53 protein-coding genes and 2 pseudogenes are annotated in these 57,671 nt (G+C 36.5%); 16 read left to right on the top strand and 39 right to left on the bottom strand.

Annotation, left to right across the window (positions count from 1 at the left end; genetic code table 11):
• Positions 1-75: 75 nt before the first annotated feature.
• From M3183_RS20670 to M3183_RS20625, 10 genes are all read right to left on the bottom strand, one after another.
• A complete protein-coding gene (locus tag M3183_RS20670) occupies positions 76-375 on the bottom strand; it encodes a hypothetical protein (protein ID WP_251472590.1) in 300 nt (99 codons plus the stop codon).
• Between the two features lie 115 nt (positions 376-490).
• The gene (locus M3183_RS20665) at positions 491-859 is read right to left on the bottom strand and encodes a hypothetical protein (protein ID WP_251472589.1); all 369 of its coding nucleotides are present in this window, start codon (positions 857-859) and stop codon (positions 491-493) included.
• Positions 860-1,000: 141 nt separating this feature from the next.
• Positions 1,001-1,471: a hypothetical protein gene (locus M3183_RS20660; protein ID WP_251472588.1), complete on the bottom strand. Its 471-nt coding sequence runs from the start codon at positions 1,469-1,471 to the stop codon at positions 1,001-1,003.
• A gap of 396 nt (positions 1,472-1,867) precedes the next feature.
• Complete coding sequence (locus M3183_RS20655; RefSeq protein ID WP_251472586.1) at positions 1,868-5,023, bottom strand: DEAD/DEAH box helicase family protein; 3,156 nt, start codon at positions 5,021-5,023, stop codon at positions 1,868-1,870.
• Positions 5,023-5,232, bottom strand: coding sequence for a hypothetical protein (locus tag M3183_RS20650; protein WP_251472585.1), 210 nt, complete (start codon positions 5,230-5,232; stop codon positions 5,023-5,025). Before M3183_RS20650 ends, M3183_RS20655 begins: the two co-directional genes overlap by 1 nt.
• Positions 5,233-5,598: 366 nt before the next feature.
• Entirely contained in the window at positions 5,599-6,324 is a 726-nt protein-coding gene (locus M3183_RS20645) for a M48 family metallopeptidase (RefSeq protein WP_251472583.1), read from the bottom strand.
• Positions 6,325-6,338: 14 nt separating this feature from the next.
• Positions 6,339-9,446, bottom strand: a complete 3,108-nt coding sequence (locus tag M3183_RS20640) for a type I restriction endonuclease subunit R (RefSeq protein WP_251472581.1) — start codon at positions 9,444-9,446, stop codon at positions 6,339-6,341.
• A 43-nt stretch (positions 9,447-9,489) separates the two neighbouring features.
• Positions 9,490-10,755 carry a restriction endonuclease subunit S gene (locus tag M3183_RS20635; RefSeq protein ID WP_251472580.1) on the bottom strand — a complete coding sequence of 422 codons (1,266 nt, stop codon included), beginning with the start codon at positions 10,753-10,755 and terminating at the stop codon, positions 9,490-9,492.
• Positions 10,756-10,767: 12 nt separating this feature from the next.
• Positions 10,768-12,297, bottom strand: a complete 1,530-nt coding sequence (locus tag M3183_RS20630; protein WP_251472578.1) for a type I restriction-modification system subunit M — start codon at positions 12,295-12,297, stop codon at positions 10,768-10,770.
• Positions 12,298-13,421: 1,124 nt separating this feature from the next.
• Positions 13,422-13,706, bottom strand: a complete 285-nt coding sequence (locus M3183_RS20625) for a helix-turn-helix domain-containing protein (protein WP_251472577.1) — start codon at positions 13,704-13,706, stop codon at positions 13,422-13,424.
• Positions 13,707-13,892: 186 nt separating this feature from the next.
• Here M3183_RS20625 and M3183_RS20620 point away from each other — a divergent pair, with 186 nt between their 5' ends.
• Positions 13,893-14,504 carry a hypothetical protein gene (locus tag M3183_RS20620; RefSeq protein ID WP_251472576.1) on the top strand — a complete coding sequence of 204 codons (612 nt, stop codon included), beginning with the start codon at positions 13,893-13,895 and terminating at the stop codon, positions 14,502-14,504.
• A 1-nt stretch (position 14,505) separates the two neighbouring features.
• A complete protein-coding gene (locus M3183_RS20615; RefSeq protein ID WP_251472575.1) occupies positions 14,506-14,709 on the top strand; it encodes a hypothetical protein in 204 nt (67 codons plus the stop codon).
• A gap of 134 nt (positions 14,710-14,843) precedes the next feature.
• Here the strand turns inward: M3183_RS20615 and M3183_RS20610 are convergent, their stop codons facing one another.
• From M3183_RS20610 to M3183_RS20600, 3 genes are all read right to left on the bottom strand, one after another.
• Complete coding sequence (locus tag M3183_RS20610) at positions 14,844-15,647, bottom strand: ankyrin repeat domain-containing protein (protein ID WP_251472574.1); 804 nt, start codon at positions 15,645-15,647, stop codon at positions 14,844-14,846.
• 119 nt (positions 15,648-15,766) lie between these two features.
• Positions 15,767-15,934: a hypothetical protein gene (locus M3183_RS20605; protein WP_251472573.1), complete on the bottom strand. Its 168-nt coding sequence runs from the start codon at positions 15,932-15,934 to the stop codon at positions 15,767-15,769.
• A gap of 65 nt (positions 15,935-15,999) precedes the next feature.
• On the bottom strand, positions 16,000-16,737 hold the full coding sequence (locus M3183_RS20600; RefSeq protein ID WP_251472572.1) for a DUF1385 domain-containing protein: 738 nt from the start codon (positions 16,735-16,737) through the stop codon (positions 16,000-16,002).
• A gap of 494 nt (positions 16,738-17,231) precedes the next feature.
• Here M3183_RS20600 and M3183_RS20595 point away from each other — a divergent pair, with 494 nt between their 5' ends.
• Entirely contained in the window at positions 17,232-17,690 is a 459-nt protein-coding gene (locus M3183_RS20595; RefSeq protein WP_251472570.1) for a helix-turn-helix domain-containing protein, read from the top strand.
• A 320-nt stretch (positions 17,691-18,010) separates the two neighbouring features.
• On the opposite strand, the gene M3183_RS20590 is transcribed toward M3183_RS20595, so the two are convergent.
• The 4 genes from M3183_RS20590 to M3183_RS20575 form a co-directional block, all read right to left on the bottom strand.
• Positions 18,011-18,445, bottom strand: a complete 435-nt coding sequence (locus M3183_RS20590) for a hypothetical protein (protein WP_251472568.1) — start codon at positions 18,443-18,445, stop codon at positions 18,011-18,013.
• Between the two features lie 18 nt (positions 18,446-18,463).
• Positions 18,464-18,718 carry a hypothetical protein gene (locus M3183_RS20585; protein ID WP_251472566.1) on the bottom strand — a complete coding sequence of 85 codons (255 nt, stop codon included), beginning with the start codon at positions 18,716-18,718 and terminating at the stop codon, positions 18,464-18,466.
• 81 nt (positions 18,719-18,799) lie between these two features.
• Positions 18,800-19,774: a hypothetical protein gene (locus tag M3183_RS20580; RefSeq protein WP_251472565.1), complete on the bottom strand. Its 975-nt coding sequence runs from the start codon at positions 19,772-19,774 to the stop codon at positions 18,800-18,802.
• A complete protein-coding gene (locus M3183_RS20575; RefSeq protein ID WP_251472564.1) occupies positions 19,767-20,147 on the bottom strand; it encodes a helix-turn-helix domain-containing protein in 381 nt (126 codons plus the stop codon). The genes M3183_RS20580 and M3183_RS20575 overlap by 8 nt, the downstream gene beginning before the upstream one ends.
• 818 nt (positions 20,148-20,965) lie before the next feature.
• On the opposite strand from M3183_RS20575, the gene M3183_RS20570 reads away from it, so the two are divergent.
• The 4 genes from M3183_RS20570 to M3183_RS20555 all read left to right on the top strand — a co-directional run bounded on the left by M3183_RS20570 (position 20,966) and on the right by M3183_RS20555 (position 25,719).
• Complete coding sequence (locus M3183_RS20570) at positions 20,966-21,988, top strand: DUF3231 family protein (RefSeq protein ID WP_251472563.1); 1,023 nt, start codon at positions 20,966-20,968, stop codon at positions 21,986-21,988.
• A gap of 99 nt (positions 21,989-22,087) precedes the next feature.
• Positions 22,088-22,582: a DUF5683 domain-containing protein gene (locus M3183_RS20565; RefSeq protein WP_251472562.1), complete on the top strand. Its 495-nt coding sequence runs from the start codon at positions 22,088-22,090 to the stop codon at positions 22,580-22,582.
• Positions 22,583-23,628: 1,046 nt separating this feature from the next.
• Positions 23,629-24,219, top strand: coding sequence for a helix-turn-helix domain-containing protein (locus M3183_RS20560; RefSeq protein ID WP_251472561.1), 591 nt, complete (start codon positions 23,629-23,631; stop codon positions 24,217-24,219).
• Positions 24,220-24,348: 129 nt separating this feature from the next.
• Complete coding sequence (locus tag M3183_RS20555; protein WP_251472559.1) at positions 24,349-25,719, top strand: MATE family efflux transporter; 1,371 nt, start codon at positions 24,349-24,351, stop codon at positions 25,717-25,719.
• 882 nt (positions 25,720-26,601) lie between these two features.
• Here the strand turns inward: M3183_RS20555 and M3183_RS20550 are convergent.
• The 5 genes from M3183_RS20550 to M3183_RS20530 form a co-directional block, all read right to left on the bottom strand.
• Complete coding sequence (locus M3183_RS20550) at positions 26,602-28,065, bottom strand: Msr family ABC-F type ribosomal protection protein (protein ID WP_251472557.1); 1,464 nt, start codon at positions 28,063-28,065, stop codon at positions 26,602-26,604.
• A gap of 211 nt (positions 28,066-28,276) precedes the next feature.
• Positions 28,277-29,176, bottom strand: coding sequence for a putative RNA methyltransferase (locus M3183_RS20545; protein WP_251472556.1), 900 nt, complete (start codon positions 29,174-29,176; stop codon positions 28,277-28,279).
• A 526-nt stretch (positions 29,177-29,702) separates the two neighbouring features.
• Positions 29,703-30,536 carry a nucleotidyltransferase domain-containing protein gene (locus M3183_RS20540; protein ID WP_251472555.1) on the bottom strand — a complete coding sequence of 278 codons (834 nt, stop codon included), beginning with the start codon at positions 30,534-30,536 and terminating at the stop codon, positions 29,703-29,705.
• Positions 30,537-30,576: 40 nt separating this feature from the next.
• Positions 30,577-31,257 carry a class I SAM-dependent methyltransferase gene (locus tag M3183_RS20535; protein ID WP_251472554.1) on the bottom strand — a complete coding sequence of 227 codons (681 nt, stop codon included), beginning with the start codon at positions 31,255-31,257 and terminating at the stop codon, positions 30,577-30,579.
• Between the two features lie 40 nt (positions 31,258-31,297).
• Positions 31,298-32,245 (bottom strand): aminoglycoside phosphotransferase family protein, encoded by a 948-nt coding sequence (locus tag M3183_RS20530; protein ID WP_251472553.1) that lies wholly within the window; start codon positions 32,243-32,245, stop codon positions 31,298-31,300.
• A 228-nt stretch (positions 32,246-32,473) separates the two neighbouring features.
• Here M3183_RS20530 and catA point away from each other — a divergent pair, with 228 nt between their 5' ends.
• Complete coding sequence (catA, locus tag M3183_RS20525; protein ID WP_251472552.1) at positions 32,474-33,124, top strand: type A chloramphenicol O-acetyltransferase; 651 nt, start codon at positions 32,474-32,476, stop codon at positions 33,122-33,124.
• Positions 33,125-33,244: 120 nt separating this feature from the next.
• On the opposite strand, the gene ant(6) is transcribed toward catA, so the two are convergent.
• The 7 genes and pseudogenes from ant(6) to M3183_RS20490 form a co-directional block, all read right to left on the bottom strand.
• Positions 33,245-34,102 carry an aminoglycoside 6-adenylyltransferase gene (ant(6), locus tag M3183_RS20520; RefSeq protein WP_251472551.1) on the bottom strand — a complete coding sequence of 286 codons (858 nt, stop codon included), beginning with the start codon at positions 34,100-34,102 and terminating at the stop codon, positions 33,245-33,247.
• Positions 34,103-34,219: 117 nt separating this feature from the next.
• Positions 34,220-34,950, bottom strand: a pseudogene (locus M3183_RS20515) (class I SAM-dependent methyltransferase).
• Between the two features lie 41 nt (positions 34,951-34,991).
• Positions 34,992-35,414 carry a VOC family protein gene (locus M3183_RS20510; RefSeq protein ID WP_026562329.1) on the bottom strand — a complete coding sequence of 141 codons (423 nt, stop codon included), beginning with the start codon at positions 35,412-35,414 and terminating at the stop codon, positions 34,992-34,994.
• A 117-nt stretch (positions 35,415-35,531) separates the two neighbouring features.
• Positions 35,532-36,020: pseudogene (locus M3183_RS20505) on the bottom strand (phosphotransferase); the annotation flags it as partial.
• Positions 36,021-36,027: 7 nt separating this feature from the next.
• Positions 36,028-36,435: a hypothetical protein gene (locus M3183_RS20500; RefSeq protein ID WP_251472550.1), complete on the bottom strand. Its 408-nt coding sequence runs from the start codon at positions 36,433-36,435 to the stop codon at positions 36,028-36,030.
• Positions 36,436-37,077: 642 nt separating this feature from the next.
• Positions 37,078-37,752 carry a YqeB family protein gene (locus M3183_RS20495; protein WP_251472549.1) on the bottom strand — a complete coding sequence of 225 codons (675 nt, stop codon included), beginning with the start codon at positions 37,750-37,752 and terminating at the stop codon, positions 37,078-37,080.
• A 62-nt stretch (positions 37,753-37,814) separates the two neighbouring features.
• Positions 37,815-38,411, bottom strand: a complete 597-nt coding sequence (locus M3183_RS20490) for a TetR/AcrR family transcriptional regulator (RefSeq protein ID WP_026562326.1) — start codon at positions 38,409-38,411, stop codon at positions 37,815-37,817.
• Between the two features lie 1,247 nt (positions 38,412-39,658).
• On the opposite strand from M3183_RS20490, the gene M3183_RS20485 reads away from it, so the two are divergent.
• Positions 39,659-39,979 (top strand): hypothetical protein, encoded by a 321-nt coding sequence (locus M3183_RS20485; RefSeq protein WP_251472547.1) that lies wholly within the window; start codon positions 39,659-39,661, stop codon positions 39,977-39,979.
• Positions 39,980-40,737: 758 nt separating this feature from the next.
• On the opposite strand, the gene rlmD is transcribed toward M3183_RS20485, so the two are convergent.
• Complete coding sequence (gene rlmD / locus M3183_RS20480) at positions 40,738-42,111, bottom strand: 23S rRNA (uracil(1939)-C(5))-methyltransferase RlmD (protein ID WP_251472546.1); 1,374 nt, start codon at positions 42,109-42,111, stop codon at positions 40,738-40,740.
• Positions 42,112-42,677: 566 nt separating this feature from the next.
• Here rlmD and M3183_RS20475 point away from each other — a divergent pair.
• Positions 42,678-42,998, top strand: a complete 321-nt coding sequence (locus M3183_RS20475; RefSeq protein WP_251472544.1) for a hypothetical protein — start codon at positions 42,678-42,680, stop codon at positions 42,996-42,998.
• Between the two features lie 340 nt (positions 42,999-43,338).
• The gene (locus M3183_RS20470; protein ID WP_251472542.1) at positions 43,339-44,679 is read left to right on the top strand and encodes a sodium-dependent transporter; all 1,341 of its coding nucleotides are present in this window, start codon (positions 43,339-43,341) and stop codon (positions 44,677-44,679) included.
• Positions 44,680-44,865: 186 nt separating this feature from the next.
• Here the strand turns inward: M3183_RS20470 and M3183_RS20465 are convergent, their stop codons facing one another.
• The 8 genes from M3183_RS20465 to M3183_RS20430 form a co-directional block, all read right to left on the bottom strand.
• On the bottom strand, positions 44,866-45,843 hold the full coding sequence (locus tag M3183_RS20465; protein ID WP_251472540.1) for a 2-hydroxyacid dehydrogenase: 978 nt from the start codon (positions 45,841-45,843) through the stop codon (positions 44,866-44,868).
• A gap of 298 nt (positions 45,844-46,141) precedes the next feature.
• On the bottom strand, positions 46,142-47,617 hold the full coding sequence (locus M3183_RS20460) for a nicotinate phosphoribosyltransferase (RefSeq protein WP_251472539.1): 1,476 nt from the start codon (positions 47,615-47,617) through the stop codon (positions 46,142-46,144).
• A gap of 310 nt (positions 47,618-47,927) precedes the next feature.
• Positions 47,928-48,473: a cysteine hydrolase family protein gene (locus M3183_RS20455; protein ID WP_251472537.1), complete on the bottom strand. Its 546-nt coding sequence runs from the start codon at positions 48,471-48,473 to the stop codon at positions 47,928-47,930.
• A gap of 118 nt (positions 48,474-48,591) precedes the next feature.
• Positions 48,592-49,533, bottom strand: a complete 942-nt coding sequence (locus M3183_RS20450; RefSeq protein WP_251472535.1) for a diacylglycerol kinase — start codon at positions 49,531-49,533, stop codon at positions 48,592-48,594.
• 146 nt (positions 49,534-49,679) lie between these two features.
• Positions 49,680-50,444, bottom strand: coding sequence for a hypothetical protein (locus M3183_RS20445; protein WP_251472533.1), 765 nt, complete (start codon positions 50,442-50,444; stop codon positions 49,680-49,682).
• A gap of 240 nt (positions 50,445-50,684) precedes the next feature.
• Complete coding sequence (locus tag M3183_RS20440) at positions 50,685-51,761, bottom strand: hypothetical protein (RefSeq protein WP_251472532.1); 1,077 nt, start codon at positions 51,759-51,761, stop codon at positions 50,685-50,687.
• Positions 51,758-52,255 (bottom strand): anti-sigma factor, encoded by a 498-nt coding sequence (locus tag M3183_RS20435; RefSeq protein WP_251472531.1) that lies wholly within the window; start codon positions 52,253-52,255, stop codon positions 51,758-51,760. The genes M3183_RS20440 and M3183_RS20435 overlap by 4 nt, the downstream gene beginning before the upstream one ends.
• Entirely contained in the window at positions 52,252-52,785 is a 534-nt protein-coding gene (locus tag M3183_RS20430) for an RNA polymerase sigma factor (protein WP_251472530.1), read from the bottom strand. The genes M3183_RS20435 and M3183_RS20430 overlap by 4 nt, the downstream gene beginning before the upstream one ends.
• Before the next feature lie 448 nt (positions 52,786-53,233).
• On the opposite strand from M3183_RS20430, the gene ehuB reads away from it, so the two are divergent.
• From ehuB to plsY, 5 genes are all read left to right on the top strand, one after another.
• Positions 53,234-54,103 (top strand): ectoine/hydroxyectoine ABC transporter substrate-binding protein EhuB, encoded by an 870-nt coding sequence (gene ehuB / locus M3183_RS20425; protein WP_251472529.1) that lies wholly within the window; start codon positions 53,234-53,236, stop codon positions 54,101-54,103.
• An 81-nt stretch (positions 54,104-54,184) separates the two neighbouring features.
• Positions 54,185-54,841 (top strand): ectoine/hydroxyectoine ABC transporter permease subunit EhuC, encoded by a 657-nt coding sequence (gene ehuC, locus M3183_RS20420; protein WP_251472592.1) that lies wholly within the window; start codon positions 54,185-54,187, stop codon positions 54,839-54,841.
• Entirely contained in the window at positions 54,838-55,551 is a 714-nt protein-coding gene (gene ehuD / locus M3183_RS20415) for an ectoine/hydroxyectoine ABC transporter permease subunit EhuD (protein WP_251472528.1), read from the top strand. The genes ehuC and ehuD overlap by 4 nt, the downstream gene beginning before the upstream one ends.
• 62 nt (positions 55,552-55,613) lie before the next feature.
• Positions 55,614-56,393, top strand: coding sequence for an ectoine/hydroxyectoine ABC transporter ATP-binding protein EhuA (ehuA, locus tag M3183_RS20410; RefSeq protein ID WP_251472591.1), 780 nt, complete (start codon positions 55,614-55,616; stop codon positions 56,391-56,393).
• Positions 56,394-56,624: 231 nt separating this feature from the next.
• Positions 56,625-57,251 (top strand): glycerol-3-phosphate 1-O-acyltransferase PlsY, encoded by a 627-nt coding sequence (gene plsY, locus M3183_RS20405; RefSeq protein WP_251472527.1) that lies wholly within the window; start codon positions 56,625-56,627, stop codon positions 57,249-57,251.
• 90 nt (positions 57,252-57,341) lie between these two features.
• On the opposite strand, the gene M3183_RS20400 is transcribed toward plsY, so the two are convergent.
• Positions 57,342-57,590 (bottom strand): hypothetical protein, encoded by a 249-nt coding sequence (locus tag M3183_RS20400; protein ID WP_251472526.1) that lies wholly within the window; start codon positions 57,588-57,590, stop codon positions 57,342-57,344.
• Positions 57,591-57,671 lie beyond the last annotated feature (81 nt).

Genomic DNA, 57,671 nt, shown 5'->3' with positions numbered 1-57,671 from the left:
GTACCAGGAGATGCTGCCGTTTTATATGCGTTGTTTGAATACGGGCTTACCTTTTGCCTTCATTTTTATCTCCTCCTATCGGGATGTGTGTGTTTGGGAAGTTTGATTAGGGTTAATGTTGGGGTCTTTTAAAGTAGAGTTCATTTGTGGGATGTTTTTGAGGTTGTCATAAATTTGATTCTCAAAATGACTTTTCAGGTAGTGTTTAGTGAGAATCAGTTCATGTTCTGAGATGTCTCTCATTTCCTTAATTGTCCAGATAAGTCCTTGATCCGCTAATTCCTTTAATTTCTCACCAATATCCATGATGCTAAAATTGCTTTCTTCTCTAAACAGTCTGTAACTGTCCTGAATTTCTTTTACCACTTGATTCATTTATCTCTTCCTTTCAATTAATTTTTTATTTCATTGTAGTTCCTCCAGGACTTTCCTATAACAGAATGGTTGCATGAGGTGATCAATTGAGTTCTGTTTAGAATAAGAAATAACTTTATTTCAGAAATTCCTTACATTCCTCATCCGAGAGCTTTTCAAAGTGCTCACCAAGAATATCATCAATGCTTTTATTCTCCTCAATTGCCAAATCCCAATAGTAGGGGTTATCGACAAAAACTACTTCAACAATATTTTTTAAACCTAGCTCTTTACACAACTCTTTATTTTCCCTTTGAATCCAACGTTCTCCTGCAACAACTGCAACTACTTCACCTTCTTTAAACGGGAAAATATCCTTTTTAACCTTTTCTAAAGCCACAATGTCAACTACATCATCACTTTTGTCTCTTTTTTGATACTTCCTTAACTCTTTTTTCGTTGTTGTCATGTCCTTAAATTTGATAAAAGACGCTTGTGTTCCCATGTTGAATCCTCCTAAAATTGTTTTGTTTGATAATTTATTTCACGACTTTCCTTCTTGATTTCTTACTCACTTTTTACTGGATTTTCAATAATTTGAAGGTTCCTGTAGTCAGGAAAAATGTGGTGTCTGGATTAGTTGAAGTCATTCGTTTAACTTTGGTGGATTATTGAATAGAGGTTTTTGATTTAGTTTACGAGAAAGCGTATTGTACACTACAAACAATTCTCTTAAACTAAAATATTGTTTTTCGGAGATGTTACGATGTAACTTGTAATGCTCTTCATTACATTTTTGACAGAAATAGATTTCCTTTGTTGTGCTAAAGCATAGAAATCTACCATCTTTTGTGATAAAGATTTGCCTACTTTTAACGGTGTTGCTGCTAGAGAATTCCTCTGATTCATAAACAAAGTGCCCTCTCGTTAATTCCCCATTCATTTCCATAAAGTATCCAACATCTTGCGAGTGCTCATTTAAGTTTTTTACGATTGGATCATGCTGTAACGCAATCTGCGATTGAATTTGAAGATGTTGCATTTTTTCCGTTAGCGTCATCTTATCACTCTCCTTTTGATTTGTTTGATTATTTTTTGATTCAACATTACTTTTCATATTTCAATTTCTCCTTTTCTATTTTTTGAAACAGCAACGTCTTTAGCTTTCTAATTTTCTTCATTGCTAACTCTATTTTATTACCTTTTCTCCGCATTTAACATTTTCTTAGGTTTGACCATGTCTTAGTCTTGTTTAACTAGGAAATTAATTCTCACTGACCTTTTTTTAGTGTCCATATTGGCATCCTACAAATGTGAGAATTAGAATAATTGGAGGGAGAAATGAAGAAAATGAGGTTTTCATTGCTCGTGTATTAATATCATACTTTGCGGGATTTTTTAAATCAAAATTCTTATGCTCTACCCTACATTTGATCTGTTATTAAATCATTGGTAATAATTATCATCTTCTAGTAATAGGATGTAGCATTGTGCAAAAAGAAAAAGGAAGCCGCTATGCAACTTCCTTAATTTCATTCATGGTTTGCAGACCATAAGTGATTGTTATATACTGTTCATCCTTGAAACCAAGTAATGTATAGAACTTCTTACCATTTGATGGTCTAACTTCGATGTTAAGGAGCTTTTTAAAAGTTTGGGGCTTGAATCGGCTGGCATCCAGTTCAAGTCCTTTTTCTTTGAGTTTTCTACCAAGACATTTTTTCAAGAAATCACTCACTTCATCACTGAGCTCAAACGTAAGTCTTTTTTTACTTTTCTTGAATACTTCATCTAACACTTCCACCAACTGAACTTGTAAGGTTACTTTTTTTCTTCCTCTAATATCCTTAATCTCCTCAATGGCTTTTAGGTCATCAATATAGCAATATGTTTTGGACTGTGATGGCTTTTGATGGGTTTGAAACACTTTGCTAACCACTTCATAATCATGTTCTGTTTCAAGAAAGTAATTCAAGTCCTTTTTACTTCCACCCTTTAAGATATTGCGAACAAGTTCAAGTTCTCCATCTTTTCTCCCTGCCATATATTCTTCCTTTAATTGATTGAAGTAGCTCTCATTGGAGGCTAATTGCTTAATGATGCTTTTAGAATCGCCTTTGATTTTATTGTTTTTCAGTAATTCATTTTTGTTCACCGTTACGGATTCATTCGAATCCGTAAACTGGCACTTGAATTTAGCCTCCAATTCTTTAATGAGGGAACGATAATTATTGTAATTGTTGTACGTTTTTATCATAATTCCCTCAGATTCAATTGCTGGGTAATTGATACGTATACTACCATCATTATCCGAATATACCCCGCAGTTGCGTTCTATTTCATCCAAATCACCGATAACAGGAACATCCTCACCCCGTAACATTTCAATGTATTTCTTGGAGTTTTCAGCCTTCCTTTTCTGCTCTTCCACATAGGCATGGTATCGGAAAACATTACCTTGTTTATCTGATGAACTTTCTTGGAAGAAAATCTTGAAAGCCTCATACGACTCTACTTCCTTACTTACTCTGAAACGATTGGACATCTGCACCAAACGTGTAAATTCATGATTCATACTGGAACTACTACAGTACACCCATGTTTCAGCCTGTTCATTGAATCCTGATACAATGCTAATTCCAGCACTCATCGCTGTTGTTCCAAGGATAACTTGAACATCCTCTGGAATAATCCCTGATTCGATAATGGACAGCTCTTCTTCACTCCTAGCTTTCTCTTTTTTGGAATAAACGCCAACCGCTTTAATTCCCCTCTTTTCCAGGTCCTTTTTATAGTCCTCGATCAACTTTTTATTTTCAATGAATACCAGAAGTTTTCTCGTTGGATTTTTTTTGATTGCTTCTCTAATTAGCTTTAGCATCATTGAATCAACTTCATTGGTACCTTTTCCGGACAGGACTTTATATCCAGCCTGACAAAAAGGGGTTTTGCGATTCTTTTGTGTAACCTTGATAACCAAATCATAAACACCTTCAATGGTTAGACTCTCGGGGGTGGCTGTCATGTGTAAGACTACACCGCCATTTTTCATATGTTCTTCTTCTTCCGCCAAATACCTTTCGATGGTATCGGACTTAAACGTAGAGTCATTAGCTAACATATGGCATTCATCGAGGATCATGATGCGATGGTGTTTCAAAACTTCTAACGTCGCTGCATTATAACCACTTCGGCTCACTCTTTCCCCCTCTACCAGCTTCATGTCAAGAATTACATGTGCATGATCAGGTGTTGTAAGGAACTTATCATTAGTAGCAATCACGCTTTTTCGTTGTCCCTTAATCATTTCATCGGAACCCGTTAAGACGGCTGATTTTTCCGTTGAAAAGTTTTCCTTTAGATTGTTAATTAGGTTTCTCCTTGGAATTGACATGATCGAGTAAGATAAACTACCGATACTTCTGTTGGTCTTTTTGAAAGACTGTAATCTCTCATTAAATTCATCAAGTGCATCCAAAATGAATTTTGATTTTCCAATTCCGGTATCCCCAATAAACAAAATACGTTTTCCATGATTATTCAGTACCAAATCCTTTATTTCTTCACAAACCTGAACATTGTTTGAAAGATAGTCTTCAATCTCCCATTCCTTATCAATTCTTATTTCATGTTTCTCACTTAGTTGAAAAATTCCTTTTGTGTCAATACCAAACGTGTGCAAATCATAAATGAAACTTCCCATTGTCCTTTCAGCGTATCCATACCTCTCAATCTTACTGAATTCCTCATGGAATCCCCCGTTGCCATCATCAATGATTTCACATAGCTCGTATGCTTGATTTCTATCAATTAGCCCCTCAAGCATCATGCTATAGAATGTCTGCAAGAGATTAAACCACATTTCGTAATCATCAATAAGTGGCAATTCTTCAAGAGCCTTAACGATAGCATCATAGTTAACTCCCACTGTTTGATAATGATTATTGAACCGATTGTCGGCTAATTTCCTTGCGACCTGTTTATCACCAACTTTTCCTTTTTTCGTTCCCATCTTTTTCTTTTCTTCGAAGAATTCATCAACATAAGGTTGGAGATTTGTCGGTTTTTGGTTCTTGTTAATGTGGACCTTTTTACCAGAGGCATAAATTAGCTTTAGCAAATGCTGGCTTTGGTCAAAGGAAATCCCTAGTTCTTGTTCCCAATACTCCATTCTTCTCTTGTACGCATAAGCCCAATGCTCATACGAACAGTTTTCTAATGGAATGACCCGTTCATATACGTGGTATCGGGGATCGCTGAAATCATCACTACTTGAGAATGATCTTTGAACCATATAGAAGTTTTTAAACAACTTCTTTTCTAGCTCCTTTTTTCTTTCATAGGATAAATGCTTTATGTCATCTATGTCGTATTCAATAATATTTGACATAAGGCCTTTTACTTCATCCCTTTTATTCGGTGAATCAAAATAGTTTACCACAAGATGTGGTGTACCAGTTTCTAGGATATTATGGGCAAATTCATATTCATCCATATGCCTAAACTCTGTTTTGTTTCCGATATTTACAGATTTGAAGTAGTTTTGCATTTTTGCTGCATCAATTTTTGATGGTTTTGTTTTGTATCCGTGAGTGTATGGAGTGATCAGTAGATCGGTTTGAGGAAATTGAGGAGTTTGTGAGGATTTAGTTTGGGGTGCTTGACTCATTATTTATCACTCCCAATTGAGGAATTACTTATTCCTTGTATAACGCTGTGCCAATGTTGAACCTGGTTTAGCCCATATTTTTCTGTTAATCTAGCGTAATGCTTCAAACCCTCATAAATTTGTTTTGCCTCTTTTGTTGACTTTACGTTAAGTTCAACAGCCTTCTTTGCGTAAAATTCTTCATGGTAAGACTTATTTGTTTTTTTCATATCTATCACTTCCCTTTCATTTGATACTTTATGATAGATATGTTTTGAAAAGATTATAACGCTATTTACTGAATTCTGTGTTCGAGCATGGTTTGAGCAACCAACCCCTAAAATCCTGGGGTTTTTTATCTATAACATTCGGCTAAGTATAAACCTAACAGTGTCAACTTTTGAGGTTTTGTATTAAATACAGACACCATTTTTCGTCACTGTTTGGTAGATTTGCTTTGAACTCTGCATACTTTTCGTAAATAAGACCCCACCACCCACCTTTTAGGGGTGGCAAATAAAAAAGAACCAGCAGCAACCGATTCTCCTAACTCATTAATAAATAAAAAGACAGCCCCTGATAAGGAAACTGTCTCTTTACATTTCTTTTACTATCTCTTCATCCAAAATCCTCTTTCTCTTCTCCCAATCAGGCATAAGAGTATAAAGCATGTTATAGAACTTTTCACTGTGATCATTGTATTTAAAATGGATTAATTCATGTAAGATTACGTAATCAATACAATGCTTCGGTGCCTTTATTAGTTCAGTATTTAGTTGAATGATGTTTTTATCTGTTAACGCTGACCCCCAGCGAGCTTTCATCATACGAAGGGCAAGAGTTGGTTTTTCAATACCATATTTCTCTACCAATGGTGATAGTTTATTCATGGATTCATTAAACACTTTAATAGCCTTTTCCCGATACCAATTATCCATTAATTGTTCTTTTCGGCTGTAGTTGTTTGTTTCCTTTACCATCAAATAAATAAAGCCCCGAAAATACTTTACTACTTCATCATCTTCTACCTGCTGAACACGCAGCCGATATTGTTTACCTAGATATTTAAAAGATTCACCGCTTACGTATTCTCTTTTGCTTTGGTAAATTGGCTGAACGTCTTCGAAATGCTTCACATGTTTTAGTATCCACGATCCTTTACCCTTTACAAAATCATATATATAAGTAAGGGGGACCTTTTCGTTTGCAGAAACCTCTATTGTCATATCTGGCTTAATATTGAGGTTAACATTCTTCACATTTTTTCGTTGAATTGCAAAATCTATTGTCTTATTGGCGTATTGTATTTGATGTTTTTCCATGTTGTTCACCACCCTTAATAGCGTCTAAGAGCAATGGTTTTTATCTGCTCAATAATCTTATCAATTGTATCAAAATCTAAGTCGATTTGATATTTATTAGAAAAGTCAAAGAGTAGATCGTCTAGGTCTTGTGCAATACGGTTATGAATTTCAAGATTATTATGCCAATCAACCTTCTGGTGTTCTTTAACTACTGCATCCATCCTTAACGCTAAATCACCGATAGAATCTGAACCATATGATGAATGGCTTTCCTTTATTTGTGCCATCAATTCTTTCGTTACTCCATAAAAGGCTTGAGCATTTCGGTTTTCTTTAATTACTTCCGGATAATCTTCGGCTGGTTCTCCCTTTCGATAATCCTTCATGATGTCTTTCATTTTGTTAAGGTATTCTGCTTCCGAAATGCGTTTATCTTTATATTCTCGAATTGCCTCTTGAATCCGTTCCGAGAACCTCTTATAATAGGCAGGATTTTCATCCCATTTAGCTCTAACACTTTTTGTTAAACGAGTTCGAATAGCATCAGCCTTTGCCCTTTTAGATTCCAGCCTTTCTAATTCTTCCTCGAATGCCTTTTCATTTAATATATCTACAGGGTTTGTAACTCGGATTACTTCCTCTGCTGAAATATAGTGATCCATCAACATCTGCATTTTAGCTTCATATTCTTTATGATCAATGGTATCCGAATAACGATATTTAACATTTTTTCTAAGCTCCTGAAAAAACTTCAGATTCTGCTTGTACTTATTCAATTCTTCTGATGGAAGTGCATTATAGATTTTCTCAGATTCCAATGCGATTCCCAAGTTTCTTCCGAAGTTACTTAAAACACCATAAAATGTTTCCCTTCGCTCTTCATCCTCTAACCAGACCTCGTACTCTTCCAAATCCTGTTTGTTCCTTACTGGTACAAAAATTTGTAAAAGGTCCGAATGGTACTGTCTTAATGAACCAATAATACTGATAACATCATAGATAGCTCCATCCAAATCTTTCGGATCGAAGTTTTCTAACCCAGAGCCTGAATACATTTGCATCGCCTGGTCTAGCTTCTCCAAAAGACCCCGATAGTCAATAATAAACCCATATTCTTTTCCTTCATAAAGGCGATTAACCCTTGCAATGGCTTGCAGGAGTGTATGTTCTCTCATTGGTTTATCAATATAAAGCACAGTTGCCCTAGGTGCATCAAAACCCGTTAGCAGCTTGTCTACAACAATTAGTAAGTCAAAATCGTTTCCATTTACAAATTCATCTTTAATGGCATCTTCATATCCTTCAGGTGTTTCATACCGATTCATCATCCGCTTCCAAAATCGTTGTACTTTATCTTTTGACTCCATATCAACTACTTCATGCCCTTCTCGTTGATCTGGTGGAGAAATAACAACAGCACAATTCAAATCACCTAGTTCTTCAAATGCCTCTAAATACCGTATTCCCTCAATTTTACTATTTGTGGCCAGCATTGCTTTAAATCGACTACCTTGAGTCTTATAGTTAGTTAAGAAATGCTCATTTATATCAAATGCAATCATGCTTAAACGTTGATTAGAAGAAGCTATTCTCTCAAATTGGCTCCATTTATTCATGACTGCTTCCTTCTGTTTGTCGTTAAGGTGTCTAGTAATCATCTCAAGTCTATTATCAATCGCTTTCTGATTAACAGACTGATCCACCATCTTGCCCTCGTAAAGTAGAGGAACAATCGCTTTGTCCCTTACACCATCAGCAATCGTGTAAGTATGAATGAGCTTACCAAACTTGATCATTGTGTTCTTTTCTTTTTTCATTAAAGGCGTTCCTGTAAAGCCCAAGTAACATGCGTTAGGAAAAACCTTTTTCATTTTGATGTGAAGCTCTCCGTACTGGGTTCGGTGCGACTCGTCAACAAGGACAAAGATGTCTCTTGATTCTATAGGATTTTGCTTTGACGATGCTGTATCAAACTTATGAACCAATGTCGTAATAATATCTGCATTATTATTGTTAATTAAATCTACTAAGTGATTGCCTGATGTAGCCCTGTTGGCCTTTAATCTTGTATGACGAAAGGTTTTATGAATCTGTTTATCTAATTCAACACGATCCGTAACCACTACTACCTTGGGATTATGCTCCCACAATTCAGAAAGAATATATTTTGCAAGCATTACCATTGTTAGTGATTTACCTGAACCTTGTGTATGCCAAATGACACCACTTTGGCGGTTCCCATTTTCATCTTTCTCTTCAATAGTTTTAATGATTTCTTTGATTGCAAAGTATTGCTGATAACGGGCAACCTTTTTAACATCTTTATCAAATACAATGAAAAATTGGGTGATTTCTAATAAACGTTCTGGATGAAATAATGAAATTATATTTTTATCTTGAGTGGTCGGTAATCTTATTTCTAAGGCTTTACTTAACCAGGCATTTAACCACTCTTCCTTTTCTTCCTTCCAAACTGACCAAAACTTTTTAGGGGTATTACAGGTCGCATATTTTGTTTCATTTTTATTCGTGGACATCACTATTTGGGCATACTTAAACAATTGCGGAATATAGTCTTTACCTTGATTCCGAATCATTTGACTGATTCCTTGTTCCATGGATATGGATGCTTTTTTACATTCAATTACTGCAAAAGGAATACCATTCACAAACAGCACTATATCTGGACGGACAGTTCCACGACCATCCATCCGCTCTACCTCAAATTCTTCTACAACATGAAATATGTTGTTTTCAATATTATTCCAATCAATAAACTGAATAGTAAAGGATTTTTTAGAACCATCAGGTAGAAATTCAGTATATGTTCTACCATTCATTAAAGTTTCAAAAATAGATTCATTTGTTTTTACAAGTCCATTTGACAAAGGTTCATCCAAATCACGAATTGCTTGTTGAATATTGGTATCACTGAATTTATATGTTTTTCCTTTATACTCATAGGAGTTCATTGAATGTAGCTTTTCAACTAACACATCATTTAGGAGAACATTATGCAAATTTCCTCGTAAATGATTAGCTTCCTCTGACTGAAGTTTTTGATAACCTGTTTTCTGAAGTAATTCGACTGCAGGGATCTGACTACTTATTCGTTCACCGTAAATCTCTTCTGTTTCCATATTTACACCTCCGTTTCCAGGATAAAAGATAAGGTATTAAGTATTACACCCCTACTCGGACTTTGCCTGTTAGAAGTTGTTGCATAAGGCCTTTCTTTTGCTCTTTCAAGGAATTAAGTTCCCTCTCCAATAGTTCAATATTCCTATCTAAAGTTGTGAATAACCCCTCAATTTTATTTTGCTCTTCTATCGAAGGAACTTTTAATTTTATTTCCTCCAACTTTGAAAAATACATATAAGTTCTTGATCCACCCTGTTTTTGCATGAGGGCAAACCTTTTAAATTCAATACCCTCATTTAACTTTAACAATAGAAAACGACTACTCAGGCCCTTTTTTGTTGTAAACACGGGGTATAGGGTACTTACAATCCCTTTATCTACAATGTTGTTAATATTGAACTTAAAAGTTAAATCATCACTCATATGTCTATAAGTAAAATAACCATATGGTACAACATTGTATCCGGTATTATTTTTACTTGCTACTTCATTACCTGAATAATATTCTTTTTGTAAAAAGATCCCTTTCCTTGATGAAGTTAATACAGGGTATTGATTATTTGTTATAGATTTCTCATCGTGTTTATTCAAGTAATCTCCTAATCTTATCTCTTTCCAAGCCCCATTAAAACCAGGCAATCTCACTTCACCCATCAACAACTTTTGTATTAAACCTTTTTTTTGCTCTTTTTTCTGCTCAATATATTTTTCTTTTAGCTCAATGCTTATGTCCCAGGTATTAATTATTTCAATAATTCTTTCTTGTTCCGTTACGTCTGGAAATTGTATATACATCTCTTTCATTATCTGAGTAGTTAGATTGTTGAAAACTCCTCCTTTAGTTGCGGAGGATTGCATCTTATCGTGTAACAACCAAAAGTAGTAATACAGATATTCGGGTAGTAATTCTTTATAATCATCAAATCCGAAGAATCCGTCATGAATACATGCAGATTCACCCAAAATTCCTGGTATTGCAACTCGTGTACCCGAACAACTTAAAATTACCGAATCTTTTGGAAGTAATCTACTTTTTTTTGCTCCTTCTTCTGTTAAGCTATCTATAGAAGGGTATACAAATTTACCATCTCGGGTTACATCTTCTATTAATACCCTTGGTATTTCCCCTCCATAATATCTTGGATCACCTTTGGGTCTTGGACTTGCACCTCTAAAGACTCTTACTACTTCTTGAAGCTGAGCAATTTTCCAATCAGCAGGAAATATGCCCTCGCTTGTTTTAACGTAACCTTGAGGTGCATTTCCTTCCCTCGATGTATAAAACTTATCTTTTGGAGTCAACCTCATCAATCTCACCACCTACAATCCAAGCTCTTTCAAATACTTTTCCATCTGTTTTTCCACTTCTTGAAGATCATTTTTAATATTTTCCATATTGTTCTTCACTTCGTCCATATCCACTGGTTCTTCTTCTTCAAATGTATCAACATAACGAGGAATATTTAAGTTAAAATCGTTTTCTTTTATCTCGTCAAATGTCGCCACATGCGAGAATTTTCCTTTGGTATCCCATTTCTCATATGTAGAAACAATATCCTCTATATCTTCCTCTCGTAACTTGTTCTGACTTTTCCCTTTCTCATAATGTTCTTCTCCTGACGCATCAATGAATAGAATATCTTTTCTCTTACGGTCTTTTTTAAACACCATAATACATGCAGGAATCCCAGTACCATAGAATAACCCTTCTGGTAAGCCAATTACAGCATCCAACAGGTTCATCTCTAAAATCTGCTTACGAATTTGTCCTTCACTTGCTCCACGGAATAAAACCCCATGTGGAAGAATGGTAGCCATACGTCCATTTTCTGCCAATGAATAGAGCATATGCTGCACGAAGGCATAATCACCTTTGGAACTTGGTGGAACACCCCATTCAAATCTGCGGAATGGATCAAGACTTGCCTCCATTTTAAATTTCTTATCTGTGTTCCCTTCACCCGCAAATCCCATGGCCCATTTATCAAGGCTGAAGGGTGGATTTGCAACTATTACCGAGTGCTTCATTAATTTGCCGTCTTCTAAAAGTAATGGATTAGCTAACGTATCGCCCCATTCAATTGTTGCATCATCAATACCATGTAAATACATATTCATGAGAGCCAATGAATGCGTCGCCCCATTTCGTTCTTGTCCATAGATTGCTATTTTTTTATTGGGAACCTGATTCGCAACTTTAATCAATAAGGAGCCTGATCCACATGTCGGATCGTATACACGATCATTTTCTTTAGGTTTTACCAGACGTGCCAAAAGTTCGGATACTTCCGCAGGTGTATAGAACTCCCCGCCCTTTTTTCCAGCATCTGAGGCGAATTGTCCAATCATATACTGATAAGCATTCCCTACAACATCTTCATCTCCAATTTGTGATGGCCTTAAAGATAGCTGATTGAAATCCTCTAACAAAGAACGTAGAATAGCATTTCTTTCTTTTGCCTTTCCAAGAATAGATTCGCTATTGAAGTCGATATTACGGAATACACCTCGAAGTTTTCCTGTATTCTCATTTTCAATTCGTTCCAACGCTTTATTGATGATTTCACCAATTTCCGGATCATTTCTTTTACTATATAAATAATCAAATGTTGACAGTTCATCTAAAACAAATCGTTCCCTCGACAAAGCTCGTTGAACACGCTGCTCATCACCGTTATACCGCTCTATATATTGCTCTACCTTCTCCTTATACGAATCACTAAGGTACTTAATAAACAGCATTGTAAGGATATAATCCTTGTATGTACTGGAGTCTATCTTGCCCCTAAACGAATCGGCTGCTTGCCATAATATTCTGTTAATATGTTCCTGTGTTACTTTCTCTTGCATTTGTTCTCCTCCTATTTTTCCGCAACTCTCTTGTGATGTTCATACACAAACTTCTATTAATTCAAAAATACTATCCCTTTAATCTATCCATAAATAATAGTAAATGTTCACTACTTATCCTTTTAATTATCGCAAAATGTGGGCTGATAAGCAATTTTATTCCTATTTCTGGCATCCTTATGGAACAATGTCTAAACCTACCTCTATACAGTGTTAGTCATCACATATAAGAACAGGTTCTTCTCATTCAAGAGCCAATACATCTTTAGTTGATTGCTTTGCTATGACCATAAACATGATAGAGTTATAACTTTCGTATTTCCCCAACTATTCAATGGCATCTAGTCTGCTATTACAGCCTATCGTTACCATCACGATTTCCAGTTAACCCCTAACAGCAAAGCTGTCCCAGGATAGGTAAAACAATTTCTCGGTCTGAAATAAAAAATACTCATCTAAGGAGCGTCATAACGCTGTGGACATCGGCGTTTGAGGGTTTAACGTATTATCCCAAACCACGGGTTAGGCAGACATATTCAATTGTGAATGAAGTTATCAAAAGTTAGTTTCATTCTTAATTGTTTCCAATATATACCTCATTGTTTATGTTTCAGTAATCCTGATTTTCTAATTAGAAATAACAAATATACGGACCTCTATTTACTTAACACCTTTATATTTTTTTGTTGTACTCGAAACGGCCTTAAAACAGACTATATAAGATTTAATTTAATTTTATTGAATATTTGTGTGCCATAATGTGCTCCAAACGGTCTAAATATAGGCTTTATATATCTATTACTGTATATTCCACTTTTTACATAGGAACTCAAACTTCAAATCAAATTCACGTAGTATTGCCTGAACGGGTACCTTACTTCAAAAAATTCAAGTTTTGAAATGCCTAAAATAATCTGTGGCATCAATACGATCTAAATTCACTTCCTGATTGTTCATAGTCAAGGTGAATTTTTCTTATAGGAAGGCCAGGATCTTATCTATTTTCACACATATATTAATGGTTTATGTTTCGGTAATCGTATTTCATTGAATTGTCTGTCAATTAATTAGTTAAAAAAAGAGACTACCAAAAAATATACCAGTAGCCTCACCTTTCAATTACTCTAATCAGTAATCTTTTTTAGTTGTTCTTTGTTTTGTAAAACCTGCTTCATGTATTCTTCAGCCAAATTTTCCATTCCAAAGCCGTTTATTAGTATGTTCAGCTTTGTAGTCAATTCCCCGCCTCTAAAATTTTTGATTAATCTGTAAATGTAGCTTGGTGACAGATTAGTCTTGTCAGATATATCCTTCAGACTATATCCCCTTTGCTTTTTTAGCTGCTCAACAAATTCACCAAAGTGATTTTCAATCATATCAAGAACGTCCTGATTTCCTTGTTGTTCCATTGCTTCTCCTCCTATGTATTCACTGATACCTCGACCAGTTCCTGATTTGTCATAAGACCTTATATACTAAGCACTTGCACAAAAAATAATTACTACTTAATAGGACAAATTTTTTCTATTAAAATGGAATAATTTTTTAAGAGAAATCTAGTATAAAAGGTACGAAAAATTAAAGGGGGAATCATTATGGATACACAAGAATTCATGAATTTATCCGCACTAGAAAAAGTAGAGGTAGCAAATAAGATGCTCAAGGAACAGGAGAAGGACCATTTAAAGAATGTGGCTTCTAAGTTAGGCTTGTCCGAATCTACTTTCTCAAAAATCATGAGAGATAACGCATCTTATCAGTACAACAAAACTAGCAAACAGTACGATCGAATAATGCCAATTGAGGAGTACAAGAAATATCTCCAATCAGGTTCTAACGAGAACAATGTGGAGGAATCATTGAAGTTTATTGCTGAACATCTTGAAGAGTTAAAGGGGCTTTTGCATGAACATGAAACTCAACTGATATTAGATCCTGAAATCTATGATCCTAGCAGTAAAACTATCACTAGAACCATTCAGGTAAACGAGGACATTTATAAAGAGTTCTCTGACTTGTATTCTAGTAGATTCTCACACATTCGCCTTAGAGAAATCTACAGCAAATGTCTTCTGGATTTCATCAGATCCTATCAACCAAAGAAATCACCTGAGTCTAAAGTTAACGGGATTACTTCAGAAGGCCAACAAGTTAAATCACAAATGCTAACAAAAGACCTAAATTGCGAAATTAAAAGGGGGAATTAAAATGAAAAAAACATATGATGTAGTTGTTAGAGTGCAATTCAGTACGATGATTGAAATTGAAGCAAGTAGTGAGGAAGAAGCGATAGAAAAAGCAATAGAGGCCTACGATGATGGGGAAATAATGCCTGAATTATATGATGGTAAGGAGTATTGCGATGGTCTTGGTGATGTTACTGCTGAAGAAACACGAATCATTAGAAATTAAAAACAAAAACGCAAGCCAGTAATTTGGCTTGCGTTTTTAAATACGAATTTTATGTGATTTTTAATTGTAAATTCTCAAGAGAATTTGCATTTTGCACCCCACAAGTAAACCCGCTGAATTAAGTATCAGGGGATTCATTTATCTTTTTGCCACTCATGTAACAATTCAATTATTTCACTCTGCCTGTTCCCATCCCAACCATTTTCGGCTCTTCGGAAGCAATCTTCATCAATCCTCGCTCCCTTTTCAAGGAGTGCCTTGCATACCTCATAGAAGCCGAAATAAGAGCCGATTTCTAATAATGACCTACCGAGAGCATCCCTTTGATTAGGATCAACTCCCAGCTCAAGTAATCTTTTAACAAAAGGTAACTTGTTATTAAATACCGCCCAGTAAATGAGACTTTCACAATTTACTTTTTCATTAACATTGTGATTATTCAAGTATTCATCGAGCATCAGCAAATCATTAGAGTTTAATATCTTTATATAATCCATTTGGGAATCCCTTTGCCTATTCTTTTTTGCAATCTTCTTCATCTTTTTCGTCATTTCTTGACTATGTTTTAGATATTGCTCCATAACTGGTTGGGTCTTTCTTAAATCTACTGAGTTTTTTATATCGAATCCAATAATATCTTCAACTGACAAAACTCCTCCCTCTTCACTTTCGGCAACTTCAAAAAATGGCAATTGCAACCTTTGCCAGAACCCTGAATCATATTGCTCATCATTTAGAATTATTTTAATATCATATGTCTCAAAGTCGGAGAAAACGCCCGTACAATCTCCTTCACCATTTTCAAGAGCATCCTCAATGGTACCCTTCAATCGGAGTAGAGCTGTCTTATTAGAAACAATGATTACATCTTCGTGTGGTTTCCTTTGAGGAAATACATATAAGAGAGGTGGGACCTCATTTCCCTTTTCTTTGTTCATTTAGCTTCACTCCCTATTTCCATACTAATTAATATAATTCTGTAAGAATACCTCTAATTCTTTGTCTTCCAGGTAAAAAAGGTCTATATATGCAAGGGGGCTCTCATATTTCTTAGAATTCATCTCAACCCTACCCGCTTTCCAAATCCGCCATTTCCGGATGAATATTCATGTTGAATTGAATCTATTAACTGAAAGAAACGCATATCGGGATTTGATTCCCATATTTCTTGAAGCAAACTCATAACCCATCCGATTCTCCCCGGATCTCTTTTCTTACCATTCATCCCCGCACTACCTCCTCCGAGTGTGAACTCTAAATATTTTTCCATGTTTAAGAATTTAATAGAATTTAATCTTCATTTGCTAATTCCTTCTCTTCTAATCTTTTAAGTGCCTCTATTGCAACAAATAAATGCTTGTCTTGAGGCTTTGAAGTAAAAAGAAGATATTGTGCAGCTCTACCAATTATTATTATTGAACACCAAATTATTTTTGGCTCATTTCGCCAAATTTCGAATCCAATGCTCCATGCCACTAGATACAACCAAATGGAGTCGCCAAATACCATAAATAATATAGAGAAGCAGATGAAATAGGATGCTACCAAATTCGTGCCACACTTCCGATGCGTCCTTGGCTGCTTGCTTACGTTTTCTAACGTTAAATTCAGACCTTTCTCATATGCTGAAAAGGCCTTATGCTCTGCCGCATGATACTTTGCCACGGGACTTATTTTTATAATTAGACTAACTATAATTAATAAAATGGATAAAAGCTCTAAGGTGTTAATTGGGATGGTATATGAGAAATCAGAGTTTGATCCTTCAATCAATAATAAAAACTTCACTAGAAAAAAGACTATTATCACTAGCAAAAAACGTTTCCAAAATTCAATTAAAACTTGAAATAGCATCAAAAAAGAACGAATAAAAGGGATCTTCGAAAGAATGATGGCTATTTTGTTATCATCCCTATTCATTCTTGTTTCAGTTGTGATTTTCCCATCCTTAAACCGGGCTAATACCTGAGACTTTCCCCCGGTAAAACTCACATAATTAAATCCTGCTCTTCCTCCGTTTATTTCCATATTCTATCTCTCCTATTAACTTTGGGACAATCAAATTATGATGACCTGCTAATTTGGTAAACCTCATTACAGTTAGAAAACCTTCCTTCTGAATAAATATCAAACATTTAAAGTTTTACTTCCGCATTTTTGACTTCCAAATAATTGTTGAAGCAACTGCACCCAATGAAATGGTAATAACGATAGCCAAAACTGAAACGATTAGTAGCCACATACGAATCCCTCCTTCTTTAAGCATTAATAATGAGTTATCAATATTGTTCAAACTTTTTTACTGCTGCTCTTTTTTGCCTTTTGGCAATAAAAAAGCTCACATCCATTAGTTAGAATGTGAGCTCATTAATATATTGAAATCTATTTTGAATGAAGATTTTTTGATTCATAATATTCCCTGCTTTTCATTTTATTATATTGAATTATAATTTAGATTAATGCGATAATCAATGTAATAAATTTACATAATTTTACACAACAAAGAAAGGATAGGTGAAAATATGTATTGTTTAACAATCAATGAAGTGGCAAAAAAGTTAGGGTTACACCCTTACACCATTCAAAAAATGTGTGAGAAGGAAAGGTTTCGAGGTGCCTACCTAGCAGAGAACGGAGATTGGATGATACCTGAAGATGCTTTCATCACTACAAGAAAACAGGATAAAAAGTCAGAAGAAATCCTTCAGCAAATTGATAGAAAGAACCAAGGGGAAGATACCAATGCGGATGTGTTATTTGTATCTCCACAATTAGTAGCCGATTTTTATGAAGTAGCGGTTGAAAAAGTAATATGTTGGATTGAACAAGGATACCTTTCTGGAAAAGAATTGGATGGACAGCCAGGAAAATACTTGGTACCAAAAGAGGAATTTGAATATCTTAAAATGAAAAGAGAAAGTGATTCTACCGAAGAGGAAATAAAAGAACTACTTGGTTCGGACTATATTGAGGGGAAGTAGAAATTGAGGAATAAAAGAGAATAGAAAAGATGTTTTTAACATTATTTGCTTACCCTAAAAGTGTTAACATTTTATTGAACAAGTGTTGATTTATTGAGAATCCATTAAAGAAAAAATGTTACAATTAACAACTAAAATCACCATTCGATTATAGGGAAAGTGTATACACATTTATCTTATAACAAAGTCTCCTATTTCGTTTGTTTCCTAACAATTCAGGAACACATATTGAACAAGTGATTACAAGCATATTTAACAAAGAAAAAGACTAGACCAACTACTTGATCCAGCCTAAATTGATATTGTTTTTGACTACTAAATTAACTTCTATGATCCGAATGATACATATCTTTTTTCTGCCCAACAAAATATTGGATTTGTATCTTTTCACTGATTCTTTTATAGTCTTTCATTAAGGGTTCTACCCTTTGTAAATCTTCTGAATTTCTAACTCCATAATCGAGATAGTCATGGGGACTTTCAGTTTCTTTGTTGCGATCGTCCAGTTCACTATAAGGTAATTTCATCTTACTCCAGAAAAGAGAATCCACTGGCTCGTTATTGATGAGAACTTTAATTTCGTAAGTTTCCAAATCATTTGGTGCTACACGGCAACTGCTCTCTTCATATTCTAGTGCCAACTCCAAAGCCTGTTTCAGTATTTCTAACCCTGCTCTTGATCCCACGATAATACTCTCTGCATTAACATCTGATTGAGCATAGATATTAACTATTCTAAAAGTTGAAGAATCCACTATAATAGCCCTCCATCCTTACTGCCCAGCAATTTTCCCATTATGTTCCAAGACTGCATTTTCCAAACCACTGTATTTCTTTTTAATTTCATTCATGTCTTCTACAAGTGAAACGACATGTTCTTCGAGAACGTCGAATCGTTCCTGATTACATTCGAACCCCGCTTCCAGTGCAGCCATCCTTTCGTTCAGTTTTTCAAAACCTTCATTTATTATTTTTTCTATTGATTTTAGTTGATTGTTAAGCAGCACTTTAATATCATCATTTGTCATTTGTTCATCTCTCCTAAAAGTTTACTTTCTTTCGCTTAGTCAAATACGGATTTTCAGAGAACATAGTCTACTCCATTCTGTTTAAGCTGAATCCTTTATCCCTTTCTTTCCATAGGTAAATTGTGAGAAATAATTAATAAATTTCTCAAAGACTTCCACCAAAATGCTAACAGTTCTCGGAATATCATTTGGGTTAGCTGTGGCGTAAAAGCCTATGCTTCGCTTATTATCGTTGAAATGAATCAAGGGATGTATTTCTCTTCTCATAGACTCTGCTTTATTTACAAAAGCATGAAACCAATCTTCTTTACTAGGCCCAAAACGGATTTCCACAAATGCTCGGTTTCTCACATCATGTACTGAACAATGGTACATAACTTCATCCAACCCTGCCCCAATTTGCATTACTTTGCTATTTTGTGAATGCTTTTTAGAGCTATGGAAGTTTAAGTAATAAGGCATTAGTTCACACAGTTGATCTAGCATATAATCTTTTACGTCATCCTCCCGGTCAAAGTCATATTGTGCTTCCCCAATATATGCTTTACCAATATGAGTTGGCGGCATTTGAAAGTAGTAATCGACTAATTTTAATGGCTGTTTAATCTGGTGAATGATATCCAAGTTTTTCAAAACATCCAATTCATATTGCCTATTGAGCAACTTAATACGCTCAATAACTTCTGGGTCTACCTCAACAGCGAAAAAATTAATATACTTTCTCGGGCTATTCCGAAGTAGTTCCTTTATTTCCTCTATAAAAGAATTCTTTCGGAACTTAGATGCAATCCAAATTACATACCCGTCGGCCGTATTATTAATTAAATCTTTTGTTTTTAAAAAGTGATCCTCATCGGCGGTTGTAATCTGGCACTCTACAAAAATATCAATTTTACTTTCCTTGTTTACTCCATGTAAATCAACCCTTTGGGAACCGTTATTGTACTCCATTCTCATTTTCTCAATCTGGATTCCAATTATTTTTTGAATGACTTCGGGATTCTCTTTAAGATAGAGAGTAAAAATTGTTTCCTTTTTTGAACCTTGTTTACTCATTTTTAGCATCCTCTCTCATAATGTAAGGTAAAACACCCCTTAAAATGCCTATGATGGCCTCTTTGACATTAGATTCAACCAATTGTCCCCTAAACGTAAATTCATTATCGGACAATAAATCAAATAGCTCCTTTACTTCCTCATTCACTCCCAACATTGTCAGTATTTGCTCTGCGGGGATGTCAAGCTCCCTTGCAACAGTCATTGCAATCGGAACTGAAGGGGCATTTCTTTTTCCAGTTTTTATCCTTGATAGATAAGCAGGCGAGACCCCACATTCGGCTGCAAGTTTATTTAAAGAAATCCCCTTTTTAATCCGATACTGTTCCATCATTTTGGCAAATTCACTAGAAACCTTTCTATCTTTCGACACATTTGCCACCCCTTTTTAATGTTTTAATTGCCTACAATTGTTTAACTAGGTTACTAATCTAAATTACTTCGAATAATTCGCTTCGGAATTGATGATTTAAACGTTTAAGAGAAAAACTGTCAACTTGTCGGTAGGCAAAAAAACAAAAAAACCCGCATCCTTTTCAGGACACGAGTTTTATAAAAAATGATTTATATTTTTGTGTACTAAAGCAATTCATATTGATTCCAACCTTCCAAACAATTGTTCGCTACATTAAATTATAGCGTAAAGAATGGTGAATGAAAAGCCTTATTCATGTTTAATAGACTGTAAAAACATATATAGTGTGGAACCTAACATTATAAGAAATTCATTGACTATAATCACTGTTAAGACGCAAGAAATAGGCTACTTTATACTAAAGTGGCCTACCCATACGTTAGAAAACTGACCCTGAAAGGGGAAAATGAAAAAAGACTGAAAAACCTCTTTATTACATCTCTCCCTTCTTCTATTCCGTGTTCTTACGAGGTGTATAGAAAACAATCCGAAAAACAACTGAACACGCTATAAACCCTTTTTTTGGACAAAAGAAAAAGGGACGAAGTCCTACTGGATCCGCCCCGAATTTTAATTGATTTTTGATTGAAAAACCATTGATTACATATTAGACTGCCCGCTGCACTTCCCGCTTCCTTTGCCATTTGGATACCAACTTATTTAGCAGTCGATACCAACTTTCTAGCGTTGGGAAGAGGAGTGTAATAGCTATATACATACTTGGGGGAACATCGGGGAAAAATAAGGAAAATAAGTCTTTTTATCGGAGGATTATAATGTTGGAAAATGGTAAGCAGATAAGGATAACATCAATGGAAATTGCACAACTTTGGTCACAATATTTGAACGATAGCGGAAGTATGTGTATTCTTACATATTTTTTAGAAAAGGCGGAAGATGAAGAGATTAAGCCTGTTATCGAATATGCTTTAGAACTCTCAAAAAAACATATAGAAAAGTTGGTTTCTATTTTTACTGAGGAAAAATACGCAATCCCACACGGTTTTAAAATAGAGGAAGATGTCGATTTAACGGCACCTAGATTATATTCCGACAATTATGTATTAAACTTTATTCATCAGATGTCTATGATCGGTCTTACAACCTACTCGGCTAGTTTATCAGGGTCTACCAGAGCTGACATTACAGATTTTTATACGGATTGTATATCTGAAACCATGCAATTATTTAAAATGGCGAAAGACCTGCTTTTGTCAAAAGGACTTTATATAAGGTCTCCATATCTGCCGAATTTAGAAAAAGCAGATTTTGTGAAAAAGCAGCGTTTTGTATGGGATGTTATTGGTGAAAAAAGACCTTTAGTAGCCTCTGAAATATCCAACCTATTTGCAAACATTCAAAGAAATGCTTTGGGAGCAGCAACTTTGGCGGGGTTTTGCCAGGTAGCTCAAGATAAACAAGTAAAACAATTTATGGTCAGAGGGATTGAAATTGCCAAAAAGCACATTAAATTATTTGGGACCAAATTTGAAGAAAGTTATCTTCCAGTTCCCACAACATGGGCAACAGAAATTACGAACAGCACTGTTTATACTTTTTCGGATAAACTAATGATGTTCTTTACAACAGCCTTAATCGGGTTAAGTATTGGGTATTATGGAACAGGAATCGCTCAAAGCCCCAGACTCGATATAGGAGTAATGTATAACAGATTAATCGTAGAAATCCAATTATATTCTGAGGATGGCTCCAATATCATGATAAAAAATAAATGGTTAGAACAGCCCCCTATTGCATCAGACAGAGATGAGTTAGCCAAAGCTAATCTTAATAGCTGATTTCAAAAGGGAGGTCATGCACCTTCCTTTTTTAAGAAGCAATCATTGGTTAAACAAGATACAGTCTGATGCAGAAAGGCATATGGGGTGAAATTTGCGATGAAAAATAGATATAAATCCCCTTGGTCGGCTTTATTATGGTCATTTGTTTTACCTGGATTTGGTCAATTTTACAATGGCCAACTCTTTTTAGGCTTTGTCTTAATGGTTTTGGAGGTTTTGATAAATTACAGTTCTAATCTAAATATGGCAATTTACCATACTTTCAGAGGGGAGCTGCAACAGGCACATAAGGTCGTTCATTACAATTGGGGATTATTTTATCCTTCCCTTTGGGGTTACGGCATGTGGCAAGCATACAATCAAGCAATTTGCATAAACGATACTCTAAGAGAAAATGGGATAAAGGAACCTCTCAAAAAGGCTAAATTCACAGGAATGCTCTTCGGATCAGTTGCAGGAATGGTTATGGGGCTATTTTCTCAATTTATTTTTATTAGCCCAGTTTACACTGGTCTTGTAATCGGGGTAATTGGAGCGATTTTTGGTCATCTGTTAGAAAAGATTATTTATAAAATAATCAGCAGGCAGTGATTAGAAATTAACAACTAAACAAGCCAGATGGCAGGAGCAAAGGCTCTTGCTTTTTTTGTATGACCCAAAAATAAACGAAATAAATCTAGGGCACCCAAGACATTTTAAGATTTTTCTTTTATTTAGTTATTTTATCTAGTTTAAGACATACGTTCATACCCTACGACGGTGTTTCAGGGGCTTATTTGACCACCATTCCTGTTTTCTTATTTTAGAATGTTTACTTTCCTTTTGGGAAGGAATCGAATGAAACCCCAATAGTTTTCCGTCCCAAAAAGAGTTGGGAAAAACACTTGAAAGGATTCCTATTTTATACTGTGAGGAAACCAACAGAAACAATACCTAAGATAGCCCTAACCCTTACAATGAAAGGATTGGAGGAATAGGGAATAAAAAAAATGATTGGATTTGTGCTGAATTTTGATTAAAAAATGGGATTGGACTGATATTGAATTACGATGGGTTTTTTTCCGATTTTGGAAATAAAAAAAACCGAAGATTTGCCGGGAAAACACCGGAAAAACCCTCGGATTGGGAACATTAATTTTATTTAAGGAACGATTTTTTTATTTAAGATGCGTTAATTTTTGACAGAGACACAGTAGACATATGTTTTGGTACGAAAATTAACAGCTTGTTTTGTATTACATACTCCTATGGTTGCAATGAAACACTAAGCAAACATTTCAGCTAAAGTTTCTGGTTTAGAGTTTTTTGTTTTATGAAATGAAATAGCCTAGGCCCATATTTACCAAGCTATTTCCTATTCTGTTTCGGAACTTATCAAATTAATCACCCATTACTTTAAGTATACTCTTTCACAATTAGCTTTTACGTTTGAAAAATCCTAATTTTTATTTTCCATATAGTTAATCATATGAGGAAGAATCCATAAACCAATAACAGCTATAAACAGTCGAATAATTACAGTCATAAAAACATGATCAAAAGGAAAATAGGTAAACTCTACCTATGTAAACTCTACGGAGCGTTTGTTGATGCGAACCATATAAACCCCTAAGATGGAAATAGAGCAGGAGGAAAAAATGATGGATAATCGTAAAGTTGGAGAGTTAATTTATAATTTACGGAAAGAAAAAGGGCTGACACAGAAACAATTAGCTGATCAAATGAACATTTCTGATCGAACGATTTCAAAATGGGAGCGTGGATATGGCTGCCCAGATGTCACGCTATTACCAAGTTTATCTACCCTATTGGGCGTAAATATAGAAAATATTTTAGATGGTGAATTATCGTCGAATGAATTTGTAGGAGGAAATATGAAAAAGTCAAGTTATTTTGTCTGTCCGTCATGTAATAATGTTGTATTAGCCACTGGAGATATCACCCTATCTTGCTGCGGAAGAAAGCTAGAACGACTAGAAGCGAAGAAAGCAACAGACGAGGAAAAGCTATCAATTACAGAAATTGATAATGAATGGTCTATTTCAAGCAATCATCCTATGACAAAAGATCATTATATATCATTTATTGCTGTTGCTACTGGTGATCAAGTTCAAATTATTAAACAGTATCCTGAGTGGGGTTTACAAACACGTATCCCGAAACGTAAACACAGCAAACTGTTATGGTATGATACTCAATTTGGTTTATATTATCAGATTTTATCATAATTTTATATATAAAAATGCACGAGGTTATGACTTAAATGTTCATACTCATTGGTCTTTCCCCCACTTCAAAATCTTGATCCAAAAAGTGAGGGATTCTTTTGAAATGAAACCTATTAGGAGTTATCTGAAATGAATAAATCTTTAAATGAAACTATGGTCTTAGCAAAACCGATGATTGCCTTTCTCATACCTGTCATTTTTGCAAGTGTTTTGCAATCATTAGGTCAAGTGTTCGGAATTATCGTCGTTGGACAAACACTTGGAGTAGATTCTTTGGCAGCTATTTCTGCATTCTTTCCTCTATTCTTTTTTTTAATATCCTTTGTAATTGGAATTGGATCTGGAAGTTCCATTCTAGTTGGGCAAACGTACGGTGGTGGAAATATCTCAAAAATGAAGGAAGTTGTTGGAGTAACTTTGGCATTTACGATGATCATATCCATTGCTGTCGCCCTAATCGGAGGGTTCTTTACTGAGGATATCCTAAAATGGATGGGAACACCTGAGAATATTCTGGTTGCAAGTACAGAATATGCACGTATTTTATTTGTAACATTACCTATTACTTTCTTATATACCTGCTATACAACCTTTATGAGAGGTGTTGGAGATTCAAAAACACCTTTTTATTTCTTATTAATTAGTATTATCTTAAATATCGCCCTGCTTCCAATTCTTATTTTCGGTTGGCTGGGTTTACCGGAATTTGGAATAAATGGTGCTGCTTACGCCTCTGTATTATCCAATTTCATTACATTTGCGATTCTATTAGTATACTTACACAAAAAAAGTCATGTACTCAAATTAGATTCAATTATTTTGAAACATCTTCACTTGAAAGGCTCGGTATTGAAAGCCTTACTGAGATTAGCCGTTCCTACCAGCATAAGTATGGTTTCAATCGCATTGTCAGAAATTGCAGTCATAACTTTTGTAAATGATTATGGATCCAATGCAACGGCTGCATACGGAATCGTGAATCAAATTGCAAGCTACGTTCAAATACCAGCGATGAGTATTTCAATTGCCATTTCAGTATTTGTTGCACAAGCTGTGGGGTCCGGGAATATTTCGAACATTAAACATATAACGAAAATAGCCATTACACTAAATTATCTTCTTGGTGGTATTCTTATTCTCATTCTTTACTTGATACCAAATCCGATTTTGGGAATTTTCTTAGACAACACTGATACTATTAATCTTGCAAAAGATCTTATTATAATCTCATTTTGGAGTTATGTTATTTTGGGTCATACTCAAGCAATTTCAGCAACAATGAGAGCAACAGGTACGGTATTATTGCCAACAATTTTTACAGTCACAAGTATTTTGATGATTGAAGTTCCAGTAGCATACTCCTTGTCACACTTTACAGGACTTGGGATAGATGGAATATGGCTCGCATATCCAGTTACGTTCATAGTCAATTTCTTGGCTCAATCTATTTACCACCGATTTTTTTGGAAAAAGAAATCTTTTAAGGCACTAATTAATTAAAACCTACTAAAAAAGAAGCTATTTTACAAATAGCTTCTTTTTTCTACTTCCGCACTAAACTGCCAGTTGTAGTCGCAAAACATAAACGGGAAGTATTCCTCCTTCTTTTCTTCCTATTTTCTGTAAGAAATTGAGATTTTTAGGAAAACATAGTTGGTAAATGAAATGACAGGAATTAGGGGTTAATAAAGGGGGTTTTCTGCATTTTCTCCTGCTTTTTTCTCTCTTTTTGTCAGGTTTTCTTTCTTTGAAATCCTTTATTTTCAGGCATTTCTCCTGCTTTTCCTCTTGCCTTCCCATTGCTTTTTTCAGGCTTTTTCTTTGGCTTCCTCAAACAAAAAACACGAGGAAAATTGGATGGATAATCCAACTTTCGCTCGTGTCATATTCAACTGCTAAAATGTCCTTCCCCGTTCCCCTTCACCCCCTCACTCCCCTCAAACCCTTGTGACTCTGAGCCTCAACCCTCTTTCTCCTTCTCTCCTCCACCCTTTCTTCTGCTACATTGTTCTTCCCCCCCATTTTCGCCCTCTTTTTTCCGTTCTGGATTGTATCGAGTATTCGGACAACGTTAAAAAGTTTTTCCCGTAATGCAGGAGAGAATTGGGAATAAAGATTGGAAAAGCAAATGGAAAATATTGATTAAGCATGGAAAATCCTACGGGTTTATACGGAATGCCTCTCGATTTTTCCTCTTTACTCCTCCCCCTCTTCCTTCTGTTATCCTTATTGAACAAGGGATTGAAGGATATTGGAGACAAAGAAAAGGGACGAAGTCCTATTGGACCCGCCCCGAATTTTGATGGATTTTTGATTGAAAAAACCGATTGAATAACGATTGATTACATAATGGACCCCTGACATCCCTTCCCCGTCTTTTCATTAACTTCTTAATACTAATTTTTGATCCCCTATGAAATAAACACAATCGGCTACTCTATCGACAAAGGTTTGATCATGCGATACAAATAGTACAGTTCCTTCATATCCTTTTATAAACCGTTCCAACGCTTCAATACAAAAAACATCCAAAAAGTTCGTGGGCTCATCCAAAATGAGTATATTGTATCTTCCTAAGAATAGCTGACACAATACTAGACGAATAGACTCTCCACCGCTTAAATTACGGACATTCTTTTTTAAATCATTTCCTGTAATGTTCATAGAGTGAAGAACAGAACGAATTTTGCTCTCATCGAAATCACTTCTATCTTTCATAAATTCCAGTACAGTTTCATCCTTTGTAAACTGATAGTCCATTTGTTCATAAATGCCGATAACCGCTTTTGGCGAAATCGTAATCCCTTCACCACGCTGTAAAATATGCCGAAGCAACGTTGTTTTACCTGAACCGTTTTTACCTGTAATAGCAATGGTCTTGCCTAACGGGAATTGAAAACCCGATTTATCAAGAAGTGTCTTCTCCCCCGCCTTTAGCCTTAACTTATCTGCCATTATCGGAAATTTATTGTGTAATTGTAAAGCACTAGACTGGTGAAATCGAATGATTTGCTCTTCTTTCGGTGCTTCCACCGCTTCAAGTTGTTCTACTCTTTGCTCTATTGCTTTTGCTGCTCTTTGGACTGCCTTTTGACTTGTATCCTTGGATTTCGTCATAAACATTTTATTCGCCTTTGCTTTTGTTTCTTTTTTGGACATATGACCATTGGCCTGTGTAATTTTTTCAGCCTTCTTCATCTTTTCTTCTGCGGCTTTGATAAGACGTGATTTTTCTTTTAAATACTTGTCATGTTGTTCCTGCTGTTGCCTTTTCTGAAGTGCTTTTTGTACGACGTAATCCGAATAGTTCCCTGTATATTCCGTTACAATTCCATTTTGGACTTCCCAAATCTTTGTCACAAGTTTATCTAATACATACCGGTCATGACTCACGAGTACGAGTGCACCATAATAGTAAGCCAATTCTCCGATAAAAAGTTCTACACCCTCTGCATCAAGATGCGTGGTTGGCTCGTCAATTAATAAACCTTCATGATAGTTTGAAAAAAATTGAGCTAGTTTCAGCCTTGTTTGTTCCCCACCGCTGAAATTATTGATGTCTGTTTCAGGAATAGACAGCTTTCCTTTTAGGTCATAATCCGCCTCTGCTGGCCCTGGTACAGTTAATTGATCAAAATAAGCAAAGTCTACATGACTTTTCACTTTTCCGTTTGATGGTTGAACTATACCCGCTAGTAACTTTAATAACGTACTTTTTCCTGCTCCATTTTTCCCGACAACACCGATGCGATCAAACTGATGAACAGCTAAACGATCAATCACTAATACAGTTTTATCTAAATAAGTTAGTTCAACATTTTCTAATTCAAAACATATTTCTTCCATTTTTGCTACCTCCCGAAAATTGTTGATTTCGTACCGATAGCTAGGACCGATACGAGCCTTTATTTCAAGTTAAAGCCCGTATCAAAAGAATAATAAAAATTGCATCATTTACTCCCCCTATTTCGTAGGATTATTAATAATCCATTTATTGATAATCAAATTGTTATAGAAAATGGTACAGCTATGGGACACCCCTTACACTTTTTCGAGTTTAATTTGGCCGTTCATTAGTTTTGTTTGACTTATTTATTCCTACCAAAATATCTAAGTCAATGGTAATCCTGGAAATTCCACGATTTATAATTTGTTCCATATCGTCCTTACTCATATTCCAGGAAAGTGGCGACATTTGAGTTAAATTTGTTAAATCTTTTTCATTTAGTCCCCTGGTATAACTAATTTCGAAAGTGTCCATAAGATGAAAATGCTGTTTAAAAAGGGATACTGTTTCATCATTTTTATATGACGTTTTATCTTTCTCATCGAATCGTGCTTCTCGTAGTTCTTTTAAATAATTTGAACGAGGAACAACTTTAATAATGAGACCATTAGGTACTGAGATCCTTTGGAATTCCTTATAATTTGCAGGTGATAGGATATTCAAAATGATATGGCATGATTGATCCTGTAATGGTGAATTTGCTAAATCACCGACAAGCCAAATGGATTTTTTGTAATTGCGTGCCGCCATTCGTATGCCCTCTTTTGAAATATCTAAACCAATTCCTGCAATTATTTCATTCTTACATTCATCTAAGATCCTTTGTAAATGTGATCCTTCTCCACACCCAGCGTCAAGAATCATGATTTTATCATTAGAGGCATTCATATTTTCATCAATAACTTCCGAAATCTTCTCATGCAGCAGGATGTAAAGGCCACTTTCCATAATGATTCGATTTCTTGCTTCAAATATTTTTTTGTCATAATGACTATTTGTAGAACGAGTCATCATATTTACATATCCTTGCTTTGCAAAATCAAATGTATGATTATTCGAGCAGACAAGACTTTTTAAATTAGCAAATATCATTGGACTATTACAAAGTGGACAACTAAATATATGAACATATTTACTAACTAATTCAGCACTTTTTTCTTTATTAGTCATGTTCCCTCTTCCTTTCAATAAAAAAATCACAAGCATCTGCCTGTGATCTGAGAGTAAAGGGAAAGAGAACCATCCTTATTCCGTTAGGGGCTATTAAAAGCCGTCAGCAAATAAAACCTACCCTTGATCTAATCAACGAAAGGTTAAAATTAGACAAAAATAAAGAAAGGCAAATAAGTCGCCTTTCTTACATTACATATTTTCCACACATAAACAGACAATAAGGATCCGCCCATAAGCTGGTTGGGGGAAGTAAATTGCTGGATGTGGTGAATAACTATGAAATGAAGATTATTAAAAAAGGACAGACTAATCCCGTTTACTCTGAATACACAAACAGAGCCTTTGACCGTATTCAATTACTGGTTCAAAGTTGGGAATCGTAGTCTCATAAAATGTGTCATTTTTTAATAATCCTCCTTAACGTTTAAATGTATAGTAATTATTATAGGTTCTCTTTTACAAAAAGTCAAAGATAAATAGTGCTTTTACAATTAGAGACGGTTATTTACCTTCAACTTGATATTTATTTTAGTATCATTTCCGTTTCCGACACAAGGTCATGCAACATTTTAACCGCTTCACTCGTATGATCTGAATCGGAAGAAATTAATGTAACAATCTGGTCGATGTTTTTCTTGTAATTATTGGGTTTCTGATTAAAGCTCTCAATCATTCGGACAGCTTTTTTCTCATTGATACAGTATTCATCATTCAAAGCAAATAATACTTGATTTAAACATGAAATAGTTCGGAAGCAGTGCCCCATAACAAATGAAATATCATCCTTATCCACATTGTCCTTCGCAAACATTAAAGAGAAAGATGCTTCGAACATAAAATAGCCGATTATGGCATCCTTTAATGGTTTTGGATAAGGGCTAGTCTTAGCTTTTAAATCTGAAATTTGATTAGTACGTTCAAACAATATTTTGCAAATGGAGATTTCCCCCATATACATAACATTTAGATAGGCATGTGGATGTCCCGTATGATAATGAGTAGAAACCTTGCCCTCTAAACAATCATCAATTACTTGAGATACCCTTTTTATATCCCGAAAAATCAAATCTACATGGTACCCTTGGACAACTAGCCATCCGCCGCCATTAATCCAGGCACCCCACTCGCCTAAAGATGTAACCAAGTTTTCTCTATGATCATCATCCAATCTAGTAGCAGCTTCACTAACCCCTCTGACATCAAACCCTGCCGATGTATCATAATATATTCCAATATCTATATCGGAAGTTGGGTGATTCGTACCTCTTGATCTTGATCCTCCTAATACCACTCCAACAATGCCCGGGACATCTTTTAATTCATTGTTAATTTCATGTAAAATGTTTTCTACGCTCAACAATTTTCAACTCCTATTTTTATCCTATGGTTAATAACATTCACTCAGTTATCATCGAAACAATCGGTTTTTCCAAAATAATCCCCATTGCCCAATTCATTCTACGAAAGGTACAGTTAGGCAATAATTTTCCATATATCTCATAGTATTTCTGTTCTGAAAGGTACTTGTCAGATGCTAAATGTTCGAGCCACGACTTTGAAGTGTTATACTTGAATACTCTCACAGCATTTTTCACACCGAATTTGAAACAGTTAGGAAGAAATTCTTGGATTGCTCCTAATATGTAAACGTACGTTGGTGGGGTTTCAACCTTAGACACATTATCAAGAATAACAATTTTCCCACCTTCGTACAGCAATTCTTTCATTTGATTAATTACAATTGATATATCCCTCAAATGATGGAAAGTCGTCCTGCTTACGATATAATCAAACTTATACCCCAAACTAAGATTTTCTGCATCCATCTTCAAGTATGAAATATTCGAACACTGACGCTTCTTGTTGGCAAACTCAAGCATCCCTTCCGATATATCAATACCAACTACCTCGCTAAAAGATAATTCATAGACTAATATTCCCGTCCCACATCCAATATCTAATGCTCTCCCTTTTTCTATTGGCATATTAGCAATAAAAAAGGTATTGTCATTCAGAAGATTAGTTACAAAGTCATACTCTTCAGCCACTTTATCAAACTGTGATCCTGTAATACTCATATGTTCACCCCCTCCTATTCAACAATGGGATAGATTTACCTTACCATTTACTTATTTCATTCAACTCTTCCTGTAAATAGTTCATCGTTATAACTCTTTCTTGTTCCCCTTGTTTATCATATAAAAGTTGTTCCATAAATTCCCATATATCTCCCAATCGTCTCTTTCCCTTATAAAAGGTCATTGCTTCAGGATTAATTGAAAAGTTTTGATGAGTTTTCCGATAGATACTTAAAAATTCATTAAAGTAGGGTTTATCATCTAAGAACATCAAGTCAGCTTCAGGCGGGGCTAGTTTCAATCCTTCCCAATCAATTAATATTAGCTCTTGTCCCGACTGCATTAAATTCCAATTGTGTAAATCTGTATGACATAAGGCCATTCTTAATTTTGAGTTTTTCAAGTTCTGTGAATGCTCCTCAAGTGTATAAATCAGATCATTTAATTGTAGAATGTAGGAATGGATCAATTCCCATACCTCAGACGGAAAATCATTTCTCCCTTTTTGCAATGTTTGTCTCAACATCGGTAAAAATGGAACCTCAAAATCTTCTATAAAAGCATCAGTCCCAATTGGAATGTTATCACTATATGAATGAAGCTCTGTTATGATCTTTGAAAGCTGATAAACCTGATTCTCTGTTAAATCTCGATCCCCAATCGTTTCCCCCTCAATATATTCATAAAGCAAATAAATCCCATACTCATCTTCACATTTATATTTTCTTTCACTTGTCATCATAGGAACGGAGATTTTCCCTTTTAAATTGCTATTCTTTATAAGCCATACCAAGATTGGAACATATTGATCAATCAGAGCAGTCAACTTCGGTGTGGAAGCTCTGCTTTTTTCATATACCTTCAAAAAATAGCTTTGATTTTTATTTGACACTTTATAAGCGAGCGATGCCCATCCACCCCGCTGAGGCGACACAACATTAATCTCTATGTCATAAAAGTCTTTTAATATACTTTTTACTTGATTCATCCTAGCCCCTCCAGTAAAAACTTACAACACGGAAAAAGTATAACACAATTCGAGGTTGCCCTTTAATTATTGTAAAAAGCCATACATATGCGTATTAGAATGGTTGAATATGAATTTCAAATGATTTAGTATCTTATTTAAGGCATTATTTATGAGGTGAGGGTATTGGTGAAAGCAGACAAGTTAGCCTCCTAAAAATCAAAAACACATTTTTAGGAGGCTAATCAAATGAAATTTAATCTAATTGAAAAAGAAAAATGGGATAGATTGCCGTATTTCAAGCATTACTTAAATCAGAAGTGCACATTTAGTATTACAGCAAATATAGATATTACAACGTTATTGGAACAGCTCAGGAACAAAGGGATAAAGCTATATCCATCCTTTATTTACATGGTCACTAGAATAGTAAATTCTCATAAAGAATTTAGAACTTGCTTAAAAGATGATGGTACTCTGGGTTATTGGGAAAGTATGTTGCCTAGCTATACAATCTTCCATAATGATAACAAATCATTCTCAAGCATATGGACCGAATTCTCTGATGAATTTCGTGTCTTCTATAAAAACTATCAAGACGATATGAAACAATATTCAGAGGTTAAAGGATTTTTCACAAAAGAAAATGTACCAGAGAATACCTTTCCTATATCTAGTATTCCATGGGTTAGTTTTACTGGCTTCAACCTAAGCGTAAATAATAATCATAACTACTTATTACCAATAATTACTGGCGGAAAATACTGTAATCAGGAAGATAAAATATTATTGCCTATTTCTTTACAGGTACATCATGCGGTTTGTGATGGATTTCATGCGAGTATTTTTATAGAGGAACTACAGCAACTTTCTAATAACTGCCTTGATTGGCTCACATAAGTATTGATGATGTAGCTTAATAAATTTAGTTAAGGAGTTGCTTTGGTGACTCCTTTTCTTAATTATATTCAAACCCCATCTTTACCTAGTTCTGATTAGCTCACCTTTATTTGACCTTTATTACTCATTCAATGACTGATAAATGTTTTGCGTATACTTCGTGATGGCCTCGTCATAATCTGGATACTTATATCCAAGACTTTCTGCCACAGATTTAGAGTATTTTCTAAATAACTCATAACAAGTAAATAAAGACTTCCACATGTTTGAGTAGCTACTCTCAGAATAAGTTGTGAGTAATGTTTCCCGATCATCTTTCGGTAAATACTGTTCAATAAATTTATAGTTTTTCCCTACACTAAAGGTAAACCCTTGCTCTAATCCTATTTGCCAAGACATCATTCTTAACAGATTAGGCCGTACTATCTCGTTCAAATGGTCAATTGCAAATAGAATTTCTTTTCTAGCCAATCCCTTTACTACATATGTAGAAACCCACCAAAATTCATTGCAGCAATCATCAAATTCTCTTGCTGTGGGCTTTTTAATCCAATACTTTCGATCATTTGCGACCACTTTATTTTTGACAAGACCACCCTTATCAAGTAGGACTTCTACTAGCCCATCACTATTAGAAAAGTAATCATCTACTTCGTTTATCGGAATAAGTGTTAAGTCAATTCTATTGCCATCTTCAAATAGCATAAGGTAGGAAAACCAATTCCCTAACTCCGGCGGAAAAAGCTCCATGTCTTCCGGTTTTTGCATTATCAAACGTTTCCCAAAAACATTCAGCCATTCATCATTCTTTTTGAAGGAATCCATATCTGTTACAAAATAAGAAATATCATAATCCTGCAATGAATCACGGGGAATGTTTTTGTTTGCACGTGAACCTTCCAAAGTTACCAAGCGAATTCGATTATCGTTCTTAGCAAAACTAATGAGCAAATTCATCATTTCTTGTTCACTTCTCATTGTATTAATCCTCCAATTTGTTGAAAAGTAGTTTATGTGCCGTATACGAAGAAATCTCAGAAAATTACTGTTCTCAGATTTCTATTTGTGTACTTTTTATTTAGCAAACTATTACTATTACTTTTCTACTGAAATGATTAAAAACATGGGTCTTCTGTTTTCATCTTTCATCCCTGGATCATTCCTTACCATTTCTTCCGTAGCCATAGGTTCCTTAACCGCTTTTATTTTAAAACCTATATGAATTAAATCATTAATATAAGTAGAAATTGTACGGTGATATTTGATCACATTCTCGGTTAGAAAAGTTGTATTACGTACCTCTTCTGATTGGTAATTATCCACTGGCCAATGAAGGCGATTTCCTTGATCATCATAATACCAATCTTGTTCGTCCCGAGAAGTAAAAATCGGATGTTCCACGGAAAAAATAAAAGAACCTCCAGGTTTTAAATATTGATAAACTATTTCGCAAATAGTATCAAACGATTTAATATAGTGAAAAGCTAAAGAACTGATCACTACGTCAAATTGTGCGTCCGAAAAATTGATGTCTTCAATTGGCATTTTAATATACGTAATTAAAGGATCATCTGTTTTTTCACGGGCTGTTTCAAGCATTTTTCGGATATATCTACTCCAATTACCGAACTTGCTTAGTGTTCACGTGCGTATCGACAATGCCAACCGAATCCGCACCCCAAGTCAAGTACACTCTTATTTTTCAACTCTGGAAATAAGGATTTTAAAACCGGCCATTCTCCTGCACCTTCAAGCCCTTTAACTGATCTTGGCATTTTTTCATATTCAGAAAAAAACACAGCATCATCATATTTGTTTTGTTTCATAATTTAAACATCCCCTATAATACTCTTTCCTTAACACATGTCTATTCCTCTATCTCCCAAGCTGGGTTCCAGACTACTTCCCACAAATGCCCATCCGGATCCTGAAAGTGACCGGAATATCCACCCCAAAAAGTGTTGTGTGCAGGGTCCGTTATTGTTGCACCCGCTTTTTCGGCTTGTTCTAATACCTTATCTACTTCTTCTTTACTATTTACATTGTGACCAATTGTAAATTCAGTAGGACTTGCTGGAGCCTGTGTAACTTTTGCCTCATATGCAATATCTTCTCGTTTCCAAATAGCAAGTTTCAAACCTGATTGTAGTTCAAAAAAGGCTACTGCTCCATGCTCAAATTCTTTACCTACAATACCTTCTGTGGGTAGTCCCAATCCATCACGGTAGAATTCTAATGCTTTTTCCAAATCATCTACACCTAATGTGATTACTGTGATTCTTGGTTTCATAATTAATGACACCTCATCTTCATATTCATTTTTACCATTAAACTTTTGGCAATAACTAATCCGAGTCCTGTCCCCATGTCCCTGCGTCCACTACCCGCTACTTAATGTAATTTCAAATTACATTCCAGCTAAACCTAATTCTTTATTTGCCATCTGAATATATTCATCCATCCCAGATATTAAGGCAAATTCGGCAATTCCAACAGGGTAAGCAGCATTTAATTCAATAATATGTTCCCTCATCTTAGGCCAATGATACCCTCCAGCTTCTTTGTAAGACTTGATAAGTGTATCAAGACCTTCTTCACCAAATACTCTGTAATGGCCAACGAAATCAGTGGAAATATCAGCTACCTTTGCTTCTGTCCAATCAATTAACCCCGTTACATTTCCTGAACTTTCAACGAGGATATGTCCTGGGTGCAAATCTCCATGAATCAGTCCGGTTTCTTTTGGCCATATTTCTTCATCATTCAACCACGACCGCCATCTATTCCATAACTCTTCTCCCACCCCAAATTTCTCCTTAACAGCATCCATTCGGTCTTTCATGATTTGTTTTACTTCCTCTGGTGTATCAATGAGTCCATCAATCACAAACACTTTCTTTAATTCAGACTTTCCCCTTTGGTTTATCTCCTATTAATCCAAATAAAAACATCTGAGAAAATGCATACTTATTGTACGCTTTTGAGACAACTGAGGGAATTGTTAAATCAAGGTCCAAGTAAGTGGTTAGGATTAACTGGGTGAATTCTTTTTGATTCGTTAAGGCGTATTCCTGCAATTGTTTTACAAACTCCTTACTAACTTCCTCCCTTCCCCCTAGTGATTGTTGTAATTGGTACCCTGCCTTATATAGTTCAGCAGCTATATCTTCATCCGATTTCTGATGTTCAGCTACATAGTTGGAAATCCAGTCACGTACAAGGGATGAAGTATCTTTATTATTTTCTTTAGCAATCTGTTGGAAATTCTCCTTTAGTTCTTTTGATATACGTATGTGCAAATTCGTATCCATTAAAATTTTGCCTCCTTAAAATAATAGACTAATCATAGCATTCTTGTGTTTACAATGTCAACACAATGTATTTACAGATATTATTATTCCCCTGTTAAAAAGTCCTTCCCTGCCCAAATCACCCTCAAACCCATGCTGATCTAAGGGGCAACTTCTTTTCTCTTCTTTCCAATCTGTTATTAAGTTCTTCCCCAAAACCCCCGATTTCCACCTCACTTTTTGGCTCTGGATTGTATCGAATATTCTACTAATGTTAAAAGTTCTTCCCGTAATGGAGGAATGAATCAGAAGAAAAGATGGGAAATGTAGCAATTTTAGGACATAACGGACGGAAAAAAAAGGCGAATAAAGATGAATAAAATTCGTTGGATTTATGTGGTGGGCATAGTAATTGAAAAGGGATTGGATACCTATTGAATTCAGTTACGACAAGGGATTAATTGGACTTTCTCCCGATTTTGGAAAAAAAAGGGGCAAAATCCTATTGGACCCGCCCCGAATTGATATTAATTTTTTATTGAAAAAACCGGTTGAATAACAATTGAATACATAATAGTCTGCCCGCTGCTCTTCCAGCTTCCTTTGCCGTTCGGATTCCAACTATTTAGCAGTAGGTACCGACTTTAAGGCATTGGAGACAAGTTAGTCATGAAAATTTCGTATATATTGAACCTCTCCCTCATCTTTCACAACAATTCCAAGTTCATTTAAGTCCATTCTTAAATGTTTTATTTTTTTCTTATCTCCTTCTCTAATTGCATTCCGACGTTCATATAAGATGGCATAGACATTATCTCCTACTGTATGATCTTCAAGTGTCCAGCGTTTGTATTGATCAGCATATGAATCCTGTTCACTCCAATGATAGTGATGATTCAGGAATTTTTCTCGTATGATTCCTTTTTTTATGTCTGTCTTTTCTCTCAATAATTCTTGTCCTTTATTACCTGTAATGATAACTGTTTGATCCTCCATAAAGATTTCTTTTACGTCTGAACTGTTAATTCTATTTTCTTTATCATCTTTATTAATCAAAATTTCTGTATCACTAATACTCACTTTCAAGGCTTCACTATAGACTGTTAATGACAAAAGAACCCCTATAATCGCACCTATAATCATCAAGACAATAGAAGTCCAAAAAGGGTCAAGTGACTCCAAGAGTACAATGACCTTTGAATCATTAAAAAGCGGAATTTTTATGATGAAATCCAATAATCTTGGAAGAAACCAACCAATCGTTCCTAACACAATAGGAAATAAAACAGCAAAGAGCTTTTCCAAGAAACCCATACCAATTGTGGATGTATCTTTCATATTATTTTTTTACTCCTTCATTCTATTTTTTTTAATAGATGATTCTATTTCCTAAATTAGTGCTATATGACTATTTTTAACACCATTTTAATTAATTCATTTTTATATTTCTCAAAACTAAAGGTTTTATTATGTTTAAGCATACTTTCCTCAATTGCTCCTTGAATCAGGACACAGATCATTTCAACATCAAACTGATTAGAAAACTCCTTCTTTTGTTGCCCATCTAATAGAATCTCTTTGAGCAATGTATATATTGGATCTTCGTCTTCTTCCCCATTGTCAGCTCTATAGAATGGAATTCCTTCTTCATTTTCAACATTAAAGACAATCTCAATTAATGCGATATTATATTTAAAGTTAGCCACTTGATAAGCCAAACACGCTTCAATATATGCAGTTAATTGCGAAGTAGGTGTTTCCTCCTGAACCACTTTTCCACTAATAAAATCCAATTTTTTTTCTAACAAGTACAGTAAAGTTTGATTAATTAAATCCATCTTGTCGGAAAAATGATAAGAAATTAAACCTGTGCTCACCTTTGCCTTTTTGGCAATTTTAGTTAAACTCACTTTTGTATAACCAACTTCTTCAAGTGTGTCAATACAAGATTGAATAATCTGCTCTCTTCGTGCTTCCGCAATAAAAGATTCACCCATTTTTAAAAACATCTCCTTTAAATCATATTACTTATCCAAATAAAATATTGATTGCACAATCAAAATATTGATTATACGTTTTATTTTACTTGCATCTTTTATTATTGTCAAATATGCTTCCATAATTAATGGAGCAGGACTTCTGGGTTTTATTTATTAGGAATTTTAAACGAAAAGAAAAGCAGTTTAGATGATTGGATCCTTATTGGACAAAGGATTATATAATTATTGAACAACAGAAACAAAACTGGACCCGCTAATGGAATCTAGCCTGAATTTTGATTGATTTGTGATGAAAACAACTAATTGTTTAAGGATTGAATACATATGGGTTGCCCGCTGCTCCTTCCCGATACCTTTGCCGTTCGGATACCAACTATTTAGCATGGGGAAGTAGAAAGTAGCAACTATATAGTTGTGCTAGTACGCATTACATACAGTGTGATCCATCAAACAAATCTTCCTAAGTAATTTAGGAGGGGGTTTCTTTTTTCTCCGTCCATTTATTTCTTTAGTTAGTATCCCCATTATCAATTACTTTGAACATCAGGTACAAACAATCCCTATCTCCATTTACCTCATTTATGAAAATCCAAGTCCATCTACTATGTCCCCAATCGAATAATTAACCTTCCCACGCCCCTCCTTCCTCACATCACCCTCAAGCCCTTCTCTCCCAAGGGCTCACGCCCCCTTCACATTACCTTCCATTTTCTGTTATAGAATAATTACGTTCCCGCCTTTTTCCCGATTTTCGCCCAAAATTGTACCGATTTCGCAATGATTTTTATAAAAAAATTTCGTTCCTTTTCGAATAAATACGGAGTAGATGGTGAGGGGCCATTTGATTTAAAACGTGTGAAAAAAACACTAGAAAGGATACCGATTCAATAGCGTGAGGAAACCAACTGAAAAAGAACTTGAGTTGGACTAAACCCTTGCTGAACAAAGGATTGGAGGAATATAGAATTAAAAAAACGATTGGATTCGGATTGAATTTTGATTGAAAATGGGATTGGACTACAATTGGAACCCCAACGAATTTTACACAAAAAAACCGAAGGTCTGCCGGGAAAAATACCGGAAAAACCTTCGGATAAGGAACAGGCTCCCCATACCAAGCAAATAATATCAAATTTACAGTCAAACTCTTTGAGCTAGAACCAGCTCGAACTTTTTTTAGTATTGATATAAATCTCAACACGATATGATGATAATGAATAAAAAATGAAAGGAATGTTGTGAATATGACAACTTTATATCGAATCAATGTGTTCGAAGACGAATTCCATTCCAAAGTAGTAACAAGGGTTAAATACAATGAAATCCTTGATTATTGGGATGGTCACAATTGGACAAATGGTGGAGTAGGAAGGCATTTGGGTATCACTAAGCTAAAAGATGGCAGGTATGTACTTATTTACGGTACACAATGGCAAGGAGAAAAAGATTATGGGAGGGTTGTTTCGCCAAAGGAAGCCTTACATGAGATATTAAAGTCTCACAATACAGAGCTTTTGACTCTGAAAAAGTTTAAGGATTTGAAAACTTTAGCAGAAGAAAAATAGATTATCGGTGACATTGAATACGAAAGGAAATAAAAGACCTAAAGGAGAACATTCTCCTTTTTATTACTTGAATCTATAAAACTGAGTTAAGATTGAGTACGTAATGCTCTACTGCACTCTTTTCTCTATTTTCCATATTATAGATGAAATATTACAAACCAAACTAAATTCTTCTTTCCTCCTATGTATAACAAAATTAAACCCTTCTCAAATCCCCCACCTCAAACCCGTATTCTTCCGTTCGAGTTAAAATAAAAATTTCCGACTGAACCCCTATTTTGGAACTTTTTCGATTCAAAAATGACCATTTTTCCCGCTTTTTCCAACTATTTTTTCACCTTTTTTCATTAGTTAAAATAGAAATCTCCGATTTTGGAAGAAGGATAAACGGAGAGAAGAATAAGGGAATAAAGAAAAACATTGAGAAAAGAAGGAATTAGACCTTCGGTCTCTTATTGAATAAATACTTGAGTGAAATATTGAAAAAAGCCTGAATTGGTAAGGGTTCAAGCATGATTAAGCTAGGATAAAACTATTGAGTTATTATTGATTTCCTATTGAATTATAACAGAAAAAAGCCCGGGTTCCTAATGAGGAAAAACCGGGATGATATTGAATCAGAACAGGAAATCGGAAATGTTTATTTTCACGAAAATCGAGTCTGAATCGGAAGTGTTTATTATTGTTCGGAAGAGTTTATTATTGTTTTACAGCTGGAATCGAAAATGTTTTTTTGATTCGAGGAGTCTATTATTGGGTTACAAATTTAAAATAATCTTCGCTACCGCTTCCACATGTGTTGTCATCGGAAACATATCCACCGGCTGGACCTCTAGTGTTTTGTAGCCGCCATCTTCCAATATTCTTAAATCGCGTGCCAATGTTGCCGGATTACAGGATACATACACAACCTTTTTCGGTTTCATATCAATGATTGTCTTCAGCAGTGCTTCGTCACAGCCTTTACGCGGCGGGTCTACAACCAAAACATCGGCGGCATTTCCTTCCTGATACCACTTCGGTATGACGACCTCCGCTTCCCCGTCAGCAAACTCTACATTTTCCATTTCATTAAGCTCGGCATTCCTTCGTGCATCTTCAATCGCATCCGGCACAACTTCCACACCGAAAACATTCTTTGCTTTTTGCGCTAAAAACAAAGTTATCGTTCCAATACCGCAATACGCATCAATTACACTTTCCTCGCCTTTTAAGTCTGCATATTCCAGTGCCTTGTCATAAAGTACCTTCGTTTGGACAGGATTAACCTGGTAAAAAGACAAGGCCGAAATCGCAAATTTCACATTTCCAATATAGTCATAGATCACTTCACTGCCCCATAGGACCGTTGTTTTTTTACCAAGGATCACATTCGTCCGTTTGGAATTTATATTATGAACGATTGATTTAACCTTTGGAAGCCGAACTGTGATTTCCTCTACCAGCTTATTCTTTTGCGGGATATCCTTTGTCCTGGTGATGATCACCACCATGAGTTCACTTGTCTGCTTTCCATACCGGGCCATAATATGGCGCACGACCCCGCTATGAGTTTCCTCTTGATATGCGGGAATCCCAAGTTTACTGCAAATCTCTTTTACCGTTTGAACAGCCTCATTCACTTCTGGAAGCTGGATTAGGCTTTCATCCGTATCAACGATTTCATGACTTCTAGGTTTAAAAAAGCCGGCAATAAGCTTTCCGTCTTGCTCACCAACAGGAACCTGGGCCTTGTTGCGGTAATATAACGGGTTTTCCATTCCTAAAATTGGGTGTATAGTCACATTCTCCAGCTTGCCAATACGGTTTAGCACCTGCCGCACCTGGTTTTCTTTATACTTTAGTTGACCTTCATAACTGATATGCTCCAGCTGGCAGCCGCCATATTTATGCTTTTCACTTACAGGAATATCAACCCGGTATGGGCTTTTTTCATACAGTTCAATTAACCGTCCGACACCATAGCTTTTTCCTGTTTTAATGACTTTGACCTTTGCTTTTTCACCCGGCAGGCCGTTCGCAACAAATAAAGGATAGCCGTCAACCTTTGCCACCCCTGCCCCGTCATGGGTTAAATCTTCAAATACTACATCTATATAATCATTTTTATTAATCGGCAATGTTCTGCTCATTTATTTCTTCCTTTTCACATTATGTTTGCATGGATTTCGCAGCTGTGCGGTTTTTAAATGGCGGATAGTTTACTTCAATTAGCGAATAGCTTACTCTAATTAGCGGATAACACCCTTCTATTAGCGCTTGCCCTTTATTTTGTCGGATTACTACCCTCAATTAACGCATAGCTTACTCTAATTAGCGGATAACACCCTTCTATTAACGCTTGCCCTTTATTTTGTCGGATAACTACCCTCAATTAGCGCAAAGCTTACTCTAATTAGCGGATGAAACCACCCTAAATTAGCGCCTTCTCTCTTAATGCGTGCAGAATTCAAAATAATACCTCATATTGCAGGCAATCCTCCGCCGTCGGATAACCGCTAAATTTGTAAAATAGACCCTTTCAAACCAATCCGCTGACTAGCAAAATTGTAACACAAAGGCCTTCAGATTGCGAAGACGGCTGCCAAATAACAAAATTCCGCTCAAAATAGGCGAGAAATTTGTCAGAATATTTTTGTTTTCAAATATAATAAAATTGTATAAGATTATTACTAAACCCTATAGAAAGGAGTGGATAATGATGAGGATACCTAAAACCTTAGCTATCAGTTTGCTCCTGACGTTTCTTGCCTTCAGTATTTACCATATACCTAAGGCACCACCAAACCAGGATCCGGACAGCAAGACTTCCATCTTTTTTAATGATTGGAAGGTAAAGGCGCAATGGGATGATGAAAAGAAACCCATCAATCTGCCGAACTTCTTTGTAATCTTTTTCATCTTATCCACAATCCGAATCACAGTAACTGCCATTTCTACAAACTTTAAACGTGATACCTCCTTTCTAATCCCAATCTTTCATCAATCGAATTACTTAATCCATACTCCTAAGTTATAAAAGTAAAACATAACAAGGGAGGACGAAAATATGTGGATTCGTTACTTAATAATTGGATTTTTTTCCTTATCAGCTGTAAGCATGCTTACCTTTCAAGGAATTGAAATCTTCCACGCCTTCATGGATTACTTTAGACAAAAATAAGAATTCAAAAGCAGGAACGAAAAGTGGTTCCTGCTTTTTTGTTGTATAGAAAAGTTAGACAATATGAACATTTTAAGTTATTCTACTATTATATTCAGATTTTATCTAATGAGATTGAATGCTGTTAAAATAAGCCTTCCATACAATACAGGGAGGCTTTTATTATTCAGAAATATTATTAGAAAGGAATAAATCATTGAAAAATCAGGAACAGTGGTCATCAAAGATTGGATTTATTTTAGCTGCAGGAGGGTCTGCAATCGGACTTGGTGCAATATGGAAATTTCCCTATATCGCAGGAGTGAGCGGAGGCGGAGCCTTCTTTTTTATCTTTATTCTGTTTACCTTAATACTTGGGTTACCGCTTTTGATGGCCGAATTTGTGATTGGAAGAAGAACACAGAAGGATGCCGTTCAAGCATATAAAGCATTAGCGCCAGACTCAAAATGGCATTGGATTGGATATTTGGGAATGATCACTTGCTTTATACTGCTTTCATTTTACAGCGTGATTGGCGGCTGGATCATTATCTACATCTGGAAAGCTGTTACCGGGCAATTGAGCGGATTGAATCAAGCCGAGTTTCAGCAATTATTTGGTGAGACGATTGCAAATCCTGCCATTAGTATTGTGGTTCAGTTAATCTTTATTTTTCTTACTATCATCGTTGTGGCAAAAGGAATTCAAAAAGGGATTGAAAAAGCAAGCCAAATTATGATGCCGATTCTCTTCATCCTGTTTATTGCCCTTATAATTCGGTCTCTTTCATTAGATGGAGCGATGAAAGGTGTCACATTTTTATTTCAGCCCGATTTTCACAAAGTCACTGCGGAAACCATTCTTTTTGCATTGGGGCAGTCCTTTTTTGCGTTGAGTGTCGGGGTCTCCGTTATGGTCACCTACAGCTCATATTTGTCAAAAGCAGAAAACCTGTTCCGCTCGGCACTGTCGATCGTTGGAATGAATATTTTTATTATTATTCTCTCCGGCCTTGCCATTTTTCCAGCCGTTTTCTCATTCGGATTAAAGCCTGATGCCGGACCGGTACTATTATTTAATGTGCTGCCAAATGTATTTAATAAAATGGCCTTTGGCATGATTTTCTTTGTTGCTTTTTTGGTGCTCTTTTTATTTGCCGCATTGACTTCTGCTTTTTCAATGCTTGAAATTATAGTGTCTGTTATTTCCAAAGGAGATACTAAGAAACGGACAAAATGGTCATGGATTACCGGTATCGCGATTTTTATTTGTGGAATCCCTTCCGCCTTGTCTTATGGGGTCTTAAGTGATGTTACCATTTTCGGTAGAAGCATCTTTGATTCAGCAGATTATTTAGTCAGCAATGTCCTGATGCCGATTGGTTCCTTATTGATTGCGATCTTCGTCCCATTAAAAATTAAAAAATCGGCTTTATATGAAGAATTGTCGGCCGGCGGTGGTTTTTCATTAGGATTATTTCATCTATGGTTTTTCTTAATTCGCTATATAGCTCCGGTAGCCATTATTATTGTTTCTATTTATGTTATGAAAGGATAAATAAATAAAATCATTTTGAAAAAGGAAGGCTGGTCAATAGAATTATTATCTATATGACTTTTGTGCCTTCCTTTTTTTATGGACACGATAACCTAAAAAACACACGCCCAAAGCTAGTATCTTCTGGAATTTTACTAATGGTTTCTTTGCCTTTAAACTTTGCGCAAATTTTGGGGTGATGCCAATCTACTTTGCCCCTGCTTTACTATTAATTAAGTTAGGTGGAGTTTTCCCCTGTAATCCTGTAACCAAATTAACCGCTCCTAACATCGCCATTTTTAAACGAGTTTCGTAGGTAGCAGAGCCGATATGCGGCAAAGTCACCACATTTTTCATAGAAAGCAATGGGTTATCCGGCTGGACCGGCTCTTGAGAAAAGACATCTAGTCCCGCAGCAAGAATCTGACCAGTTTTTAGAGCATGGATTAAGGCTTCCTCATCCACGGTTTTCCCTCTTGAACCATTTACAAAAATGGCCGTCTCTTTCATTAACTCAAACTCTCTTTTTCCTATCATTTTTTCAGTCAAAGGTGTTAACGGTGTCATTAAACATACAAAATCAGATTGCTCTAGCAGTTTATCCAGCGAACAGTAAACTGCTCCAAAATCTTGTTCTGCTTTTTCATTCTTAGATCGGTTGTGATACAAAATTTGCATATCAAATCCCAAATGGGCTCTTTTGGCAATGGCAGTTCCAACCCCACCCATACCAATAATACCCAATACCTTATGGTGGACATCTACCCCAAACCATTCTTCCCCCAGAATTGACCCCCACTGGCCTTTCTTAACCCAATGATCCAATTCCGGCATTCTTCTAGCTGTAGATAAGAGCAAACCAAAAATAGTGTCTGCCACCGTGTCATTCAATACCTCCGGTGTATTCGTAGCCATAATTCCCCGTTCTGTCAATACTGCTATATCAAGATTATCGTAGCCGACAGAGGTATTTGATACTATCTTTAAATGAGGAGCTTGGTTTAATAAATCTTTATCTACTTTTAGCCCTGAACCCAATATTCCTTGAGCATCCTTCAATTCTTGAAGGAATTCAGGATAGGTTTCTGAATCTAATTTTTCAAAGTAAATAGCCTCGCATGTATCTTGAATAAAATCTAATACCTTCTTATCCACTTTCCTATAGACAATTACTTTCGGTTTCATTATTAATTCCTCTCTTTCAATAGAATAAGAATCAAATATATATAGTACACCCAGCTAATTAAGTTTCGAGGTCTATGCAAATCGCCTTCCACTATACCATACCATTACTCAGAAAAATCTGATAGTTAATTAAGGATTTGTGACTAACCTCCTGTAAGCATTGACTTCCTTACAAACAAGACCGAAAATAACAAAAAGGCACCCGATTAGCTCATACGAGTGCCTTTTGTCTACAATTTGATTTTATTGAGAATCTATATACCTCTTTCAAATAAACACATTCTTTTCATCAAGAACCTTATTTATAGTCTTCCTTTTTCATAGCAGCAACTTTCTCTTTGACTTCTTTAATATTTTTCATTTTATTATCCCAGCATGTTTTACTTAAGTCGACTGGGTAATCCTCCGGGTTCAGGATCCGTTTGTATTCTTCCCAAAGGTCAGCAAGATTTTGCTTTAAATAATCTCGTGATTCTTCCAAACATGGTATTTCGTAAACCATCTCCCCATTCACAAAAATATCATGATGGAGTTCCTTTGCCGTGAAATCCGTCACCACTTTGTTAATATAAGTATGGGTCGGATGGAACATTTTTAACTGTTTTTCAGGAAGCTTTTCCTCTTCCATCGTGATATAATCACCCTCGGCATGATTATTCTGATTATTGATAATCCGATAAATTCTTTTTAATCCCGGAGTGGTCACTTTACCTGGATTAGAGGAAATCTTGATGGTATCCTCCATTTTTCCCTCTGCATTTTCAATAGCAACAATTTTATATACCGCACCTAAGGCTGCCTGGTCATAGGCTGTGATCAGTTTTGTTCCAATTCCCCAGCTGTTAATCTTGGCTCCCTGTGCTTTTAAGTTAACGATTGTATACTCATCTAAATCGCTTGATGCAAAAATCTGTGCATCCTTAAAACCAGCTTCATCGAGCATTTTACGTGCTTCTTTTGAAAGATAGGCAAGGTCGCCGCTGTCCAAACGGATGCCGATAAAGTTAATTTTATCGCCTAATTCTTTCGCCACCTTAATGGCGTTCGGCACACCAAGACGAAGGGTATCATATGTATCGACTAAGAATACACAGTCTTTATGGGATTCTGCATATTTACGAAAAGCCGTATATTCATCCTTATAGGCCTGAACCATCGAATGGGCATGAGTCCCGGAGACAGGAATGCCAAACAGTTTTCCAGCTCTAACATTACTTGTTGAATCAAATCCGCCAAGATACGCTGCCCGTGTGCCCCAAATAGCTGCATCCATTTCCTGTGCACGTCTTGTCCCAAATTCTGCAGCTGGTTCATCTCCCACCACCTGCTTGATGCGGGATGCTTTTGTGGCAATTAATGTTTGATAATTCACAATGTTAAGCAAAGCAGTTTCAATTAACTGAGCTTCTGCTAACGGGGCGTCAACCCGCAAAAGCGGTTCATTGCCAAACACAAGTTCTCCCTCTCTCATGGCCCGGATTGTGCCTGTGAACCTTAAATCTTTAAGATAATCCAAAAAGTCTTCCTTATACCCAATTTCATTTTTCAAGTATTCCAAATCTTGCTCGCTAAACCGGAAATCTTGAATAAACTGAATAACCTTTTCAAGACCTGCAAACACAGCATACCCATTTCCAAACGGTAGTTTTCGAAAGTAAAGGTCAAAGACTGCACGTTTATTATGTATGCCATCCCTCCAATACGTCTCTGCCATATTAATTTGATACAGATCTGTATGTAGAGCGAAACTATCATCGTGGTAAATGTGCTTCATAATGTGTCCTCCAACTGCTATTACGGCTTTTTACTATTTTTACAATCATATCATTAATAAAGTGAAACTTCCATCAGCGGGGTTTTCTTCATCCCCCGCTGATGTTTAGTACAGTTTACTTAGTGCTATCACACAGATAAAGAGTCAGTGCAAACCCGATTGGCTTAATTAAACCTTTGTTTAAGCAGCGGCTAGTTTCGCTGTTTTTCCACGATAGGAACTTTACAGATAAAGTTGATCTTTCGCCAAGCTGCTTGATTTACTACTCATCTTGAGATGGAAGTATTACTGCCCAGTAAGCGGGATAATTCTATTTAACCACAGCTCCAAGTGTTTTTTCAAAATGCCCCAGTGCCCAATCGTGTCCTGCCTGATTAAAGGAAGCGACAGCATCTTTATAAACAACCATTTTAAATCCTTTGTTATATGCATCAACAGCCGTATGAAGGACACAGATATCAGTGCAAACGCCAGCTATGTGAACCTCAGTAATTCCCCGTTCACGCAGTTTCATTTCAAGATCTGTTCCAGCAAATGCAGAATATCTTGTTTTATCCATAAAAACGACATTGGCGCGGTGTTTGTTTTCCTCATAAACATTCTGAAGCGCCCCATATAAAAGCCTTCCGTCTGTTCCTCGCAGATTATGCGGCGGGAATAGTTTTGTCTCTGGATGGAATTCATCCCCTTTATCATGAACGTCAATGGCGAAGACCACATAATCACCGTTTTCGATAAACTCCTTTGTCAGAGCCGTGATTTTCCCTTCAATTTGCTGTCCAGGCTTCCCGCAGGTTAATGCGCCCGCATCTGCAACAAAATCATATGTGTAATCAACATTAATAAACGCCCTCATTCCTATGCCCCTTTTCAACTGTCTTTACTCTTGTCATTTATTATACATATAATTTGAAGGAATTTTCAATCAAATCCTTGTTATAAAAAAAGCCCGCCTTAGGAGCGAACCTTTTTAATTAACTATATCTTTTTCCAGGAACCCAATCAGTTGGACGGTCATTATCCCGAATGTTGGACAGTGGTACGAACACCTCTAAATGACGATAAAGGTTGGAAAATTCCGCCGGCAGCAATCCGCCAAATTCGCCGTCCAAGTTTAATTGAACCTTTGAATTGGATTGCACTTTAATGTGGTTTGCCTGTGTATAAATGACACTAGGGTCATTCACATGCTCACCGCGGATAGCTAAAGTGGCGATGCGGACAAATTCAGCCAGATTTACTTTTTTTAATATCAGCAAAGAAAACAATCCATCATTAATGGAAGAATCCGGTGCGAGCCGTTCAAAACCGCCGATTGAATTCGTCAGTCCGACAAGAAACATCATGGCTTCTCCGTCAAAAAGCTTTCCATCATATTCAATCCGCAAATCAGATGCTTTAATGGAAGGCAGCATCTCCATTCCCTTTAAATAATATGCAAGCTGGCCAAGCATAGTCTTTAACCGGCTTGGTACTTCATATGTAAGTTCTGTAATCCTTCCGCCGCCGGCAATATTAATAAAATATTTATCATTAATACGGCCAATGTCAACAGGAATTAACTCCCCTTTGGTGATGATGTCTACAGCTGAAGCCACATCCCTCGGAATATGCAGGGCTCTGGCAAAATCATTAGTCGTACCAGATGGGATAATTCCTAACCTTGGACGGTACTCTTGCTCAGCAAGGCCGTTTACTACTTCATTAATCGTTCCATCACCGCCCGCAGCAATGACAACATCATATTGGCGCTCTACAGCAATTCTCGCCGCTTTCGTAGCATCGCCTGCACCGGTCGTTGCATGGCAGGATGCCTCATAACCGGCAATCTCAAGCTTCTCCAGGATTTCTGGCAAATGGCGTTTAATCAATTCACGTCCTGAAGTTGGATTGTATATCAGTCTTGCTCTTTTCATAAGTTCATCCACCTATTTTAAAAATCAACACGTCTTTCAGTCAATTCAATATTTTACCAATTAACAATTGCAGTTTCAAATAATTCGTCAGTTAAAGTCCATTTACTATCATAACCTTTTTTACGTTTTTTGCAAAAAAAGCGTTATTATTCTCCTGTTAAGAGGCTAACTTGATAGCAACTGACTATATTAATATGGTATTGACCTGTCCCAATTTGATATAGAGCATCCTTTTCGCCAGATGGATTCTGATTCTGTTCTTTCTCCTTTTTTATAACCTGCCATTCTCTCCCTGACAGTTCCTCGACACCTTTCGCATCAATCTTTAAATTCTTGCTTTCTGAAGAATGAACCGTTACAGCTGAGGCCATTTCAACCGACCAATTATTTTTAAGTGATCGCGGCTTCAAAGTGAGTGAGTCATTTTCTCCCGCTGCCTCAAGTTCTACATCGTTTGGAATAAGAATTGTCACAGCGGCGGCTCCTTGTGTATGGAATGGGCCTGCATCATTCGGCAGCATCTTCAAATCAATATAAAGGGTGTCTCCTATTTGATTTGCCATAAGATAATCATCTACGTTCATAAGCTGCTTTTCCCTTTTTTTCGTTTGAACCCTGTAGGTCCCAAATACGGAAATCTCATCAGTACTGGTTGATTCAATCGTTGCATCATAGCCTGCGTTTCTTACTACCACTCGTTTAATGCGGGTATCCATATCATAAGAGAAAACAGGCAGATCAAATGAACGCTCTTCCCGTGCAGCGACCTCCTCCACTTTTCCCAGTAAACCAGTTGAATTCAGAACAGCAAAGGCTATTGCCAGTGTTCCAATCATTGCTGTGAAAAAGATGCTTAAAAAGTCATATCTTAGAACCAGCTTTTCCTGCCTCCCAAGAAATAAATAAAGCAAAATTTCAATTCCAAGAACAATCTAGATAATCGGCCACCATGCTGTCATCACTTGAAACAAATTCATTTCCAAAAACCTTGATAGGAAAAGAAAAAGGCCAAGCATAACAAGCAAGGCCCCACCTGAAAACGTACCAACCCTCCATGTCCTCATGCATTTATACCCGCTTCCCTTTTCTTATAAAGAAAGGCGGCTCCAGCTGCAATCACAAGCATACCTGCAAGCCACCTCTCCACTTTCTCATGATTTCTTCTCCTCCCTTTTATGTTTACTGCCTGATAAAAGCTTAATTCCGCTGCCTATTAACAGCAGACAAACAACGCCGGTTTGGATGTAATCCTGAATCCAAAACATCATTTGATCATTAAATATTCTTGTTAACATTGGACGGAATGCAGGCAAGAGGACATTCATTGCTAAATAGTAAAGGCCCATTAAAATCAGCCCGATTCCAACCCACTTTTGATGGTTCAAGAAATAGTTAATAATCGGAATATCCTCCATCTCATCCTCACCATATCTGGATACCTTTTGCAATCCATCAAAGAAGCTGTAAAACCATATAATCGGGATGAGAAAAAGGAAGATACCCAGCCTTAGCACATCTAAGATATATACTGATAGCAAGAATGCCGCCATCAACTGAATACCGCGGCGCTGCAGTCCTAAATACAAATGCCCTGCACCTGGAAAAATAGAAAGGAATGTCGCTATCGCTTTGCTTTTTTTACCGTCTTCACGGCGTGTATCGAAGTCTTCATAAATCGTTTTATCCACAAGTTCCTCTCCGCGCTGTTTCTTATTCACCTGCTGAACGGCATCGAAAAAGCCGTACACCCAGATAATTGGCAGACCAGCAAGGAATACGAGGAACTCACCGCGATTGGAAAGTACTGCAACAAAGATAACCATAGCACCAAGTCCTAAGAAGGTTGCCAGCAGTGTAAGACCGCGGTTCATAAGCCCAAGCTGAAAATGCCCAAGGCCTGGAATAAAGGAAAGGACAATGGTATAAAACCGTTCCGAATCCTGTGCAGCCTTGGACTGCTGGTCATCTGAGTCCACAGCCGCAAGTGCTTTCTTATGTTTTGAGATCTGGACACCCATATCGATGAAACTGACCAAATAAATGAAAATACCCGCCATGAAAGTAAAAATACTGAATTCCTCATTATTTGTCAGTATACTGATGACTGTGACAAACGCCAGGCCAACCACGGCCAGTGAGTAAAGCACACCGCGTACTACGCCGCCAAAATAGATATGACCCAATCCTGGAAACAGCGATAGTGTTAATGCCTTCGTTGAATTTTTCATTTCTTAATTGCCTCCTTTTTCTCTAACGCATCCATCCATGCAAATGTCTTATTCATAACACCTTCCGTCACCGAAGGCTTCCCCTCCTGCACACGGTGTGTGTCCATTACGTTCGCATATTTCGTAAGAGTATGAAACGCACCAGTAAACATTAAGAACAACGTTGCAGCCACTGCAAGCAAATAATGGAAGGAAACTCGCTGATAAAATGGCTTTTTCTGTATTTTAGTATCAGGCACTATTTCCAAATTACCTGCGTTGTTTTGCGTGTCAGACACCTCAGGTTGCTTCGTAACAGCTGCCATCACGAGGTCAGTGAAGCTGCTTTCATTTGAAAGTGCCGGAAGCGATGATTCATTTTCTGCTATGGCTTGCAAATAATATCCCAAACATTGGTCACACGTGTATAAATGGGTTTCAAGTTCTTCACGTTTAGTGCTGCCAAGTTCGTTTCTTACATATTTCTGCCATTCAGCGTAAGCGTAATGCGTCATGAAAAATCGTCCTCCTTCCAGTTCTTCTTCATCCAATTACGTGCCCGGTAGAGCTTTGTTTCGATTGTTTTTACATGAACATTTTGTTCTTCTGCCAATTGCTGATAACTTTTTTCTTCTATATAAAATCCGAAAATGACTTCGCGGTAATTGTCCGGCAGCTCACCTAGTCTTTTTCTGACAAGCCTGCGCCGGTCATTTTCGATAATCTTCTTTTCAACACTATCTGGCGGGGATCCAAGGGCTTGATCTTCTAATTCCTCGACTATTTCTATTTTTCTTCCAGTCTTTTTTCGCTGGATATCAATGGCATGATTCACTGCAATCCTTGTCATCCATGTTTTAAATCCTTGGTTTTCATATTGGGAGAGAGAGGTATAAATTTTTATAAACACTTCTTGTGCCGCATCTTCTGCTTCTTTTTGGTCCCGAAGTACAGCAAAAGCGATCCGAAACACATCATTCCGATACTTCTCGACCAAAAGACGGAAAGCATGGTCATTACCTTCCAGCACTTTTTCAATTAACACATTGTCAGTTATGGTTCTCTCCCCCCTTTCACTTTATCTGTCACCTTAATAGACGAAATGAGTTTATAAGAACCCTACACTTTTTATAAAATTTTTTTCAAACTTTTATCGAATTACCGTTTAAATTTCTCATAATCCCCTAAAAACCATTGGTTTTTCGCCGTTTCTAAGGTCTTCTCTAAGTCTTTTGAATCATCTTTAATTTTGGGTAAAATTGACGAAATATACAGAGTATTCTAGAGCATTTTGGAGTATCAGGAAGGATTTTTAAGACTGTAAGCGCTCTTTATACGAGAGATAGTGAGAGAATGGCTCACCCCAATTAATCCATTGATTTCCCATTTGTCTGAATATTTCCTATCCAGTACAATAAAATATGTACCCTTTAACCCAGTTTTCTTCCATTTTTTCAATCAAAGACTATACCAGAATATTGAGGGGGATTGATTTGAGGAAAATAAAAACAATTATGATATGTTGTCTTTCAGTCATATTGCTTGCCGCATGTTCAGTTACAACTTCAGGGGATAAGGATATGTCGACCCTTGAAAAGGCTAAAAAGGAAGGGAAAATTGTCGTTGGCTTCGCCGGCGAAAAACCATATGCGTACGAAGATGAAAACGGAAAGCTGACTGGAGAAGCTGTTGAAGTTGCCCGTACCATCTTTAAGAAAATGGGTATTGAAGAAATGGAAGGAAAGTTAACGAAATTTAGCTCCCTTATACCGGGGCTGAAAGCTGGGAAATTTGATGTTATTACTGCCGGAATGTATATAACACCAGAACGATGTGAACAAGTTGATTTTGCCGAGCCTGATTACACAATCGGCGAAGGGCTTGCCGTTCAAAAAGGGAATCCTAAAAATATCCACAGTTATAAAGACATTGCCAAAAATCCTGACATGAAGGTATCCGTCATGAACGGAGCCATTGAAATCAAATACTTAGAGGCTGCCGGTGTAAAGAAAAGCCAAATGGAATTTGTTACTGATATTCCGTCTAACATCACCGCGCTGGAGTCAAAACGGGTGGATGCAATCACAATGACAGGACCGACATTAAATTCTGCTCTTGAAACAGCTAATGCAAAAAATATTGAGGTTGTTGAAGACTTCACCCAGCCTGTTGTCGATGGTGAAAGTATTCGCGGATATGGAGCGGCTGCTTTTAAACTAGGTGATGATGAAATCGTGCAGGCTTATAATAAGGAACTGAAAAAATTAAAAGAGTCCGGAGAACTTTTGGACATTATCAGTAAATTTGGTTTTACAGAATCAGAAATACCTGGTGATGTTACGGCCAAAGAACTTTGCCAGTAATCACTTGGAAAATGAAAGGCACTCCGAATTAGAGTGTCTTTTCTTGTAATCTTAACATCTATCATTATGGAGGGATAAACCATCACTGCTTATTTAGATATCTTTTCAAAACTTCTGCCAGGGGCACTCGTCACCATTGAGATTTTAGCTGTCTCCGCAGCGTTAGCCTTTGTGATTGCGATAATTGCCGGGCTTGGCCGCGTTTCGAAATTCACTTTTATCCGTAAAGTGTCAGCCGTTTATGTAGAACTATTTAGAGGTACCTCCCTGCTGGTGCAGCTGTTTTGGGTTTTCTTTGCCCTGCCAGCCTTTGGCATTCAATTTACTGCTTTTCTTGCCAGTGTTGTTGCCCTTGGACTTAATTATGGCGCCTATGGATCTGAAGTAGTCCGCAGTGCCATCTTAGCGATACCAAAGGGTCAGACCGAGGCATCCATTGCCTTAAATATGACTAATTTTCAACGCATGAGACTAGTCATTCTCCCACAAGCCTTTCGAATGATGCTTCCTGGCTTCGGAAATATTTCCATCGAGTTGTTAAAAGGAACATCACTAGTTTCCTTGATTACTTTGACCGATTTAACTTACAAGGGATTAATCCTGCAAAATGCAAACATCAGTTATACGATGCCTGTTTTTACGACCCTTTTAATCGTTTATTTCATTATTGCTCTGCCTTTGATTTTTACTGCTAAGAAATTAGAAAAACGTTATGCGAAAGGGGTGGCAAACGTATGACTTGGGATTGGAAATTTGCCATTGATATTTTTCCTGACATTTTTGGAGCCATTTGGCTTGTTATTGCCATTACATTCGGAGCCTTTTTTGTCGCGTTAATTTTGGGTTTGGTTTTAATGTTTGCAAGAAGGTCGAGCTTTAAACCGTTATCATGGCTAATAACTGCCTTTATTGAATTTGTGCGGAGTACTCCCCCGCTCGTTCAATTATTCTTTGTCTATTTTGCACTCCCTGCCATTGGGATTTCCATTAATAAGTATGCAGCCGGAATCCTAACATTAGGAATCCACTACAGCACCTATATTTCCGAAGTATATCGTTCAGGAATTGAGGCCATTCCAAAAGGCCAATGGGAAGCCGCAAAAGCAATGAACTTTTCAAAAAGGCAGACTTGGTTCCGAGTTATTTTACCACAGGCCATTCCACCTGTGATTCCAATGCTGGGAAACTATTTACTCGTATTATTTAAAGAAACACCTATTTTAATGGCCATTGGTGTCGGGGAATTCCTGCAAAAAGCCCAGCTCATTGGGTCTGAAAGCTTTAAATATTTAGAACCAATTACCATTGTCGGATTATTATTCTTACTGCTAAGCTATCCTTCCGCACTCCTTATTAATAAACTGGAGAAGCGGGCAAAGCTGGCATTTACTCCAAAGAAAAAACAGCGGGTAAACAAGAAGCTTCGAGTAAGATCAGAGATTCAATAAAACGAAAGGATGAGAAGATGAGTATACCAGAAAGAAAACTAACTACTTCCAATATATATCCAATGAAAAGCAAAAAGCCGATTGCATCCTATGAAAATATTAAAAAGACATATGGAGACGCAGAAGTGTTAAAAGGGGTAGATTTAAATATTGCCCCTGGTGAAAAAGTTGCTCTAATCGGTCCAAGCGGTTCCGGAAAGACCACCATTATCCGCATGCTGATGACATTGGAACAACCTGATTCCGGTATGATTAAAGTAGAAGGAAAGCCTTTATGGTATAAAGAAGTAAACGGTAAATTGGCGCCGGCTGACGAAAAGCATTTACGTGAAATGCGAAAAAATATTGGCATGGTGTTCCAACATTTCAATCTCTTCCCACATATGACCATCTTACGAAATGTAACAGAGGCTCCAGTTCATGTCCTGGGCTTATCAAAAGAGGAAGCCCATAGGCGTGCTGTTGATATGCTTGAAAAAGTCGGCCTTGGCGACAAACTGGATGCATATCCTTCCCAGCTTTCCGGCGGACAAAAGCAGCGGGTTGCTATTGCAAGAGCCGTCGTGATGCAGCCAAAGGTTATGCTGTTTGATGAGGTCACCTCCGCCCTTGACCCAGAGCTGGTAGGCGAAGTCCTCCAGGTAATCAAAGACCTTGCAAAAGAAACAGATATGGCTATGATTTTAGTTACCCATGAAATGGATTTTGCGCGTGACGTCGCCGACAGGGTGATCTTTTTACATGATGGAAAAATTGAAGAAGAAGGAACACCAAAGGAAATTTTTGAGAATCCGAAGAGTGAAAGATTGCGGACCTTCTTGAGCCGTTTCTTGAAAGGGTAATAGAATGGAGAGGACAATCATTTGTCCTCTTTTTTCATTTGTCCTTGACATGGGTGCCAGTTTAATTTGTTCTTTCCTTTTCATTTTACATGCTGGGCACAAACATAATTTTTCATGAGTAATGCTTAGTGCCTCTTTTTATTTTGTAATTCGTGAAATTCCAACAAAATCCTGCCAATTGTACATGATACAATCACACTATAAATTTACTAAATAAGGGAATGATTGGGTATGTCCTGGCTTCTGCTTTTTGTTGCCTATTTAATAGGAAGCATTCCTACCGCCCTAATTGTTGGCAAATGGCTATTTGGGGTTGATATTCGTGAACATGGCAGTAAAAACCCTGGGGCGACCAACACTCTCCGGGTTCTCGGAAAAAAGTCAGCTATCTTTGTTCTGCTGGTTGATCTAGGTAAAGGTTCCTTAGCTGGATCATTGCCGCTCTATTTTCAGCTTGAAGCAGAACCACTGTACTTTGGTTTAGCCGCTGTTGCTGGTCATTGCTTTCCCGTATTCGCTGGCTTTAGAGGCGGAAAAGCTATCGCTACTACTGCAGGGGCATTATTAGTTGCCAACCTTTCACTCCTCATCATTGCTTATGTTGCGTTCTTTATCGTTATTTTTCTCACAAAATATGTATTCCTAGGTTCCATTTCTGTTGGATTCAGTATGCTTGCCTACGATATCCTTTCAGCAAAGCTTGATTTTGAACTAATTTTTTTATTATTTTCTGTTCTTTTAATTTTCCTTCACCGCTCAAACATCCGTAACTTTATCCTCGGAATCGAACCGAAAATCAATGATAAAAATTTAAAAAACGATCGAATCCCTCCAAAGGGAGGCGGATTTAAGATGTAGAAATTAAGGGGGCCATCATGAATGTGATGTGCCCCCTTTTTTAATATGATTAGTTTTTTGGATTTCCTGAAATTTTACTAGTCATTTGCCCTATGAAAGACCGATTTCCTTGGTTGCCCTGTGATTTTGTCTTTCATCTTGCTTATGATGGACAGGTTTCTTAGTTTGACGGTCATTTTGTCTTTCATCACACCTATGAAAGACTGGTTTCCTTGGTTTGCCGGTCATTTTGTCCTTCATCGCACCTATGAAAGACAGATTTCCTAGTTTGCCGGTCATTTTGTCTTTCATCAAGTCAAGTCCTAGTTTTTGTGTAAAATCACTGGCAAGTGCTTTCATCCTATACCCTTTCATTTTTTTTGCGAAACTTCCATGGATTTTAAACTTCATATCCGGAAAGGGATGTCAAATGGTTTTCAA

The organism is Neobacillus mesonae (assembly GCF_023715155.1).
Classification (GTDB): Bacteria; Bacillota; Bacilli; order Bacillales; family Cytobacillaceae; genus Neobacillus; species Neobacillus mesonae_A.
The sequence above is the reverse complement of the archived record's forward strand: the minus strand, read 5'-3'. Positions and strand labels throughout refer to the sequence as shown.

What these genes read in the sequence shown, in the direction of transcription:
- M3183_RS20670 (WP_251472590.1), bottom strand. Translation starts at nt 375, where the DNA reads ATGAATCAAGTGGTAAAAGAAATTCAGGACAGTTACAGACTGTTTAGA.
- M3183_RS20665 (WP_251472589.1), bottom strand. Translation starts at nt 859, where the DNA reads ATGGGAACACAAGCGTCTTTTATCAAATTTAAGGACATGACAACAACG.
- M3183_RS20660 (WP_251472588.1), bottom strand. Translation starts at nt 1,471, where the DNA reads ATGAAAAGTAATGTTGAATCAAAAAATAATCAAACAAATCAAAAGGAG.
- M3183_RS20655 (WP_251472586.1), bottom strand. Translation starts at nt 5,023, where the DNA reads ATGAGTCAAGCACCCCAAACTAAATCCTCACAAACTCCTCAATTTCCT.
- M3183_RS20650 (WP_251472585.1), bottom strand. Translation starts at nt 5,232, where the DNA reads ATGAAAAAAACAAATAAGTCTTACCATGAAGAATTTTACGCAAAGAAG.
- M3183_RS20645 (WP_251472583.1), bottom strand. Translation starts at nt 6,324, where the DNA reads ATGGAAAAACATCAAATACAATACGCCAATAAGACAATAGATTTTGCA.
- M3183_RS20640 (WP_251472581.1), bottom strand. Translation starts at nt 9,446, where the DNA reads ATGGAAACAGAAGAGATTTACGGTGAACGAATAAGTAGTCAGATCCCT.
- M3183_RS20635 (WP_251472580.1), bottom strand. Translation starts at nt 10,755, where the DNA reads ATGAGGTTGACTCCAAAAGATAAGTTTTATACATCGAGGGAAGGAAAT.
- M3183_RS20630 (WP_251472578.1), bottom strand. Translation starts at nt 12,297, where the DNA reads ATGCAAGAGAAAGTAACACAGGAACATATTAACAGAATATTATGGCAA.
- M3183_RS20625 (WP_251472577.1), bottom strand. Translation starts at nt 13,706, where the DNA reads ATGGAACAACAAGGAAATCAGGACGTTCTTGATATGATTGAAAATCAC.
- M3183_RS20620 (WP_251472576.1), top strand. Translation starts at nt 13,893, where the DNA reads ATGGATACACAAGAATTCATGAATTTATCCGCACTAGAAAAAGTAGAG.
- M3183_RS20615 (WP_251472575.1), top strand. Translation starts at nt 14,506, where the DNA reads ATGAAAAAAACATATGATGTAGTTGTTAGAGTGCAATTCAGTACGATG.
- M3183_RS20610 (WP_251472574.1), bottom strand. Translation starts at nt 15,647, where the DNA reads ATGAACAAAGAAAAGGGAAATGAGGTCCCACCTCTCTTATATGTATTT.
- M3183_RS20605 (WP_251472573.1), bottom strand. Translation starts at nt 15,934, where the DNA reads ATGAATGGTAAGAAAAGAGATCCGGGGAGAATCGGATGGGTTATGAGT.
- M3183_RS20600 (WP_251472572.1), bottom strand. Translation starts at nt 16,737, where the DNA reads ATGGAAATAAACGGAGGAAGAGCAGGATTTAATTATGTGAGTTTTACC.
- M3183_RS20595 (WP_251472570.1), top strand. Translation starts at nt 17,232, where the DNA reads ATGTATTGTTTAACAATCAATGAAGTGGCAAAAAAGTTAGGGTTACAC.
- M3183_RS20585 (WP_251472566.1), bottom strand. Translation starts at nt 18,718, where the DNA reads ATGACAAATGATGATATTAAAGTGCTGCTTAACAATCAACTAAAATCA.
- M3183_RS20580 (WP_251472565.1), bottom strand. Translation starts at nt 19,774, where the DNA reads ATGAGTAAACAAGGTTCAAAAAAGGAAACAATTTTTACTCTCTATCTT.
- M3183_RS20570 (WP_251472563.1), top strand. Translation starts at nt 20,966, where the DNA reads ATGTTGGAAAATGGTAAGCAGATAAGGATAACATCAATGGAAATTGCA.
- M3183_RS20565 (WP_251472562.1), top strand. Translation starts at nt 22,088, where the DNA reads ATGAAAAATAGATATAAATCCCCTTGGTCGGCTTTATTATGGTCATTT.
- M3183_RS20560 (WP_251472561.1), top strand. Translation starts at nt 23,629, where the DNA reads ATGATGGATAATCGTAAAGTTGGAGAGTTAATTTATAATTTACGGAAA.
- M3183_RS20555 (WP_251472559.1), top strand. Translation starts at nt 24,349, where the DNA reads ATGAATAAATCTTTAAATGAAACTATGGTCTTAGCAAAACCGATGATT.
- M3183_RS20550 (WP_251472557.1), bottom strand. Translation starts at nt 28,065, where the DNA reads ATGGAAGAAATATGTTTTGAATTAGAAAATGTTGAACTAACTTATTTA.
- M3183_RS20545 (WP_251472556.1), bottom strand. Translation starts at nt 29,176, where the DNA reads ATGACTAATAAAGAAAAAAGTGCTGAATTAGTTAGTAAATATGTTCAT.
- M3183_RS20535 (WP_251472554.1), bottom strand. Translation starts at nt 31,257, where the DNA reads ATGAGTATTACAGGATCACAGTTTGATAAAGTGGCTGAAGAGTATGAC.
- M3183_RS20530 (WP_251472553.1), bottom strand. Translation starts at nt 32,245, where the DNA reads ATGAATCAAGTAAAAAGTATATTAAAAGACTTTTATGACATAGAGATT.
- catA (WP_251472552.1), top strand. Translation starts at nt 32,474, where the DNA reads ATGAAATTTAATCTAATTGAAAAAGAAAAATGGGATAGATTGCCGTAT.
- M3183_RS20510 (WP_026562329.1), bottom strand. Translation starts at nt 35,414, where the DNA reads ATGAAACCAAGAATCACAGTAATCACATTAGGTGTAGATGATTTGGAA.
- M3183_RS20500 (WP_251472550.1), bottom strand. Translation starts at nt 36,435, where the DNA reads ATGGATACGAATTTGCACATACGTATATCAAAAGAACTAAAGGAGAAT.
- M3183_RS20495 (WP_251472549.1), bottom strand. Translation starts at nt 37,752, where the DNA reads ATGAAAGATACATCCACAATTGGTATGGGTTTCTTGGAAAAGCTCTTT.
- M3183_RS20490 (WP_026562326.1), bottom strand. Translation starts at nt 38,411, where the DNA reads ATGGGTGAATCTTTTATTGCGGAAGCACGAAGAGAGCAGATTATTCAA.
- M3183_RS20485 (WP_251472547.1), top strand. Translation starts at nt 39,659, where the DNA reads ATGACAACTTTATATCGAATCAATGTGTTCGAAGACGAATTCCATTCC.
- rlmD (WP_251472546.1), bottom strand. Translation starts at nt 42,111, where the DNA reads ATGAGCAGAACATTGCCGATTAATAAAAATGATTATATAGATGTAGTA.
- M3183_RS20475 (WP_251472544.1), top strand. Translation starts at nt 42,678, where the DNA reads ATGATGAGGATACCTAAAACCTTAGCTATCAGTTTGCTCCTGACGTTT.
- M3183_RS20465 (WP_251472540.1), bottom strand. Translation starts at nt 45,843, where the DNA reads ATGAAACCGAAAGTAATTGTCTATAGGAAAGTGGATAAGAAGGTATTA.
- M3183_RS20460 (WP_251472539.1), bottom strand. Translation starts at nt 47,617, where the DNA reads ATGAAGCACATTTACCACGATGATAGTTTCGCTCTACATACAGATCTG.
- M3183_RS20455 (WP_251472537.1), bottom strand. Translation starts at nt 48,473, where the DNA reads ATGAGGGCGTTTATTAATGTTGATTACACATATGATTTTGTTGCAGAT.
- M3183_RS20450 (WP_251472535.1), bottom strand. Translation starts at nt 49,533, where the DNA reads ATGAAAAGAGCAAGACTGATATACAATCCAACTTCAGGACGTGAATTG.
- M3183_RS20440 (WP_251472532.1), bottom strand. Translation starts at nt 51,761, where the DNA reads ATGAAAAATTCAACGAAGGCATTAACACTATCGCTGTTTCCAGGATTG.
- M3183_RS20435 (WP_251472531.1), bottom strand. Translation starts at nt 52,255, where the DNA reads ATGACGCATTACGCTTACGCTGAATGGCAGAAATATGTAAGAAACGAA.
- ehuD (WP_251472528.1), top strand. Translation starts at nt 54,838, where the DNA reads ATGACTTGGGATTGGAAATTTGCCATTGATATTTTTCCTGACATTTTT.
- ehuA (WP_251472591.1), top strand. Translation starts at nt 55,614, where the DNA reads ATGAAAAGCAAAAAGCCGATTGCATCCTATGAAAATATTAAAAAGACA.
- plsY (WP_251472527.1), top strand. Translation starts at nt 56,625, where the DNA reads ATGTCCTGGCTTCTGCTTTTTGTTGCCTATTTAATAGGAAGCATTCCT.
- M3183_RS20400 (WP_251472526.1), bottom strand. Translation starts at nt 57,590, where the DNA reads ATGAAAGCACTTGCCAGTGATTTTACACAAAAACTAGGACTTGACTTG.